The organism is Bradyrhizobium sp. AUGA SZCCT0182 (assembly GCF_018130185.1).
GTDB lineage: Bacteria > Pseudomonadota > Alphaproteobacteria > Rhizobiales > Xanthobacteraceae > Bradyrhizobium.
Genome location: NZ_JAFCLY010000001.1, coordinates 226300 through 283970, shown reverse-complemented (window position 1 = coordinate 283970; position 57671 = coordinate 226300). Strand labels below are relative to the sequence as shown.

45 protein-coding genes, 1 tRNA gene and 2 pseudogenes (2 of these 48 only partly in view) are annotated in these 57671 nt (G+C 62.1%); 30 read left to right on the top strand and 18 right to left on the bottom strand.

The window, feature by feature from the left end:
- The 6 genes from JQ611_RS01270 to JQ611_RS01245 all read right to left on the bottom strand — a co-directional run.
- Positions 1–373: the start of a cytochrome P450 gene (locus JQ611_RS01270; protein ID WP_212464311.1), read on the bottom strand. 965 nt of this gene lie to the left of the window's left edge; the window shows 373 of its 1338 coding nt (coding positions 1–373); the start codon lies at positions 371–373; its stop codon lies beyond the left edge, outside the window.
- Between the two features lie 62 nt (positions 374–435).
- Positions 436–1173, bottom strand: coding sequence for an ABC transporter ATP-binding protein (locus JQ611_RS01265; protein ID WP_212266033.1), 738 nt, complete (start codon positions 1171–1173; stop codon positions 436–438).
- A complete protein-coding gene (locus JQ611_RS01260; RefSeq protein ID WP_212464310.1) occupies positions 1163–1909 on the bottom strand; it encodes an ABC transporter ATP-binding protein in 747 nt (248 codons plus the stop codon). The genes JQ611_RS01265 and JQ611_RS01260 overlap by 11 nt, the downstream gene beginning before the upstream one ends.
- Positions 1906–2865 (bottom strand): branched-chain amino acid ABC transporter permease, encoded by a 960-nt coding sequence (locus JQ611_RS01255; protein WP_212464309.1) that lies wholly within the window; start codon positions 2863–2865, stop codon positions 1906–1908. Before JQ611_RS01255 ends, JQ611_RS01260 begins: the two co-directional genes overlap by 4 nt.
- On the bottom strand, positions 2862–3743 hold the full coding sequence (locus JQ611_RS01250; protein ID WP_212464308.1) for a branched-chain amino acid ABC transporter permease: 882 nt from the start codon (positions 3741–3743) through the stop codon (positions 2862–2864). The genes JQ611_RS01255 and JQ611_RS01250 overlap by 4 nt, the downstream gene beginning before the upstream one ends.
- Positions 3744–3980: 237 nt before the next feature.
- A complete protein-coding gene (locus tag JQ611_RS01245) occupies positions 3981–5237 on the bottom strand; it encodes an amino acid ABC transporter substrate-binding protein (RefSeq protein ID WP_212464307.1) in 1257 nt (418 codons plus the stop codon).
- 1052 nt (positions 5238–6289) lie between these two features.
- Here JQ611_RS01245 and JQ611_RS01240 point away from each other — a divergent pair.
- From JQ611_RS01240 to JQ611_RS01225, 4 genes are all read left to right on the top strand, one after another.
- Positions 6290–9469 (top strand): AAA family ATPase, encoded by a 3180-nt coding sequence (locus JQ611_RS01240; protein WP_283816687.1) that lies wholly within the window; start codon positions 6290–6292, stop codon positions 9467–9469.
- An 86-nt stretch (positions 9470–9555) separates the two neighbouring features.
- Positions 9556–10065, top strand: a complete 510-nt coding sequence (locus JQ611_RS01235) for a hypothetical protein (RefSeq protein ID WP_212464305.1) — start codon at positions 9556–9558, stop codon at positions 10063–10065.
- A gap of 43 nt (positions 10066–10108) precedes the next feature.
- Positions 10109–11278, top strand: coding sequence for a Gfo/Idh/MocA family protein (locus JQ611_RS01230; RefSeq protein ID WP_212266040.1), 1170 nt, complete (start codon positions 10109–10111; stop codon positions 11276–11278).
- A gap of 49 nt (positions 11279–11327) precedes the next feature.
- Positions 11328–11789: a hypothetical protein gene (locus tag JQ611_RS01225; RefSeq protein WP_212464304.1), complete on the top strand. Its 462-nt coding sequence runs from the start codon at positions 11328–11330 to the stop codon at positions 11787–11789.
- 25 nt (positions 11790–11814) lie between these two features.
- On the opposite strand, the gene JQ611_RS01220 is transcribed toward JQ611_RS01225, so the two are convergent.
- On the bottom strand, positions 11815–13125 hold the full coding sequence (locus JQ611_RS01220) for an ABC transporter substrate-binding protein (protein ID WP_212266042.1): 1311 nt from the start codon (positions 13123–13125) through the stop codon (positions 11815–11817).
- Positions 13126–13344: 219 nt separating this feature from the next.
- The gene (locus JQ611_RS01215) at positions 13345–13992 is read right to left on the bottom strand and encodes a sigma-70 family RNA polymerase sigma factor (RefSeq protein ID WP_312011056.1); all 648 of its coding nucleotides are present in this window, start codon (positions 13990–13992) and stop codon (positions 13345–13347) included.
- A gap of 391 nt (positions 13993–14383) precedes the next feature.
- Between JQ611_RS01215 and JQ611_RS01210 the strand changes: the two genes are divergently transcribed.
- On the top strand, positions 14384–15310 hold the full coding sequence (locus tag JQ611_RS01210; RefSeq protein WP_312011796.1) for a catalase family peroxidase: 927 nt from the start codon (positions 14384–14386) through the stop codon (positions 15308–15310).
- A gap of 26 nt (positions 15311–15336) precedes the next feature.
- On the opposite strand, the gene JQ611_RS01205 is transcribed toward JQ611_RS01210, so the two are convergent.
- A complete protein-coding gene (locus tag JQ611_RS01205; protein WP_212464302.1) occupies positions 15337–16269 on the bottom strand; it encodes an AraC family transcriptional regulator in 933 nt (310 codons plus the stop codon).
- Positions 16270–16710: 441 nt separating this feature from the next.
- Here JQ611_RS01205 and JQ611_RS01200 point away from each other — a divergent pair, with 441 nt between their 5' ends.
- The 5 genes and pseudogenes from JQ611_RS01200 to JQ611_RS01180 form a co-directional block, all read left to right on the top strand.
- A complete protein-coding gene (locus JQ611_RS01200; RefSeq protein ID WP_212464402.1) occupies positions 16711–17361 on the top strand; it encodes a response regulator transcription factor in 651 nt (216 codons plus the stop codon).
- 81 nt (positions 17362–17442) lie between these two features.
- Positions 17443–17856 (top strand): response regulator, encoded by a 414-nt coding sequence (locus tag JQ611_RS42925; RefSeq protein WP_212390025.1) that lies wholly within the window; start codon positions 17443–17445, stop codon positions 17854–17856.
- Between the two features lie 143 nt (positions 17857–17999).
- Positions 18000–19643: an ATP-binding protein gene (locus JQ611_RS01190; protein ID WP_249132828.1), complete on the top strand. Its 1644-nt coding sequence runs from the start codon at positions 18000–18002 to the stop codon at positions 19641–19643.
- Between the two features lie 167 nt (positions 19644–19810).
- Entirely contained in the window at positions 19811–20761 is a 951-nt protein-coding gene (locus JQ611_RS01185) for an AraC family transcriptional regulator (protein ID WP_212464301.1), read from the top strand.
- Between the two features lie 50 nt (positions 20762–20811).
- Positions 20812–21525: pseudogene (locus JQ611_RS01180) on the top strand (AraC family transcriptional regulator); the annotation flags it as partial.
- On the opposite strand, the pseudogene JQ611_RS01175 reads toward JQ611_RS01180, so the two are convergent.
- Positions 21524–21634 (bottom strand): annotated as a pseudogene (locus JQ611_RS01175) (MBL fold metallo-hydrolase); the annotation flags it as partial. The pseudogenes JQ611_RS01180 and JQ611_RS01175 overlap by 2 nt on opposite strands.
- Before the next feature lie 6 nt (positions 21635–21640).
- On the opposite strand from JQ611_RS01175, the gene JQ611_RS42345 reads away from it, so the two are divergent.
- From JQ611_RS42345 to JQ611_RS01150, 5 genes are all read left to right on the top strand, one after another.
- Positions 21641–22303 carry a TetR/AcrR family transcriptional regulator C-terminal domain-containing protein gene (locus tag JQ611_RS42345; protein ID WP_283816716.1) on the top strand — a complete coding sequence of 221 codons (663 nt, stop codon included), beginning with the start codon at positions 21641–21643 and terminating at the stop codon, positions 22301–22303.
- Positions 22287–23357 carry a TetR/AcrR family transcriptional regulator C-terminal domain-containing protein gene (locus tag JQ611_RS01165; protein ID WP_212266058.1) on the top strand — a complete coding sequence of 357 codons (1071 nt, stop codon included), beginning with the start codon at positions 22287–22289 and terminating at the stop codon, positions 23355–23357. The genes JQ611_RS42345 and JQ611_RS01165 overlap by 17 nt, the downstream gene beginning before the upstream one ends.
- Positions 23358–23660: 303 nt before the next feature.
- Positions 23661–24503, top strand: coding sequence for a shikimate dehydrogenase (locus JQ611_RS01160; protein WP_212266059.1), 843 nt, complete (start codon positions 23661–23663; stop codon positions 24501–24503).
- Between the two features lie 26 nt (positions 24504–24529).
- Complete coding sequence (locus JQ611_RS01155; RefSeq protein WP_212266060.1) at positions 24530–25381, top strand: amidohydrolase; 852 nt, start codon at positions 24530–24532, stop codon at positions 25379–25381.
- 22 nt (positions 25382–25403) lie between these two features.
- A complete protein-coding gene (locus JQ611_RS01150) occupies positions 25404–26558 on the top strand; it encodes an ABC transporter substrate-binding protein (protein ID WP_212464299.1) in 1155 nt (384 codons plus the stop codon).
- 119 nt (positions 26559–26677) lie between these two features.
- On the opposite strand, the gene JQ611_RS01145 is transcribed toward JQ611_RS01150, so the two are convergent.
- Complete coding sequence (locus JQ611_RS01145) at positions 26678–27181, bottom strand: Lrp/AsnC family transcriptional regulator (RefSeq protein WP_212266061.1); 504 nt, start codon at positions 27179–27181, stop codon at positions 26678–26680.
- Positions 27182–27315: 134 nt separating this feature from the next.
- On the opposite strand from JQ611_RS01145, the gene ald reads away from it, so the two are divergent.
- Positions 27316–28428 (top strand): alanine dehydrogenase, encoded by a 1113-nt coding sequence (ald, locus tag JQ611_RS01140; protein WP_212266062.1) that lies wholly within the window; start codon positions 27316–27318, stop codon positions 28426–28428.
- Between the two features lie 185 nt (positions 28429–28613).
- Here ald and JQ611_RS01135 read toward each other — a convergent pair whose 3' ends face one another.
- The 3 genes from JQ611_RS01135 to JQ611_RS01125 all read right to left on the bottom strand — a co-directional run bounded on the left by JQ611_RS01135 (position 28614) and on the right by JQ611_RS01125 (position 33983).
- Positions 28614–29408, bottom strand: coding sequence for a hypothetical protein (locus tag JQ611_RS01135; RefSeq protein ID WP_212266063.1), 795 nt, complete (start codon positions 29406–29408; stop codon positions 28614–28616).
- A 290-nt stretch (positions 29409–29698) separates the two neighbouring features.
- Entirely contained in the window at positions 29699–30622 is a 924-nt protein-coding gene (locus JQ611_RS01130) for a response regulator transcription factor (protein WP_212266064.1), read from the bottom strand.
- The gene (locus JQ611_RS01125; protein WP_212464298.1) at positions 30612–33983 is read right to left on the bottom strand and encodes an ATP-binding protein; all 3372 of its coding nucleotides are present in this window, start codon (positions 33981–33983) and stop codon (positions 30612–30614) included. Before JQ611_RS01125 ends, JQ611_RS01130 begins: the two co-directional genes overlap by 11 nt.
- A 198-nt stretch (positions 33984–34181) precedes the next feature.
- Between JQ611_RS01125 and urtA the strand changes: the two genes are divergently transcribed.
- From urtA to JQ611_RS01075, 10 genes are all read left to right on the top strand, one after another.
- Positions 34182–35441, top strand: a complete 1260-nt coding sequence (gene urtA / locus JQ611_RS01120; protein ID WP_212266066.1) for an urea ABC transporter substrate-binding protein — start codon at positions 34182–34184, stop codon at positions 35439–35441.
- Positions 35442–35578: 137 nt separating this feature from the next.
- Complete coding sequence (urtB, locus tag JQ611_RS01115; RefSeq protein ID WP_212266067.1) at positions 35579–36505, top strand: urea ABC transporter permease subunit UrtB; 927 nt, start codon at positions 35579–35581, stop codon at positions 36503–36505.
- Positions 36506–36523: 18 nt separating this feature from the next.
- A complete protein-coding gene (urtC, locus tag JQ611_RS01110; RefSeq protein ID WP_212266068.1) occupies positions 36524–37672 on the top strand; it encodes an urea ABC transporter permease subunit UrtC in 1149 nt (382 codons plus the stop codon).
- A gap of 68 nt (positions 37673–37740) precedes the next feature.
- The gene (gene urtD, locus JQ611_RS01105) at positions 37741–38496 is read left to right on the top strand and encodes an urea ABC transporter ATP-binding protein UrtD (RefSeq protein WP_192735046.1); all 756 of its coding nucleotides are present in this window, start codon (positions 37741–37743) and stop codon (positions 38494–38496) included.
- A 70-nt stretch (positions 38497–38566) separates the two neighbouring features.
- Complete coding sequence (gene urtE / locus JQ611_RS01100; RefSeq protein WP_212390008.1) at positions 38567–39256, top strand: urea ABC transporter ATP-binding subunit UrtE; 690 nt, start codon at positions 38567–38569, stop codon at positions 39254–39256.
- 93 nt (positions 39257–39349) lie between these two features.
- Positions 39350–40579: a formamidase gene (gene fmdA, locus JQ611_RS01095; protein ID WP_212464297.1), complete on the top strand. Its 1230-nt coding sequence runs from the start codon at positions 39350–39352 to the stop codon at positions 40577–40579.
- A gap of 89 nt (positions 40580–40668) precedes the next feature.
- Positions 40669–41010 carry a zinc ribbon domain-containing protein gene (locus JQ611_RS01090; protein ID WP_212464296.1) on the top strand — a complete coding sequence of 114 codons (342 nt, stop codon included), beginning with the start codon at positions 40669–40671 and terminating at the stop codon, positions 41008–41010.
- A 144-nt stretch (positions 41011–41154) separates the two neighbouring features.
- Positions 41155–42195, top strand: a complete 1041-nt coding sequence (locus JQ611_RS01085; protein WP_212464295.1) for an aliphatic amidase — start codon at positions 41155–41157, stop codon at positions 42193–42195.
- A gap of 481 nt (positions 42196–42676) precedes the next feature.
- Positions 42677–43117, top strand: a complete 441-nt coding sequence (locus JQ611_RS01080) for an SgcJ/EcaC family oxidoreductase (protein WP_212266072.1) — start codon at positions 42677–42679, stop codon at positions 43115–43117.
- 55 nt (positions 43118–43172) lie between these two features.
- Entirely contained in the window at positions 43173–43406 is a 234-nt protein-coding gene (locus JQ611_RS01075; protein WP_212266073.1) for a hypothetical protein, read from the top strand.
- 365 nt (positions 43407–43771) lie between these two features.
- Here JQ611_RS01075 and JQ611_RS01070 read toward each other — a convergent pair whose 3' ends face one another.
- Entirely contained in the window at positions 43772–44977 is a 1206-nt protein-coding gene (locus JQ611_RS01070; protein ID WP_212464294.1) for a TIGR03032 family protein, read from the bottom strand.
- Positions 44978–45301: 324 nt separating this feature from the next.
- On the opposite strand from JQ611_RS01070, the gene JQ611_RS01065 reads away from it, so the two are divergent.
- Both JQ611_RS01065 and JQ611_RS01060 read left to right on the top strand, forming a co-directional pair.
- Complete coding sequence (locus tag JQ611_RS01065; RefSeq protein ID WP_212464293.1) at positions 45302–48682, top strand: autotransporter outer membrane beta-barrel domain-containing protein; 3381 nt, start codon at positions 45302–45304, stop codon at positions 48680–48682.
- Between the two features lie 181 nt (positions 48683–48863).
- The gene (locus JQ611_RS01060) at positions 48864–52391 is read left to right on the top strand and encodes an autotransporter domain-containing protein (RefSeq protein WP_249132826.1); all 3528 of its coding nucleotides are present in this window, start codon (positions 48864–48866) and stop codon (positions 52389–52391) included.
- 362 nt (positions 52392–52753) lie between these two features.
- On the opposite strand, the gene JQ611_RS01055 is transcribed toward JQ611_RS01060, so the two are convergent.
- A tRNA-Ile gene (locus tag JQ611_RS01055) sits at positions 52754–52829 on the bottom strand.
- 81 nt (positions 52830–52910) lie between these two features.
- Complete coding sequence (locus tag JQ611_RS01050) at positions 52911–53888, bottom strand: tripartite tricarboxylate transporter substrate binding protein (protein WP_249132825.1); 978 nt, start codon at positions 53886–53888, stop codon at positions 52911–52913.
- 140 nt (positions 53889–54028) lie between these two features.
- On the opposite strand from JQ611_RS01050, the gene JQ611_RS01045 reads away from it, so the two are divergent.
- On the top strand, positions 54029–55006 hold the full coding sequence (locus tag JQ611_RS01045) for a TAXI family TRAP transporter solute-binding subunit (protein ID WP_212464292.1): 978 nt from the start codon (positions 54029–54031) through the stop codon (positions 55004–55006).
- Between the two features lie 174 nt (positions 55007–55180).
- On the opposite strand, the gene JQ611_RS01040 is transcribed toward JQ611_RS01045, so the two are convergent.
- Positions 55181–56392 (bottom strand): ABC transporter substrate-binding protein, encoded by a 1212-nt coding sequence (locus tag JQ611_RS01040; protein ID WP_249132824.1) that lies wholly within the window; start codon positions 56390–56392, stop codon positions 55181–55183.
- A 205-nt stretch (positions 56393–56597) separates the two neighbouring features.
- On the opposite strand from JQ611_RS01040, the gene JQ611_RS01035 reads away from it, so the two are divergent.
- Positions 56598–57671 carry the 5' portion of a molybdopterin-binding protein gene (locus tag JQ611_RS01035; protein ID WP_212464291.1) on the top strand. It continues 39 nt past the right edge of the window, so the window shows 1074 of its 1113 coding nt (coding positions 1–1074); the start codon lies at positions 56598–56600; its stop codon lies off the right edge, out of view.

Genomic DNA, 57671 nt, shown 5'->3' with positions numbered 1-57671 from the left:
GTTGCAGGTGCCAGGGCGCGTCCATGTTGATCATGGCATCGACGGAGGCGCGGAACAGCAGCGGATGCCGCGTTTCGGGCGGACCATAGGCCATCAAAATCCCGCCCTTCTGCGACGAGAAGGTTTTGGGATCGCCATCGACGCGCATCACGTCGTTATATTGGGTCAGTGCCCAGAAGCCGGGGCCATTATTGCCCTCGCGCTGCCACGCCACCGGCGCCTCGGCGCGCAGCTGCGCGTAGATGTCGAACGGCTGTCCCTGCAGAAACAGTTCGACATTGGACAGCGCGTCCGGCTCGACTTCGGGATAGGCTCTGGGGAATACGGGTCCGGCGGGCAGGCCCAAGGGGAAGTCTTCGCTCAGGAGACGCATCGGCTGGTTTCTCCGGTCAGGTTGCCGACTTTACAAGGACGCGTGCGCGCCGTCTTGCGCCATCAGGCTATGCCGCCGAGATAGAGCCGCTTGACGATGTCGTTACCCTTCAATTCGTCGACGGAACTGGCCGCGACAACGATCTCGCCGTGGACGATGATGTAGCCGCGGTTGGCGATGCGGATCGCCTGGTTGAAGTTCTGCTCGGCCATCAGCACGGTGAGGCCGAGGCGTTGATTGAGATCGCCGATCTTGGAAATGGTTTGCGATACTAAGAGCGGCGACAGTCCGACCGACGGCTCGTCGACCAAGAGCAGGCGCGGCGAGGACATCAGCGCGCGCGCGATCGCGAGCATCTGCTGTTGGCCGCCAGACATGGTGCCGGCGAGCTGCTTCTGCAGGTCCTTCAGCACCGGAAAGGTTTCGAAGGCCTGCGCCAGATTCTTGTCGATGTCGCGTCGGGCCGCCTTGCGGAAGGCGCCGAGCATCAGGTTTTCCAGTACCGTCAGTTTGGGAAACAGCCGCCGCCCCTCCGGCACCATCGCGACGCCGAGATCGACGATGGCTTCCGGTGACAATTTGGTCAGGTCATGCGTGGTGCCGTCGATCGTCAGCTGCATGGTTCCGCGCTGCGGCCGCACCAGCCCGGCGACGCACTTCATCAGCGTGCTCTTGCCGTTGCCGTTGGTGCCGAGCAGGGCGACGGTCTCGCCCGCTTTGACATCGAGCGAGACGCCGCGCAGCGCCTTGACGGCGCCGTAACCGGCATCGAGGCCTGCTATCGCGAGGCTAAGTGCCAAGATAGGCCTCCTGCACCCGCTGGTTGGCCATGACTTCGTTCGGCGCGCCGATCGCGATGATCTTGCCGGCGTCGAGGCACATCACGCGCTGCGAAAAACGCATCACGGCCTGCATGATGTGCTCGATCATGATGACGGTGATTTCCTGGTCCGCAAGGCTCATCAGGAGATCAAGCACCTCGTCGACTTCCGAAGAGGAAAGCCCGGCCATCGCCTCGTCTGATATCAGCAGCTTTGGCCGCGTCGCCATCGCGCGGGCGAGCTCCATCTTGCGCAGTTCGACCTGACTCAGCGTGGTGGCGGATGCATCGGCCTTGGACGCGAGACCCATGCCGGCAAGGATCGACATCGCGGTCTCGTGCCGGTGCGCAGCCGAGACGAGCGGATCCGTGGCCACCGCGAAATCAAGCGCCACCATCAGGTTCTCGACCACCGTCATGCTTTTGAACGGCCGCGGGATCTGGAAGCTGCGGGCAATGCCGCGGCGGGTGCGGACATGCGCCGGCAATTGCGTGATGTCCTCGCCGCGGAACACCACAGTACGGGCCTCGGTGCGGAACGCGCCGGAGATGCAGTTGATCAGCGTGGTCTTTCCCGAGCCGTTCGGGCCAATCAGGCCGAACCGTTCGCCGGGGCGGATGTCGACGCTGACATTGTCGAGCGCGGTAAAGCCGCCGAAGCGCTTTGTAAGCCCTGATATCTGCAGCAGGGGTGCGCTGGTGCCGGGGGGCGTCATTGCTTGCCCTCCCTGCGCTTGTCGCGAACCCGGCGCAGCAGGCCGATCAAGCCCTCCGGTGCGGCCACCACGAACAGCACCAGCATGACGCCGAGCACCAGCACATTCACTTCCGACGAGATGGTCACGGTCAGCAATTGCTGCGTGGTGCCCAGCAGGATGGCGCCGACGATCGGGCCGGCCCAATGCGCGGTGCCGCCGATCAGCGACATCGCCAGCGTCGAGACCGAATAGTTGAGGTTGAACGCGGAGGAGGGGTCGGCATACTGCAGATACATCGCGGCGGGTGCGCCGGCCGCGCACATCAGCGCGCCGGAGACGACGCAGGCCAGCACTTTCAGCCGCAGGGTCGGCACACCAGTGCATTCCGCAGCGAGTTCGTCGTCCCGCAGCGCCTGCAGGCCGCGGCCGATCCACGAATTCTGGATGTAGCGCGAAACCACAACCGCCAGCACCACGAGCACCGCCTGGACAAAGAACAGCATCTGGACATAGCCGGAGAACGGCCACGTCACCGGCGGTCGTTGCAACTGGATACCGGCCGCGCCGCCGACATAGCGCCAATTGGTGATCGAGGTCTCGATCACGATGGTCAGCGCGATCGTCGCAATCGAGAAGAAGATGCCCTGCATGCGCAGGGTCAACAGGCCCAATGCAAAGCCCATCAGCGCGCCGACGCCGGCGGCGGCGGCGATCTGCACCAGGAGCGGCGCGCCGGCCACCTTGAACAGGAATACCGCCGTGTAGACGCCCATGCCGAAAAACGCGCTGGTGCCGAAATTCACATAGCCGGCATGGCCACCGAGGATGCTCCAGGCTACCGCGAGCACGATGAATTGCAGGATCACATAACCGGCGAAGAAGGGGTACTCGTTGGTGATGAGCTTTGTCATCAGCGCAATGGCGATCAGAAAGATCGCCGCGCCAATCCAGAAAAAGAAACCGTTGCGCTTCATGACCGCCTGCCGAACAGCCCCTGCGGCCGCACGGCGAGAACGCCGAGCAGCATCGCGAAGGAAATGGCCGGCGCCCAGGAGGCGCCGAACAGGGTCAGCACGATCGATTCGGCGACGCCGAGGATGATGGCCGCAACCAGCGTGCCGGTCATGCTGCCGAGCCCGGCCATGACGACGACGCAGAAGGTCCGTCCGATATAGGCGCGGTCGAGCGTCGGGTCGACGGGGGCGACGATGATGAGCAGGGCGCCGGCAATGCCGAGCACGGCCGTTGCGATGCCGAACGCCCATTGCTTGATCCGGATCGGGTTGGCGCCCATCAGCCGCAGCGCTTCCTGGTCCTGGGCGACCGCGCGGATCGCGCGTCCCATGAAGGTCTTCGACAGATAAAGCGCCAGCAGGGTCGTCAGCAAAGCGGCGACGGCGAACGCGACCACCAGCCGGTAGGGAATCCGCATATCGCCGATCCGCCAGGCCTTGCCGATATAGGGCGCGGTGACCGAGCGCTGGTCGACGCCGAATTGCAGGATGATCAGGACTTCGATGATGAAGGCGATGCCGAAGAAGAACGCGATGCCGCGCACGCCTGCGTCGCTGCCGCGTTTCTCGAACGTCTCGTAGTACAGGCGGTAGGCGGCGAGACCGAATAGGAAGAGGAACGGTGTGATCAGCAGTCCCGCCAGCAGCGGATCGATTCCATAGAACTCGTTGAGCACATAGACGGCGTAGGACGCCAGCACCAGAAAGGCCGGGTGCGCGACGTGGGGAACGTCGAGCAGGCCGAACGCGACTGACAGCCCAAGGCTGACCGCCGCGTAGAAACAGCCAAGCAGCACCCCGAGCACTACTGCATCGAGCAGCAGTTCAAATGAAAACACGTAAGGTCCCCCTTGACCCGCTCCTGAGCCGCCGCCTTCCCGGTTCGCGCACGCGCTGCCTTTCCCACCAAAATTGCTCGGGGCGCTGGTGCGCCGACCGGGGTCAGCGCACCATGGTCCGGAGATCATAGCGTTTTCCAGCGAAGTGGATGCCGGTTCGCGTCAAGAAAACGCGTCAAAATAAGGAATCTAGAGTCCCGTTTCGATTTAATCGAAACGGGACTCTAGCCGCGATGGTTATTTCCGGGCAGCCTCGAACGGGCTGATGAGATCGCCGGATTTCATTTTCGCCGGGAACAGGATCACCTGGGTGCCGGACTTGCGGAACTGGTCCATATTCTTGTCCACGACGCCACGGAACTGCGCCTGCAGCGTTGCGGATTCCTTTCGCTCGCCGTCGGCGGCGAACGCGATCGGACCGACGATGGTCTTGTGCTCGTTCTCGCGTAGATACTTTGCGAGCGCCTTCTGGTCGAGCGATCCCACTGCCTTGATCGCCTGCTCGATCATCTGGCCGCTGGCGTAGCCGAACGGCGCCAGATAGTAGCCGAGCGGATCGACCTTGGCTTCGATGGCGCGCTTGGTATAGGTCTCGAAGAACGCTTTGGTCCCCTCGTTCTGCATGCTCGGTTCCGGCAGCCATGTGTTGTAGTTGACGACGCCATTGAGCAGGGAGCCGAGATTTTCCATGACGGCGCCGAACTGCAGCCCGACCATGCCGCCGCCGAAGATCTTGACGTTGTTGCCGATCCCGATTTCGTTCACGGCGCGCAGGATCCCGGCCGAATCCGGCGGATAGGACGCGACATAGACGATGTCGGGCTTGGCAGCCTTGAGCGCACGCAGGATCGAGGAGAATTCCACCGTGTTCGGCGGATAGGCCTGGTCGAACACGATCTGCATGTTCATCTTCTTGGCGACGTCGCGTGCGGTCAGCGCCAGGTTCTGCGCGAATTCCTGGTCGGCCGCGAGCAGCGCGATGGTCTTGCCGCCGGCCTTCTGGCCGAGTTCGAGGAAGGACGCCGCCCAGCTGTCGGCCGGTCCCCATGGGGCATTGTTGAACCACATGTCGTGGCCAACCTTGCTGTTCACCTGGAACGAGAAGTTGCCCATCAGCAACATGCCGCGCTGCTTGACCAGCGGCATCAGCGGCGCGGTGGGCACGGTCGCGTAGGGCGCGAACAGGATATCGACCTTGTCGACGTCCAGAAGCTTGGAATAGATCGCCGGCGTTTCCGAAGCGCTCGACTTGTCGTCATAAACGATGAGTTCGACCTTGCGGCCGAGCAGGCCACCCCTGGCGTTGACGTCGTCGCGCCAGATCTCGATCCCGAGCTGCGAGGCCTTGCCGCCGCCCGCCAGACCGCCGGTCTGTGCCATCGACATGCCGATCTTGATCGGGGGCTGTTGAGCGAGTGCGGCTGAGTTGAGCCCAAAAGTTAGGCCAAGCACGGCGGCGGCGATCGTTCCGCCGAGAAGCGTCCTGCGTTTCATTGATCCTCCCAAGATCTCGTTCTGTTTCGTTCTTGTCGCCTGTCCGCGCTCTATGGCGCTTTTGCTGCAAGGTTAGAACTAAAGCGCGCCCGGCCACAAGCCACAATGGAACGCGGATGCAACCTTTGGGACCCTACGTTCGGGGGATCATCCGAAGTGACGCCGCCGCGACCGTTGGCCGCGCTGGCCGGCCGCCGGCGCAGATATGGCGGATCGCCCATTCCCGCCGCGGGACGGCGGCCGGGACCGCCGACGGGCTCGGCGCCGCTGGCGCGAGGCCGGTCGGTGAGTTGAAAGGTCGTTGCGCCGATATTTCTGATCGCCAATGCGCAGGCGGCGTTCAAAGGACCTGCAGGAGCTGAACGCTTACGGCAAGTCACGGCCCGAGGGCCTGACCTTTGGGTACAGGCAGAGGCTGGCCGCGCGCTTGCCGATCCCGAGGTGAAACAGAAGCTGCTGGTCCGGGGGCTGGAAGCTCACGCAGCGGCACGGCCGCGGAGTTCGGCAAAGTCATCGACGGCGAGACGCGCAAGTGGAGCGCGGTGGTCCGCGATGCGGCCTCAAGGGGGAGTAGGCTTTCTCCTCACTGATCGGTTGCACCTACCGTGGGTGTCGAAAGCCATTATCAGCGTTGCATGGCAGCCAACAAAGTCGAGCCTCAACGTCTATTGCTAGATCGCCGCGCAACTGCTGTTCAGGTGTTGAAGCAAGGCGGTGACCATCTCATCCGCGATGAATGTCGAGTCCGTCCACCGAACGTCAGGTTTTTTCCGTCGGGCGGTATGACTGCGCCGGGTACCCCGAGAGTTCGGGGGCTGCCGGCGTCCGATCTGCTCCGATGAGCCTACATGGTTAAGGCTTGACCCCGCAAAGTGGCCATCGGCACATCCAGACGCGGGGCAGACAAAAGGCCGTCTTAATCCGCTGGTTCATCGGGGATAACAACCTTGCAGAGGCGGGCGGAATGGGTCACCATTCCGAATGGCAGCTAAATACAAGGCTAAATACGAGAAATTACTCGAATAATCGACTGATCCCGTCAGGACGCGATTATGTTTTGTGATGCGTGCCGATCGGCAATGGATGAGCGGGACAAGTACTGCGCGGCCTGCGGGGCTCGGGCGCTGCAAAAGCGGTGCGACAGCTGCGGTAAATCCAATCGGCCGGAAAGTAGTTTCTGCGCTTATTGCGGAGGCTCGCTACGCGTAACCATCAACGGCGGCGGTGCTGTTGCCGAAGATGTCCAGGCCTCTACCGAACCCAAGGCCGAACTCAAATTCGTAACGATTCTGCGCGCGGATATTGTCGGCTCGACGAATATTGTTGCGGACCTCGATCCCGAACATGCCGTCTCCCGTCTCGAACCCGCACTGTCAGCGATGCGAGCCGCGGTTCGACAATTTCGCGGCACGGTCAGCAAGGAGCTCGGGGACGGATTGGTGGCCGCGTTTGGCGCCCCAAGCGCTGACGATAACCATAGTCGCCTTGCCTGCCACGCAGCGATCGAACTGATCCGGCGTGTTGCAGAACTTGGCGACCCCAGCATCCAGGTGCGCGTGGGGCTGCACTCCGCCTACGTCCTGGCCTATGTCGTTTCGAGTGACGTCTCCCACGTCTACGAATTCGGCGGTTCAGCACAGCACTTGGCGGAACGACTGCAGGCTGTCGCCCCATCGGGACAGATTATGGCCTCGGAAGCGTGCCGGCTGCTATCCGAAGGGTTCATTGACTTCGAGACGATGGAGCCGAGGCATCTGAAGGGCTTCGCAAACCCAATTCCGATGTACAGGGTAGTCGGGGTTCACCAGCTTTCAACCTGGCAGGTTCGCAAGGCTCGAAGCATCGGGCGGTTCGTCGGAAGAGACTCTGAAATGAAGTCTCTTAGAGCGGTGGCCGACGGAATCGCCAAAGACGGGAAAATGGTTTCCGTGCTTGGCGATCCCGGCATCGGCAAATCGCGTCTGGTGTACGAGTTTGTGGAGGAGTTGCGGGCGGCCGGTTGGCGCGTGATCGAGGCCGAATGCAGCCCGCCCTTGCAAGCCTCGCCCTTTGCCGTGTTGAAGAACGTTCTGCAATCGGCGCTGTCGCCACATTTGCGGGCCGGCAAGCCGATTCCGGGCGAGGATCCGCTCGCCGGTTTGCCGCCGATCTGGCACGCGGCGATAGATGCCGTGCTGGACCTTCCGGTTTCGGATCCGGATTGGAGCAAGCTTGAGCCCAGGCAACGTGGTCGGGCAATTGCAGAGGCAAGCCGTGCCGTCATTGAGCGCATAACCCAGGACTCGCGGGTCATGCTTCTGATCGAGGATTTGCACTGGATCGATAGTGCGAGTGCGGCGCCAATTGAATCCCTGGAATCACTGACCGCCCGTCATCCGTTGCTGATCGTGACCACCAGCAGGCCGACCGGAACGCCGGAGCTGCGTAGCCGACGAAGCTCCGTCAGTCTGTGGTTGCGTCCGCTGGACGACGACGCCGGTCGCGAGATGCTGGACGATATCCTTGGGCATTCCCCGTCGGTGACGGACTTGAAGGACCGCATCCTCCGGCATACCGGCAACGTGCCGCTTTTCATCGAAGAGGTGTGTCGCGGTCTTTCGGATCAGGTCGTTCTCGGCGGGCACCACGATAGCGCCAGCGTTGACATATCTCCGGATAGATTGGGCATGCCCGCGACCATTCAGGGCATGATCGCCGCGCGTATCGATCGTTTGAGCTGGGATGAAAAGATTCTCCTTCGGACAGCGGCTGCGGTCGGAACACAGGCAACCGCCCGCATCTTGCAGGAGGTAACGGGCCTGCCGGACGAGCAGCTGCAGTCTCAACTGGCCGCGCTCGATCGCGCCGAACTCCTGATCGAAGTCAGTTTGTTGCCAAGTCACGTCTACGAATTCCCGCACGAACTGATCCGCCAGGAAGCGTACGAATCCATGCTGGAAGCGGCGCGTGAAAAACTGCATCGGCGAATTCTCGCCAGTATCGAGGCTGGAGTGTCGGGTCGCCTGGACGACCAGTCCGATGTTCTTCTATACCACGCAACAGGCGCAAAGGACTGGCGGAAGAGTGCGCTGTTCGCCCGCAACATAGCCAGGAAATGTATTGATCGTTCGGCGCTGGCCGAGGGCGCGCAATATTTCGGGATTGCGATCGATGCGCTCGACAAGGCGCCGCTATCGGCCGAGCGCGAGACGCTTGCCATCGATCTGCGGATTGAGTCGCGCGTGGCGTTTTCTTCCTTTGGCGTTGTCGACAAGTGGCTGAGTCTGGCGAAGGAGGCCGATGCGCGCGCAGCGGCGATCGGGGACCATGCGCGCAAGGTTGCGACCATGGCGGTGCGCGCAGCGGCGCTCAATTTTTATGGCGCGCCCGTCGAAGCGATCGAGGCCGGGGAGGAGGCTGTCGGCAAGGCCGAGCAACTCGGCGATCGTGGATGGCTGAGCTACGCGGAGTTTGGCTTGGGCCAGGCTTATTTTGTCGCGGGCCGGTGCCGTGAAGCGGAGAAAATGTTTGCACGCGCGTGCCAGCAACTGACGGGGCCCGATCCCAGGGCTCCGCTCGGCAACACCCCGCAAGGTTTGGCGATACTTTGCTACATGATGTGGGCTGTCGTGCTGAGTATGTTGGGGGAGTGGGACCAGGCAGAGACCGTTCAGGGGCATGCGCGCGCGATTGCAGATCGCACCGGCCGACCCATCGATCGCGTGTCGGTTGGTTATTGCTCGGGCTCGATCCTGCTCAACCGCGGTGATTTCGCGGGCGCAAAAGTCGAGCTTGAGAAGGCGTTGAAGCTGGCCAAGGAACACGAAACAAAACTCTACGTCCCAATTCTTGCTTGCCTTTGCGGAATGGCAAATCTGGAGCTCGGCCTAATCGACGAGGCCAAAGTCGTTTTGACGGAAGCACGAGACCAGGCACACGCGGTCGGTCATTCATCGGTCATGTTGCGGGCGCCCAACTACCTGGCGCTTGCACAGAACGCGTCTGCGGATGCGCTGGAAAACGTGAGATCGGTTCGCGCTGGAGCTCGCCAGCAAGGGTATGAAGGTCTCGAAGCGGAAACATGGTTATCGGAAGGGAGGATGTTCGCGATGCGGCCGGAGGCTGATCCGGAACAAACAAGCCAATGCTTGCGGAACTGTATCGCCATTGCCGAGCGGCTTGAGCATAAGCCTCTTGTCGCGAAAGCGGAGGCGTTACTGGTCAAGGTGAACGGCGAGTCCGTTCGACACTAAAGGCTGCTCATCAACTTTGAAGGCATCGTCAATTACGTCTGGTGTGAAACGGCCTCTTGAGGCAGTGAAACAAAGTGGAGGTGACAATGGCTGAGAAGAGCTTTTTTGCCGGGTTCTATCAGAACCCGAAATTTATTGACGCTATGAACAAAAACTACACGACCAGCGCCATGAAGGAGAGCGTCAAGACGCTGCAAGGTCATGCAAGCATTAGCCTGGCGACCATGAAGTGGGGTGAATATCAGCCCGTCCTGACGCCGCGGGATAAATGGCCCGGAAAGACCTACGAACTTTGGCAGGAATCGATGCTGGCGGCCCGAGACAGTCTCGCGACGCAACCCAATAAGCTGCAGCTCTCGCCGGACGATGCCGCGGTGCCTGCTACAAAGTGCGATCTGGCCGACGCCGTGATTCGAAAGTGTTTTAACTCGGTACCGCCGATCCAAATCGTTATCGCGGTCGAGGTGAAAGAGGCTGGCGCTAAAGATCCAGCCGCCCACGACCTCAAGATAGAATGGACTGCCATGGGCGGAGAGCCCACCCTCAAATTCACTATGGTCTGCCCTTACGAACCGCCAACGTCGAAGGGGGGCTAGCGGGCCGAATTACTGCCGGCTAGAGAAGACTCCTGGAGGTATCATGGCAAAGATCAGGGTCGGTCTGGCCGGCTGCGGCTTTGTGTCCGAGCTGCATATGTATGCGTACAAGCGCGTCTACGGCCTGGATGTCGAGGTCCGGGCCGTCGCGGCGAGGGGCGATCATGTCCTTGAGTTCGCCCGCCGGCACCAGATCCCGACGGCGTATCGCAGTTTTCGCGATTTGATCGCCGATGGCGAGCTCGATGTCATCGACATCTGCACGCCGCCCAATCTGCACGCCTCGATGATCGTCGAGGCGATGCAGGCCGGCAAACATGTCGTCTGCGAAAAGCCGTTCGCGGGCTATTTCGGGCAGGACGGCGACAGGGCGCCCATCGGCAAGCATGTGCCGAAAGCGTTGATGTACAAGCGCGTGCTGGAGGAAATGGAGCGCACGCGCGCGGCGATCGAGAAGACCGGCAAGCTGTTCATGTATGCGGAGGATTGGATCTATGCGCCGGCGGTGACCAAGACTGTGGAGATCCTCCGCGCCACAGGGGACAAGATCCTGTTCATGAAGGGTGAGGAGAGCCACAGCGGCTCGCATGCGGCGCATGCCGCGCAATGGGCGATGACCGGCGGCGGTTCGCTGATCCGGATGGGGTGCCACCCGCTTTCGGCGGTGCTTTATCTCAAGCAGGTCGAGGCGAAAGCACGGGGTGAGACGATCAGCGTCGCCAGCGTCAGCTGCGACGTCGGCAACGTTGCGGCGTGCCTGCGGCCGGACGAACGCGGCGTCATCAAGTCCAATCCGGTCGACGTCGAAGACTGGGGTACGCTCACCACGACTTTCTCCGACGGCACCAAGGCGACGATATTTTCCGGCGACATGATCGCGGGCGGCGTGCGCAATCTGATCGAAACCTATACCAGCGGCGGCGCGCTGTTCGCCAACATCACGCCGAACACGCACATGATGAGCTACCAGACATCAGAGGAAAAACTCGCGAGCGTCTACATCACCGAAAAGGTCGATCGCAAGACCGGCTGGCAATATGTCTGCCTCGAGGAAGAATGGACGCGCGGCTATTTGCAGGAAATCCAGGATTTCATGGAGTGCGTCGCGACGGGGAGGCAGCCACTCTCAGATCTCGCGCTGGCCTTTGAGACGATCAAGGTCAACTACGCCGGCTATTGGGCCGCCGAAGAGGGCCGTCGCGTCACGCTGTGAGTTGATGATCTCCCACGCCCCGCTTCCTGCGGGCTGCCTGGAGGTTCCGATGACGAATCTGACGAGGCTGCTTGTCCTGGCTAGCTCTTGGATGTGGGGCGCGGGCGCTGCATATGCATGTTCCTGCGATCCCGTCTCTCCCGAAGCCGGCTTTGACCGCGCCCAATACGTGTTTGCCGGCAAGGTTGTCCGCGCGGACCAGCACGCATGGCTCATCGAGGTCGAGCGCGCGTGGAAAGGCGGTGAACGGCTCGCTCGCACCATCAAATTAATGGACGTCTACGCAACGCTGGACTGCGAGTTCTTCTTTCAAGCTGGGCAGCGCTATGTTTTTTTCGCGATCCTGGCGAAGGGTGGTCGAGAGGTTTTTTATCACCCACAAGCGTGCAACTGGACGAGACCCTTGCAGTCGACGCGCGTTCCCGTCGAGGGCAATGAATCGCTATGGCTCGAGGATTTCATCGCTCGCGAGCACGGCGCGGGCGAGCAACCCCGCGCCGAGCGCCCTTGACGAAGCCACCGAACGATCAAATACGCTACGCCGCGTAGACCGACGATTTCGGCAGCGGAAACACCGGGTCCTGCGTCCTGATATTGGTAGGCCAAACCACCGAGATGTGCTCACCGGCATTCTGCATCACGACCGGGGTCGAACGCTCGTTCTGACCGGCGAGCGGCGTGCCCGGCGGAAAGAATTTGACGCCGTAGCCCTGGATCGTGCCGCCCGGCGGGATGTCGACGTCGAGCGCGGCCTTGCGAATGGCATCGGGATTGAAGCCGCCGTATTTGTCCTTGGCGACGGGCAGCACGCTGTTGAGCAGGATCCAGGTCTGGTTGAAGCCCATCGAGCAGTGCGGCGGCACGTCGGTCGCGTTGGTCTTCTCCTTGTAGCGTGTGATCATTGTCTTGGTGAGATCGCCGATGCCGGGCGCCAGTTTGGTCGGATCGAGCAGTTGCGCAGGCACCGGATCGATGTTGCAGAAATTGTCGATGTCCGCGGCGAAGGTGGCGCGCAGCTTGTCGAGCTGGCTGTAGCCCGCGCCGGCCCCGAACAGCATCTTGAACTTGAGGCCGTTCTCGCGCGCCTGGCGCAGGAACAGCGTGATGTCAGGATTGTATCCCGCGTGAGAGATCACGTCGGGCCTCGCACGCTTGAGCTTGGTCACCAGCACCGAGAGGTCGGGAGCGGACGCCGAATAGCCCTCGCGGAGCACGACCTGAAGGCCGGCCTCCTTGGAATAGGCCTCGTCGGCGGCGGCGACACCGACGCCATAGGGTCCGTCCTCGTGGATCAGCGCGACCTTGACGTCCTTGGGCTCCATCCCGAGCTTTGCTTTCGCATGCTCGGCGATGAAGCCGGCGAAGGCCTGGCCGTACTGATCGGAATGAATCTGGGCGCGGAAGACGTATTGCAGGTTCTTGTCCTTGAACACGGCGGTCGAGACCGCGGTCGTGATCCAGAGGATCTTTTTCTGCTGCTCGACCTTGGCCGCGAGCGGCACCGCATGCGAGCTCGCATAGACGCCGTTGATGATGTCGATCTTCTCCTGGTCGATCAGGCGCACCGCCTCGTTGATCGCGACCTCGGGCTTGCTCTGGGAATCGGCGGCGACGGCGGCGACCTTGTACTTGCCGCCGATGCCGCCCTTTTCGTTGACGAGATCGATGGCGATCTGCGCGCCGATCGAGGAGGCAACCGATCCGCCGGCTGCAAAGGGGCCGGTCAAGTCGTAGATCAGGCCGATGCGTACCGTTTCGGCTTGCGCCTGGGCACGTGTCCAATCGAAGCTGAATGCAGCGGCCGCAGCCGCAGAAGTCTTCAGCAGTGTTCTGCGTGAAGTGGGCATCGTGTCCTCCCATCGATTTTTCTTTGTTATGGCCGAGTATTTTGACAATGCGCTGGAATGTCAACGGCTTTGCCGAGTGGTTGATCGCGATAGCAGCGTTCCCGGCCGCAATTGCTGCGTCGCCGCGTCATGTTCGCCGCTCGAACCTGCCTCCCTTAACGTGTCGCAAGGGGGCCGGCCGCGGAAGGCCCATCAATTGCCGATAGCTGTGCCCGCTCTTTAGATGCAAGCCGCCAGATGACTTTGCTTTCCCCGCCTTGTTGACGTCGGGACCTCGAAACCGGCATTCACGAGCATGCTCGCAAGTTGCTTGCGCGCGTAAAACATTCGGCTCTTCACGGTGGCAAGAGGAATATCGAGCATTTCGCTCACTTCAGCGGGCGAATTCTCGCGATCGTAGACCATGTCGATGATTTCGCGATGGGCTGGAGACAGCTGGGCGATGCACGCGCGCAAAATGCCGTTGGTTTCCTTTCGATCAAGCGCGATTTCCGGCGTGTCACCGGCATCTGCGATTCCGTGCACATCATCCTGATCGATGCTCTCGTGAATGCGCTCTCGCAGCGAGTTGATCGCCTTGAAACGGGCAATCGAGAGCAGCCATGTGGAAACCCGCGCGCGATATTCGAACCTGTTCGCGGAACGCCAGACATCGAGGAATACCTGGCTGACGAGATCCTCGGCAATGCCCGGATTACGGACCGTGCGCTGGATGAAGTGAAGAACTCTGGCGCGATGACGGGCGAACATGATGTGCATCGCGGTCTTGTCGCCCTCCGCAACGCTCTTGAGAAGTATCTCGTCGGAGATGCTTTCCTCCGCCTCCGTCGCATGGCAGCTGGCATAGGCCAGCTTGCCATCGTTGATCGCATCGGACTGCCCGGCTAAGCACTTATGGTTCTTGCCGATGAAGTCAGGCAGGATCGCGGCCGGAGAAGTCGGCAGGGAGCCGCGCGAAAGGACTTTATCCCGACACCGATCCGGCAATGAAACAGGCTTCTCCGCTGCTTGCCGCCGCTCGCTTACCTGCATCGTCCTCTCCATTTTCTTGACGCGATGGCACTGAGGATGCGTCGCATGGAGTCGTTTGCGCTACCCTACGAGGGGTGCGTGCTTCTAGTCCCCTGGTCTAGGGTGAATGAGCCCGTGCAGTGGGGATGGGGCGCAGGATCGGACAATACATGGTCGCTTTAGGAAAGACGCCCGATTTGCACAGCGCCTAAAATGCGCTCCGTGTGCTCAAACCCAAGGTCCCGCCGTGGTCCAGTTCCCAGCCGGCGCGGCCACACCCGCGTCCATCGTCGACGCCCTGGACGCGCTAGCCGGTCATCCGCCAAAGGCGCGCGCGAGCTTTGCCGAGGGCCGATGCGTTCGCGGCACCTATATTCCGTCGGACCGGGCGCCGGAAATAACGAGATCGCAAAGCTTCACAAAGCCATCACGCGTGCTGGCGCGCTTCTCGGTGAGCGGCGGCGATTCGAAAGCAGCGGATACCGACAACCGCGGGCTGCGCGGCTTCAGCTTCAGGCTCGGCGGCGAAGATCATCGTTCGCACATGCTCCTGCAAAGCGCTCCGGTGCATTTTGCGAGGACGCTCGACCAGATGCTGGCTTACCTCAAGGCGCGCATGCCGGGACCCAGCGGCAAGCCGAACATGAAGAAAGTCAAGGCATTCTCCGCCGCCAATCCCGAAACGCTGCATCAGGCCAACTACATCGCCGCGCTTCCGCTGCCCGGGAGTTTTGCGGGCACGACCTATTGGGGCGTGCACGCCTTTCCCGCGACGAGTTCGAAAGGCGAGACGCGGTTTATCAAGTTCAAGGTCGCGCCAGTCGGCGCAGACGTCACGCTGACCGGGGATCAGGCGAGGGCGAAGTCTGCCGATTTCCTTTACGACGACCTCAAGAACCGGATCGCCAAAGGCGATGTCCGGCTCAATGTGATGGCGCTGCTCGACCGCCCCGACGATCCCGTCATGGACGTGACCATCCGATGGCCGGATGAGGATGCCCGCGAAACGGTGCGGCTGGGCACGATCGTCATCACCGGTGTTGAAGCGGACGAGGCGTGCGACGCCTCCATCTTCAGTCCGGCAACTCTCGCCGAAGGCATCGCTCATCCGCCCGACGAGATCTTTGCGGCGCGCCGCGCCGCCTACGTCATCTCACTGGGGAAGCGTCGCTGATCCGCTACGCCCGACATTGGCCTGGATCAGTTCTCGGTTTCCGGGGCATTTTGCGCTTCGCGGCGCCACGCTCCCGGGCTGACGCCGACCGCGGCCGAAAACACCCGCGTAAAGTGGCTCTGATTGGCGAACCCGACCGATATCGCAATCTCGGACAGCGACAGGTCGGGGACGGTCATCAACTGCTTGGCCGCCTTCACCCGTTGGCGAAGCAGCCATTGGTGCGGTGGCAAGCCGGTGGAGCTGCGAAAAGCCCGTGAAAAATGGCTGACCGACAGATCAAACTCGGCCGCGATTTGTTGCAATGAAATTTTCCCGCCCAGATCGGACTCGATTCTTTCACAGGCGCGCCTCGCCTGCCACGGCGCCAAGCCGCCGCGGGTCGGCTTGGCGTCGGGACGCAGTCCGCCATACGCCTGCGCGACGTGTGCGGTGAGGGCGAGCATCATGTGATCGACGAAAAGCTGATTGGTCTCGCCCGGCCGGCGCAAGCCTTCCTGCAGCGAGGCGCCAATGTGACGGATGACCGCGTCATCATGGGCGACACCAAGATCACAGGCGAGTTCACCGACGCGAGGCGTGCGGGACTGTTCGGTGAGGCTGTCGAGCGCGGAGCGCGGCAGGTAGAAAAACAGGGAGTGGAATGGCTTGTCGATCACATAGCGGGGATCGCGCTTGAGATCGTACAGATATGTCGTCCCCGCCGGAACATCCGCCTTCATCACGCATTTGCCATTCTCCCAGAGTTCGCAGTCCGGGAAATCGTGAAGTTTCAGGCTGACGAGAAAAGCATCCTCCAGCGCGAACGAACCGGAAAGACCCGGCACGGGGTTGTCATTTCGGGTTTCAGTGAATGCGAGCTGCACACCGCGCAGTGACCGCGTCATCAGCGACGGCGGCGCATCCTTCAAATGCAGGATTTGCCCGAGCCTCTGCCCGAAGGCGCCCGTCTGTATCATCTGGTTCGGTCTCATGCGCGGAATTGGACCAGGCAGGTCATCATCGTATCGCGAGGTCGCGCCGGATTATCTGATATCAGCGAGCGATCGTCTAGGCTTGCTCGTAACACGCGAAGCTGTTGCGACATCAACCGGCACGATCGCGGGAAGGTGATTTTCGGAGCAAAGTCAATGATTTTCCTGCTTGATCACCGGGGCACGCGTCCGCGGCGTCTCAGCCCTTAGTATCACGATTGCGCGCTTGGAGCAGGTTCCGACAAAGGACGGCGGCTTTAGGAAAGACGCCGTACTTGTACGGAGTTTAGAACACGCCCCGAACGATCGACTCAAGTTGAACGACCGCGACAGGCAACGGGGCAGTAGCGATTAGGAGACTAAGCAATGCTTGCCACCACCGCACTTGCTCGCTCATCCGCCCTACCAACCTTGCCCCAATTACCCATGAGCATGGCTGCCGACAATATGGATCGCCCACTCGTCCTGATCGTGGACGATGACGAGGACGTCCGGTTCGCAATTCGAGAACTTCTGCTGTCGGTAGGAATCGACGCATGTTGCTTCGGATCGACACAGGAACTGTTGCAGGCCGATCTTCCGGAGCGGCCGGGCTGCCTGATCCTCGATGTTCGGATGCCCGGCGCAAGCGGCCTCGATCTTCAACATCATCTCGCCTTGAACGGTCATACGAGACCGATCATTTTCCTCACCGGTCATGGCGACATCGCGATGACCGTGCAGGCGATGAAGGCGGGCGCCATTGACTTCCTTACAAAGCCCGTCCGGGACCAGACGCTGCTCGACGCCGTCACAGCCGGAATCGAGAAGGACGTTTCGCTACGGACCGCCGCCCGGCACGTCAAGCTGCACGTCGACCGCTACGCGAAGTTGACGCCGCGCGAACGCGAGGTCATGCGTGAAGTGGCAAGGGGCCGCCTCAACAAACAGATCGCGTTCGATCTCGGCATCAGCGAGATCACCGTCAAGCTCCACCGTGGCAACGTGACGAAGAAGATGCAGGCCACATCCGTCGGGCAGCTCATTCGCATCTGGGAACTGCTGCCTGCGGAGATCCGGGAGCAAAAATCACCCTAGACCAAAGGATGGTTACGACCCGGCCAGCAATGGGCGAGACGAGAGTGTGGTCAGCCGGCCACGCTAGCGAAGGTTATCGGCTTGTCCAAAGCGCCCCTGGTCGCAATCGTAGATGACGACGAAGCTGTTCGGGAGGCCCTTTCCGACCTCCTTATGGTGCTGGATCTATCGTGTCGCACTTTCGATCGAGCGGAGGCCTTCATGGCGGAATATGTCCCTGACCGGTTCGCTTGCCTGATTACCGACGTGAGCATGCCGGGCCATAGCGGGCTTGACCTGCTGCGGCATTTGCGGAGTCTCCGTTCCGCGATGCCGGTCATTATCGTCACGGCTGACACCAATCCGGCGACCCGATCTCGCGCCATGAGAGGTGGGGCCTATGCATACCTGACCAAGCCGGTAAGCAGCGACGTCCTCTTTCGTTACCTGCAGTCCGCCCTGAGGCACGCCGGCTGTGGCCCTGACTGCGATGGGCAGAGGCCTTCCGATGGCTAGTCCTGTCCACAAAGCCGCCCCGGGCGGCCGCGAACAATCCTTCACACTCCCGTCCGGGATGGCGTTATCCGATTTCGCATCTGACGTGGGATCACGTTCGGAGGATTTGCGCGCAACAGACATGCGTGTCGAGGTGGACTGACATGCTCCACAATATGCAGGTACCCGCGGACATCATGCGAAAATGGCAGGAGATCGCAGATCTTCTGGCCGATATTGTGAATGTCCCCTCCGCCTTGATCATGAGGGTAGAGCCGCCAAACATCAAAGTCCTCGTTTCCAGCGAGTCCAAGGAAAATCCTTACGAACCGAACGAGGCCGCGTGTCTCAATACAGGACTCTATTGTGAGACTGTAATGAACACCCGTCGACCATTGATCGTCCCGGACGCCCTGCAGGATGAAGCGTGGAAATCCAACCCTGACATCAAGCTGGGCATGATCTCATACCTCGGCGTGCCGATCAGTTGGCCCGATGGCGAGATCTTTGGAACGATTTGTGTTCTTGACAGGAAGAGCAACGGATACAGCGATCTCTATCTCAGACTGCTGTTGCAGTGGCGCGACGTGCTGCAGGCGGACTTGAGATCCATTGCAACCACGCAGCGGGAGATTGAGCAACGTGAAGCGAAAATTCGCCGCCTCGTCGATGCCAACATCATCGGCATCGTCATCTGGAATGACGAGGGGCGGATTCTTGATGCCAATAGCGAGTATTTGCGCATCGTTGGGTATGATCAGCACGATCTCCTGTCCGGCCGCGTGAGCTGGGCGGACATGACGCCTCCCGAATGGCGTGATCGCGATGCGTTGATGATGTCCGAGGTAAAAAACAAGGGAGCCGTGCAGCCTTTTGAAAAGGAGTATATCCGGAAGGATGGCAGCCGTATTCCAGTGTTGATCGGCATCGCGACCCTTGAAGCGACAGACAGCCAGGGTGTCGCGTTTGTGCTCGATCTGACCGAGCGCAGACGGGCAGAAGTGGAAGCGCGTGAGAGTGAGCGGCGATTCCGCAGCATGCAGACGGAATTGGCCCACGCCAATCGGCTGGCAACTTTGGGGCAGCTTACGGCGTCCATTACGCATGAGGTCAAGCAGCCGATCACGGCCGCGCTCCTGAATACCCAAACCGCTCAGCGCTTCCTCGCTCGCGAGCAGCCGGATGTCGAGAGGGCGAAGAAGGCAATAGACCGAGCCGTGCTGAACGGCATGCGTGTCACTGAAGTTGTCGACCGGACGCACGCATTGGTCAGGAAGGAGCCGACGCGAAAGGACAGCCTGGAGATCAATGAAACGATTTCGGAAGTTATCGGATTGACGCGCGGTGAAGTGTCGAAAAACAGCGTTCAATTGCGGACTCAGTTTGCGGAGGGTTTACCTGTCATTCAGGGCAGTCGGGTCCAGATTCAACAGGTGATGCTGAACTTGATCGTAAACGCAGTCGAGGCGATGAGCCAGATAAGCGACGAGCCTCGGGAGTTGCTGATCAGCACCCGGGTTGAAGCTGATGCTATTCTCGTTGCGGTGCGAGACTCTGGCCCGGGGCTGTCGGAGGGGGCGATCGAGCGAGCCTTCGAGGCATTTTATACCACGAAGTCGAGCGGCCTGGGGATGGGACTTTCCATCTGCCGTTCGATCGTCGAGGATCACGGAGGACGATTGTGGGCGGCAGCAAACGCCCCAAGCGGTGCGGCGTTTCAATTCACGATTCCGATTAGTTCGGATGCCGGGACTGATGACGAACTGAGCCTCCCAACCTCAGCATTGCCGAGCACGGCGGCCGCATGACGCGATTGTCTGCGGCTTAACACACGTCCCAGCCAACCTATCCCAAGGTACAGGTTGATCTACCCGCCGGGCCAGCGGGATCAGACGCGCCGCATGATACCGTCACTCGGCGTTTGCCATCATCCTATAGGTCAACAAGAGACAATGGCTAAAGTGAGCACGAGACCATGAGCAAGCCGAACTTGCGCGAACCTTCGGAGGATCTGCCGGCCGCGTCTGAAGCGCGCCGGAGCGACTTGCCGAATGCCGATGGGCGTGCTGCCGATGCGGAGATGGCGCGCGTGCTTGGGACCACGCCCTTTCACATGGCTCTGGATTCCTCCGGTGCCGGGATCGCCCACTGGAAGCATGAACCATTGCACGACGTCGTCGAGCCGATGACCCATCACGTCATCATGGCCTACAACGGCACGATGCAGCGCGTGGAGCGCCGGACAGGAAGCTCGGTTGCGATTGGAACGTTTCGTCCCGGGGTCGTGATCATCATCCCGGAAGGATCGAGCTCCCGATGGGATATTCCGAAGCCCGTTGATGTCGTTCAGCTCTATCTTCCGCACACAATGCTCGATCGCGTTGCCCGCGAAGCCGACATCGCCGCACCAACCGATCTGCTGGAGCGAACGGGGCATCCGGACCCCATTACATCCCGATTGCTCCTGACCGCGGCCGATGCCATGGAAGGCAATGGGCCCCTGGATACGCTGTTCAGGCATCAGCTGACGGACCTGCTGGCCACGCGCCTGTTGGCTGCGCACACCGGCTCGCCAACCACGTTCCAGCCGACCCTGGGTGGGCTGTCGCCGTCGGTGCTGCGCCGCGCCATCGAACGCCTGCGCTCGGACAGCGACGCGGACGTCTCGCTCGCGGCGCTGGCTTCGGATGCCGGGCTGTCGCGCTTCCACTTCTGCCGTTCCTTCAAGGAAAGCACCGGGCTTTCACCCCATGCCTGGTTGCGCCAGCACCGGCTCGAGCAGGCCATGAACATGCTGCGCGACACTGACGAATCCGTCGTCTCGATCGCAGCCGCGCTTGGTTATTCCTCCCAGACCGCGTTCGCCGCCGCATTCCGGAAGCTGACCAACGAAACACCGGGCGAGTGGAGACGGCGTACGCGATAACAGCGAACGCTCTGCGGGTAACAGACCGCCCTCAATGGCGAGGACAAGTCATGAGCTGCAAGCCAATTTCGCGCTATTTTTCGCAGAAGAATCAGCCAGACGCTTCCAAGGCGCACCAGCGCGATTTGCCGAATGCCGACCGGCGTCCTGCCGGTGTGGAGATGGCGCGCGTGCTCAAGACCGCTCCGCTGCGCCTGGCTTCCGATCCGTCCAGTGGAGCGATCGCGCATTGGAAGCACAATGCGCTGCATGACGTCGTCGAGCCCATGGCTGATCACGTCATCATGACTTACCCGACCGGCCTGCAACAGCTAGAGCGACGCTCGGGAAGATCAGTTGCGATCGGAACGGCGCGTTCCGGGGTTGTGACGATCATTCCCGCCGGCTCAAGCGCCCGATGGGATATTCCCGGCCCCGTCAATGTCGTTCAGCTTTATCTTCCGCCCACAACGCTGCAACGCGTCGCCGGCGAAGCCGATATGGCCGCTCCCGGCGATCTCCTGGAAAGGACGGGACATCCCGACCTCACCGCGTCCCGATTGCTCTTGAGCGCGGCGGATATGATTGGAGGCAGTGCCGCACTGGATGCCCTGCTCAGGCAACAGCTGACAGACCTCCTGGCCACTCACCTCTTGGCTGCGCACATTGGCTCGCCAATCGCGTTGCAGCCGACCATAGGCGGCCTCGCGCCCACGGCATTGCGCCGCGCCATCGAACGCCTGCGCTCGGACAGCGATGCGGACGTATCTCTTGCGGCGCTGGCTCGGGCGCCTCCCAGAACTTGACCTCGGCGGCCGACACGTGGATCCGCAGGTCCGGACGCAGCCGGTCCTTGACCCCGTCGACGAGCAGCCCGCCAATGTGGTCCATGTGCCTAACATGAGACGTCCCGCGTCTGCTCGAGCAGATAATGCTGAATCGAGGCCGGACATTCGCTCCGACATCGTGTCGGCGATCAGCGGGACGCTCGCTGATCCCTGCGATACGCTCGCCGACCTCAATGGAATTTTTCATCGAAGCGGATATTCGCAAGAAGATATCTGGTCGGCATTCGAAAGTATCGACGATCTCGTCGTCGCGGTTGCCGAGCACGAAGCCCTGTTCATATCGCAGCCATTGGTGAGGAGGGTACGTCCAAATACCCTTGACGATGTACGCGATACCCTTGTCGCCTTCGGACTCGTTGCCTCGCGAGAGTATTCGACCACCCTGGTCGGGTTCATCCGGATGATGATGGCCGAAGGTGCGCGCAACCCTTCTCTCAAGAAGCGGGTGTACGAGGCAGGGTCGGAGATCGTCACACGGAGGCTGCGGGAGTTTCTGTCGGACACCAATGAAAGAGGGATCCTGTCGATATCGGACGCGCAGGTATGCGCGGAGCAATTGATGGGACTGCTGAGGGAGCCGCTCTACCAGGCATTGATGCTGAATCCCGTGACGAGCCAGAACGGGTCAGCCGCCGACCGCGTCAAGGCCAGCGTTGAAAGGTTCCTGCATGGATGTGCAAGCGCGAGGAGCGCCAGATATGAACGCACCATATGATACTGCCCGTGCGAGCCAGTCCTGGCTGGCGCGGAGCAGCGACAGCCCATCAAGCCTGAAGGTCGTCGACGATGTCCCGTCGGATTTGGCCAACTGCGCCGACGAGCATGGATCGCTGGTGACGGTCGAGCCCGTCGACTGGATCGTTTGCTTCGTCCCCGGCCTGAAACGGCAATGGTGGCATCGGTTCGTCCATCACAAGCATAAGCACGTCTTTGCCATGCGGCCGACGAACACCGGGAGCTGGCTGCTCGTGGAGCCGTGGTGGACCCGCATGATGGTGACGATCCTGCCGCCGGCCGATGCCGTCAAATTTCTGCGGTGGGGTGGGACGGGCGATATCCTTCGCGTCCGCGAGCAGGTCCCGGGTAAAGCAAGCCAGATGCGCGGCTGGTCGAATTGCGCTGTCATCACGGCGTTCGTGCTTGGGCGGCCGAGCTGGACATGGACGCCGCACGGTCTCTACAAGGAACTGCTCCGCGAGAAGACAACGCGGCGCGAGAACGTGGAACAGCTTCTGGTCGAGCAGTTCGCCAAGGTCGTCAGCCAATACTCGTCCAATGCACTGAGTGTCAATGCCGACCAGCTTTCGCTGCCGCTCAGGGAATTGCTCATCATCATCGGGCGCAATCTTCTCGAGACGATGATGACGCCGGCCTTGCTGGAGGTTTGTTACACCGCCATCCTCGAAGCGGACCGCTACCCGAATGCGACACGGGTCTACGCGCAGCATGGCCCAAAGCGGGCCATTGCCGTCCTGACAAAAATTCTCGCAAGAGCGAAGCAGGCCGGCGAGATCGATCTAGCGGATTGCGAAGCCGGCGCCCGCCAGTTTCTCGGCATGCTCTATGGCAACATTCACCTGGAAGCGGTGCTTCAGCTCGGCGCGATACCAACGCTTTCCGAGATCGATTTGCGCGCCCGCACCGCGGTGAAAGTCTTTCTCGACGGCGCCGGGCCTGACGAGACGGCAATCCTCGCGCGAGGGGTTTTACGCAACGGCGGCGGGCCATTGCCGGTGGCCAGCCGCCGCGCATGGGTCTACCTGCGTTGAAGCGTTTACCTGCGCCGTACTAGAGGCCGTATGTGCCGTCGTCCCCGCCGCCAGCGGTCAGCTACCCTTCGTACCCACCCGCGCAGCCCGCCGGATTATTTCATAATGCGAATTTGGTTTTGCCATAGTGGGATTTGAGTTGCGCGCGGTAGCCATTCCGCTTACTAGTCGGACAGCTGGGGCGTTCCAAAAGGCGGTAGCCACCACCCGATGACTGCCCAATCAGCGACGCGATCGCCTCGGGGTCATCCGACGCGTGTGCGGGTTCCTGCGACATAACCAACTGAAGGACAACATCGCAGCATGTCGACCCCAAACGGCTTCGGACTGGCTGGCATCATCGGCATGCCTGTCGCCCATTCGCGATCGCCGACGATTCATAATTTCTGGTTGAATGCTCACGGCATCCGTGGCGCCTATGTGCCGCTCGCGGTCGAGCCCGAGCGGTTGAAGGAGGCGTTGCCGGGGCTGGTTGCCCTCGGCTTTCGCGGCTGCAACGTGACCATGCCGCACAAGCAGACGGCGATGGCGCTGCTGCACCGGGTCAACGAAACCGCGCGGCGTATCGGCGCCGTCAATACCATCGTCGTCGAAGCAGACGGCACGCTGAGCGGCTTCAACAATGACGGCAACGGATTCGTGCAGAGCCTGCGCGACGCCAGGCCGGACTGGCAGGCGGACGCGGGGCCGATCCTTCTGCTCGGCGCCGGCGGTTCGGCAAGGGCCGTGGTCGTGGCGCTGCTGGAGAACGGTGCGCGGCAGATCAAGATCGCCAACCGCACTGCAGAGAAAGCGCAGGCGATAGCGAGCGAGTTCGGCGGCGCTGTCACCGCCATCGCCTGGGCGGACCGCAATGCCGCCATGGCCGAGCCTGCCTTGCTCATCAATTGCACGGACCAGGGCATGATCGGCAAGCCGGCACTCGATGTCGACCTGGCGCGACTGGCGCCCGCCGCCATGGTCGCCGACCTGATCTATACGCCGCTCGAAACCCCGTTTCTGGCCGAGGCGCGGCAGCGCGGCTGCGTGACGGTGAACGGGCTCGGCCTGCTGCTCAATCAGGCGAGGCTGGCATTCAAGGCCTGGTTCGGCGTTCTCCCAGACGTCACGCCGGCGCTCGTGAAGGCCGTTCACGCCACCTTCTAAGGCGCCGTCGGAGGAGTTTTTCGGCGATGACGATACCGACGGGCAACAAGATCGACTGCCACATTCACGCCATCGATCCGGTTCGCTTTCCCTATGCGGCGGATACGTCCTATCGTCCGAGCGGGCAGGAGATCGCCCCTGCGGCGCACCTCGTTCGCGTGCTTGACGCCTTCGATGTCAGGTACGCACTGATCGTCGGAACGAATTCCGGCTACGGGACCGACAGCCGCATTCTGCTCGATGCGATCAAGCTGGGTGATGGCCGGTTCAAGGGTGTTGCGGTCGTCGAGAATGATGTCGGCATCCAGGAGCTGGAACGGCTGAAGGCGGCCGGAATCGTCGGGGTCGCCTTCAATGTCCCGTTTCACGGCACGGGTTATTATCGCAACACGGCGCCGCTGCTGGAAAAGCTGGTCGAGCTCGGGCTGTTTCTGCAGATCCAGGTCGAGCAGGATCAGTTGCTCGCGCTGCTGCCGCTGATCGAAAAGTCGACGGTTCGCCTGGTGATCGATCATTGCGGACGGCCTGCAGTCGAGCATGGGTTAATGCAGCCGGCTTTCCAGGCGCTGCTGGCGATCGGGCGGGAGCGCGACGCTTATGTGAAACTGTCGGGCTACTACAAGTTCTCGCGGCAGCCACATCCTTACGAGGATGCGTGGCCGTTCATTGCTGCGCTGGTCGAGGCATTCACGCTCGATCGTTGTGTCTGGGGATCGGATTGGCCGTTTCTGCGGGCGCCCGAACGCCTGGATTATGGGCCGCTGCTCGCGGTGCTGAGCCGGCTGTTTCCGGACCGGGACGATCAGCAACGACTGTTGTGGCGGACGCCTGCGCGGCTGCTTGGCTTCGCGGGCGGCGGGACAGATCAATCAAGATAAAGCAAATGAGAGGGAGATCGTCATGCGTCATTTCCGGTACCTGAGCTGCGCTGCCATCGTTGCGTCATTGTGGACCTCCCACGTCCACGCGCAATCGACGGTCTATCTTCCCAACGTCATCGAATTGTCCGGAGCGGGCGCGGTGTCGGGAACGAACTGGCGTGACGGTGTCGTGCTGGCGATCGACGAGATCAACAAGGCCGGCGGCATATTGGGCCGCAAGATCGAGACCGAGCACCTCGACACCCAGAGCAATCCGGGCGTCTCGCGCGCGCAGGTCCAGAAGGTTCTCGACCGCGATCCCTATGTCGTCCTGGGGCCGATCTACTCCGGTTCGGTCAAGGTCAACATGGCGCTGACGCAGCAGGCCGAAGTCCCGCAGATCGTGGGCGCCGAGGCCGCCGATATCACCCTGCAAGGCAACCCCTGGGTGTTCCGTACCGCCTTCGGCCAGCAGATCAGCATGCCGAAAATCGCTAACTATTTGCATGACCGCCTCAAGGTGAAGTCGGTGGCGCTGGTCTGGGTCAACAATGATTTCGGGAAAGGCGGCCGCGACAGTTTCGCCAAGGAGATGAAGGCGCGCGGCATCGAGGTGGTGGTGGACCTTTCCACCGAGCAGGGCCAGGTCGATTTCGGCTCCGATGTCATCAAGCTGAAGGGCGCAAAGGCGGACGCCATTTTCGTCTATTGCAACGAGGAGGAAAGCGCCCGTTTCCTGATCGAGGCGAAGCGGCAGGGCCTGGCCACGCCGCTGTTCGGGGAGACCACGCTCCTCAGCCAGAAGGTGGTTGATCTCGCGGGTCCCGCCGCAAACGGCGCGCGCGGCCATGTCGGCCTCAGCGCGGATGCGCCGATCCCCGCGATCGAGGAATTCACCAGGAAGTTCAGCCAGCGCTATAACTACCGGCCCGATCACAACGGCATCAAGGGCTATACCGCCGTCTATCTGGTGAAATACGTCACCGAAAAGATCGGCAAGTTCGATCGCAAGGCATTTGGCGCCGCCATGAAGGGGCTGTCGCTGACGCCCGCGAATGCGCCGGGGATGCTGATGGAGGCGAGCTGGGACCAGAAAGGCGACATCGACCGCGCAAGCTTCCTGGCCGAAATTATCGATGGCAAGCAGAAGATCGTGGAAACGCTGCCGAAGCTCAATCCCTCCAAGGCTGATTGAAAAGGCTGATTGAAGGCTGATTGATGGCTGATTGATCCGAAGGCCGTCCATGAGATTTGCGGTCGATCTTTGCCGGCAGGGGCGGCCTCAATTTTCCTTTCCGCTCGTCAATCGCCGGCCTATTTTCTGGTTTGCTTCCGTGCTGGACGCCCCGGTTTTCCGAAGATCGCCGGGGGGACCGCGCGATCGATGATCTCGCGAAGGGCGAAATTCGACTGGATGCGTGAGACAAGCGGCAGGCGCGACAGTTCGGTCCGGTGAATTCTCTCGAAGTCTTCGATATCGCGCGCCAGCACGATCAGGAGATAGTCGTCGTTTCCCGACATCAGAAAAGTGCGGATCACTGACGGACAGTTGACGACGGCGGCTTCGAACGATTTCAGCGCCTCGTCGCTTTGGCTGTTGAGCGCGATTCTGACCAGCACGGTCGTGTTGAGGCCAAACCGGCCCGGATCAAGGATGGCCTGATAGCCTCTGATATATCCTTCGTCTTCCAGCGCGCGTTGCCGCCGCGCGATCGCGGTGCTCGAAAGTCCGACCCGGTCGGCCAGCTCGGTGTGACTGACCCGCGCGTTGGCGCTGAGTTCGGCGAGAATGGTCATGTCGATCTTGTCGTGGTCCATATGTTTAAAATCCTGCGCCATAGTGCCAAATTTCGTTGAATTTCTGCACTATTTTCCGGTATGTGCGCAAGTTTGCCGAGAAACAACCGCGGTTCCCTCCTAGAAAAGAGGCGTGCCATACAGCGGAGGTTGCCATGAAGGTCGGGGTGCCCAGGGAAATCAAGACGCACGAATACCGTGTCGGTCTGACGCCGGGGGCCGTTCGCGAATATGTGGCCGCGGGGCACGGCGTCGTGGTCGAGACCAATGCCGGCGGCGGCATCGGCGCGACGGATGACGCTTATCGCAAGGCTGGCGCTACAGTGCTGGACTCCGCCCGCGAGGTGTTTGCGTCCAGCCAGATGATCGTCAAGGTCAAGGAGCCTCAAGCTTCGGAATGGTCGCAATTGCGGCAAGACCAGATTCTCTTCACATACCTGCACCTGGCGCCCGATCCGGACCAGGCCAAGGGCCTCATCGAGTCCGGATGCACCGCGATCGCCTATGAGACCGTGACGGATGCCCATGGCGGCCTGCCGCTGCTGGCGCCGATGAGCGAAGTGGCGGGCAGGCTTGCGATCGAAGCGGCCGGCGCGGCCTTGCGGCGGCATGCGGGAGGCCGGGGCCTGCTGATCGGGGGCGTGCCGGGCGTCCAGCCGGCCCGTATCGTGGTGATCGGAGGCGGAGTCGTCGGGACGCACGCGGCACGCATGGCGGTCGGCCTCGGCGCCGAGGTCACCATTCTCGACCGTTCGATAGGCCGGCTCCGCGAGCTGGACGAACTGTTCGAGGGGCGTGTTCGGACAAAATTCTCGACCATCGACAGCATTGAGGAAGAGGTGTTCGCCGCCGACGTCGTGATCGGTGCGGTGCTCGTCCCGGGCGCGAGCGCGCCGAAACTGGTGACGCGGGATATGTTGGGTTCGATGCGCAAGGGGGCTGTGATCGTGGATGTCGCGATCGACCAGGGCGGCTGCTTTGAGACATCGCACCCGACCACCCACGCTGATCCAACCTTCGAGGTGGAGGGCGTCATCCACTACTGCGTCGCCAACATGCCAGGCGCTGTTCCGCTGACCTCCAGCCAGGCGCTGAACAACGCGACGCTGCCTTTTGGCCTGGCGCTCGCCAACAAGGGATTTGCGGCCGTGCTGGAGAATCCGCATTTGCGCGCTGGTCTGAACGTCTACCGGGGCCGGCTGACCTGCGAGCCGGTGGCCAGAAGCCTCGGCATGCCGTTTTCACCGATCGAGGGCGCTGTGGCTTGAGGCCACAAGGTGACGTTGCCGACGATGGACGGAAGCGGTCTGAGGCGGAACTGCGAGCGAGGTGATTACTTCCGGATTTGGCGCTTTCGGACTTGAACAGCCGGGCTGGCGATGACGCGGGGAGAGCGGACCTCGCCGATGCGTGCTTTGACTTCCGCGGATGACCTACAGCGGACATTCAGCAGTCAATGTTGATGGCCAATTCCATTATTAGCGCATTCTGAGCCCTCGCATGGCCAATGAAGCGCCAGAATGATCATTGCATTTGGGCGTAACACTGATTGTTTTTTAATGAACGCTGACTTGCCAAGATCGAGACAAATATTGACGATCAAGTAGGTAACCAATGGTTTGTCGCGCATTGGGAGACCATTGTTATCCAGCTGATACTTGCCAAGAGCATATGTCGGGGTCGGCCAGGAGCCGGCAGTATTGTAAGCGCCTAAAACAAGCCTGTTCACGCAAGGGTGGCTCGTCGGCATCGGGTAAACAAGTGCCGGATAGGCCGGCTTTGATTGCTTGATGACATACATACTTCCTTGCGACAAAGGCACAGGAGTAAGTCCGGTCAAAAACGACTGAACGCGATTACCACCAAATTTTCCTCCTTTCTCAGGAGAATTCAAATTTGTTCCATCTGTCTGTATTCCTACTTCACTAGCTAGCCAGTTGCTTGCGAATACTAACGGCCGGGATGGAAGGCTTCCGACGTCAGACGGATCTTGGCTTATGTTTTGTTGAGCCAGGATCATGTCAATCGCATTTGAAAGACCTTGTTGCGCTGAAAGGAATGTCTGCAAGTCGGTATTGGGATCAGGAATTGTGAATTTCCCATTTGCATTAAACTGAGGGATTAAACGCATTAAGCCTTCCGGGCTACACAACAATTCTGACTGCGCGGACAAAGTAGCTGCACTGGAAGGAGACGAAGCAGACACTGCGATGGCAAGGAGAGCAGTCCTGATAGAAAAAATAGACATCGCAATTATTCTCCGAATGAACTCCGAACCGCGCGAATTTTGCGTTTTTCCCGCGCTTTGGCAAGGCAAGCAGCGGTCGCGAGCAGCAGATGGCCTGCCTTATCTCTTCGGACCAGGTTTTAGCTTGTGCAAACACGGACCAAGTACCAACTTCGAGCGGGCGAACGCTGGCCATCGATCGTCAACGAAAAGACGATTGCACTTCAACCGCGTTGCTGAACGGCAGGTCGCTGTTGAACACCCACCACGGGATGCTCGTGAACGGGTAAGCCCGTGGGAACTCCAGTTCGCTACTTCAGGTCCCTCGCCTTGACTGCGATCGCCGCCGCCGCGGTGCGGTTTTCCACCCCGAGCTTCGAATAGATCTGTTCGAGGTGCTTATCCACCGTGCGGGGCGAAAGGCCCAGGATCTGTGCGATGTCGCGGTTGGTCTTGCCCTTGGAGAGCCATGACAGCACTTCGCCCTCGCGCGTGGTCAGCCCAAGCTCGCTGGAGAATTCGGCGGCCGTACCGGCGCTGGCGTCCTTGGCGAGCCGCAGCAGGAATTCGCTGGGACCGGTCTTGCCCATATAGTGCAGCCGGAGCTGCTCATTGCCGGGAAACGACGCCGTCGCGGCCTTCGAGGCGGCCTTGCCTTCCTGCGCCTGCTCGAGCCATCGCGGCACCGGCTCCGGCAGCACGAGTTCGTCGTCGGCATTGGCGGTGAGCGTTGCCGACAACAGCTTCTGTGCCTGCGGCGTCGCCCACAGGATCTTGCCTTGCCCGCTGACCGCCAGCAGATAGCGGCCGGAAACGTCGAGCGCGGTGCGGGCGCTCTGCGTCAGCCGGGCGTTGGCCAGGTGCACCCGAATCCGCGCCAGCATCTCCTCGATCGCAATCGGTTTTGTCACATAGTCGACGCCGCCGGCCTCGAGCCCGCGAACGATGTGTTCGGTTTCCGCGAGGCCCGTCATGAAGATGATGGGAACGTTGACGAGGCCCGCATCGCGCTTGAGCCGTCTGCAGGTTTCAAAGCCGTCCATCCCGGGCATCACGGCATCGAGCAGTACGATATCCGGCGTGATCTGGTCGACGATCCGCATCGCCGAGGCGCCGTCGAGTGCGACCATGACGGTCATGCCGGCACCATCGAGCGCGTCGGTGAGCAGACGCAGCGTCTCCGGGGAATCGTCGACGACGAGGGCGACGTCGCGCTTTTTGGGATCAATGATCATAGCTGTGCAACGTCTTCAGGGTCGCCATGTATTGATCGAGATCGAAGCGGTCGATCAAGGCGCGCATTTGCGTGACGAAGTCGGCATGTTCAGGGAAATCGTTGCCGATTTCATCGAGCTTGAGCTGGATGGCGCGGATATAACCCAGTTGCCCGAGGCCGATCAGTTCCTCGATATGCTGTACCGACGGCCGCGAACCGGTCTCGGGCTTCCAGTGGGGAACGATAATTTGATAGGCTTCGTAGTCCCACTCGAGCTTGAGCAATTGGCGAATGGTTTCCAGCAACTTGGGAATGTCGATCGGTTTCATCAGATAGCCGTCGTGAAACGGCTGCGCCAGCGGCGCGCCGTGTGCTTCCAGCGCACTCGCCGATACCATCAGGATGCGGGCTTGATGGTGTCCGGTCGCGCGCAGCGTCTCCGCCACCGTCCAGCCGTCCATGCCGGCCATCGAGATATCCAGCAGAAACAGATCGGGCCGGCAATGCTGGGCCAACGCCAGGCAGGCGGGCCCGTCCGGTGCGCTGAGCAGGATGAAGCCGAGCGGCGTCAGCACCTCGCGCAAGAGATCGCGATGGGTCGGATCGTCGTCGGTGATCAGGATCGTCCTGCGCGGGCCGTGATAGCCGAAGATCGGCGCTCCGACGGGTGCGATCTGCGTCGGGTTGGTGACCTCAGACAGCAGGATTTTCATGCGGAAGTTGCTGCCGGTACCGACCGTGCTGGTCACCTTGATGTCGCCGCCCATGACGCCGGCAAGCAACCGGCTGATGGTCAGGCCGAGACCGGTACCGGTCTGCGGCTGCGAAACCCCGAGCGCGCCGCGTTCGAACGGTGCGAAAATACGCTCGAGATCGCCGGCTTGAATGCCGGGGCCGGTGTCGATCACTTCGAATTCCGCCACCGGGCTGCGGTAATGCACCACGAAGTGCACGCTGCCGGCCTGCGTGAACTTGATGGCGTTCGACAGCAGATTGATCAGGATCTGGCGCAACCGTTTCTCGTCGGCAAAGACCACGACGGGCAGCACCGCCGGGCGCTTGAACACGAAGTCGATGCCCTTGGCGGCCGCCTGCAGCCGGAACATGCCGACCAGCTGATCGAGGAAATCGCTGAGACGGACTTCGTCGCGCGACAGATAGAGCCGTCCGGCTTCGATCTTGGAGATGTCCAGAATGCCGTCGATCAGGCCGGATAGATGATCGGCGCTGCGGCGGACCACGCGCACCTGATCGCGCGGTTTTGTCTGCAGGCTGGAATCCTGCTCCAGCAGCTGCGCGTAGCCGCTGATGGCGTTGAGCGGCGAGCGCAACTCGTGGCTCAACCCGACCACGTAGCGGCTCTTCGCCAGATTGGCGGACTCGGCGACTTCCTTGGCGCGCTGCAGCTCAGCGTCGGTGCGCTTATGCGCGTCGATTTCCTGGATCAGCAGCGTGGTCTGCCGCCTGGTTTCCGCTTCCGCCGCGCGGCGGCTTTGCTGCGCCAGCACGAACAGCCAGGCCACCACGCCGATGATGATCGTGAGCGCGAAGAACACCTTCCACAGCACGTCGGATAGCTGGAGATCGTCGAGCGGAATCGTCGCTGACGTCTGCAGGTAAATCAGCGCGAGCGTCAACCCGACCAGCCCTGCGGAAACCGCGAACACGCCGAGATAGTGCCCAACCTGGGAGTTGATCCGCGCGTAGATCGGTTCAGGCAGCATCTTGCCCAGCGTGTCCGATATCTGCGCCTGAATCCGCGCATGCGGCTTGCAGAGATCGTGGCAGCGCGCGTCCAGCGAACAGCACAGCGAGCAGATCGGGCCGGCATAGGCCGGGCAGGAGGCCATGTCCTCGGGCTCGAATGAATGCTCGCAGATACAGCACTGGATTGCTTCGAGGTTCTGCCAGCTCCGCTTCGGCTTGCGCGCGATGTAATACTTGCCGTCGGTCGCCCAGGCGATCAGCGGCGCGGTGACAAAGGCGACTGCGAGCGCGACGAAAGCCGACAGCGCCTTCGGCGTCGGTCCGAACAGGCCGTAGAACGCACTGATGGAAACGATGGTCGCGATCGTCATCGCGCCGACGCCGACGGGGTTGATGTCGTAGAGATGCGCGCGCTTGAACTCGATGTGCTGCGGACGCAAGCCGAGCGGCTTGTTGACGACGAGATCGGCGACCAGCGCGCCAACCCAGGCGATGGCGACGTTGGAATAAAGCGCCAGCGTCTGCTCCAGCGCCTTGTAGACGCCGATTTCCATCAGCAGCAGCGCCACCAGCACGTTGAAGACGAGCCAGACCACGCGGCCGGGATGGCTGTGGGTCAGCCGCGAGAAGAAATTCGACCAGGCGATCGAGCCGGCATAGGCGTTGGTCACGTTGATCTTGATCTGCGAGAGAATGACGAAGGTGCCGGTCAGCGCCAGCACCAGATCGGGCTGCGACAGCACATAACGGAACGCTTCGAGATACATGTGCGCGGGCTCGGCCGCATGCTCGGTGGAAACGCCGTGGCTGAGCGCAAAGTAGGCGAGGAACGAGCCCAGCAGCAGTTTGAGCGCGCCAAAGATGATCCAGCCGGGGCCGGCGCTGAGCATCGCGATCCACCACGACGTCCGCGAGGTCCGACGGTCGCGCGGCAGAAACCGCAGGAAGTCGACCTGTTCGCCGATCTGCGCCACAAGCGAAAACACCACCGAGGCGGCGGTGCCGAACAACAGCAGATCGAGATTCCCGCCGGCGGCGCCGTGCTCGCCGGAGAACTTCCGCCACTCCGTAAACGACTGCGGGTTGGCGTAGGCGATCGCGACAAAAGGGAGGATGTGCAGGATGATCCAGATCGGCTGCGTCCACAGCTGGAAGCGGCTGATCAACGTGATGCCGTACGTGACCAGCGGAATGATGACGACCGCGCTGATGAGATAGCCGATCGGTCTCGGGATGCCGAAGCACATCTCCAGCGCGCTGGCGAGAATGACCGCCTCGAGCGCGAAAAAGATGAAGGTGAAGGAGGCATAGATCAGCGACGTGATGGTCGAGCCGATATACCCGAAACCGGCCCCGCGGGTCAGCAGGTCGATGTCGATGCCGCATTTGGCGGCGTGATAGGCAATCGGCAGTCCGCAGAGGAAGATGATGACGCTGACGACCAGAATGGCGACGACCGCATTGGTGGCACCGTAGTTGAGCGTAATGGTGCCGCCGATTGCTTCCAGCGCCAGGAAGGAGATGGCGCCGAGCGCGGTGTTGGCAACGCGGGCGGCGGACCATCGCCGCGCGCTTTTGGCGGTGAAGCGCAGCGCGTAGTCTTCCAGCGTCTGGTTGGCAACCCATTGATTGTATTGGCGCCTGACGCGGTCTATCCGCTGCCGCCCTGCCACTTTGTTGCTCCTGACCCCCAACGACCGAGCCCTTCGGGCCTATCAATCGTTTGCAAGTTGCGTACCGCAAAATCCGTACCAAAACCTACGTCGCTATTTTGCGGTGCAGTATACGCAATCTTGCGTATCTGTGCAGTGCACAAAACTGAGCATCCTTGCCTCACCAATAAGCGCGTTCTCGAACCAAATGGGGTGCTCATGTCAGACGAAATCAAACGGGGCCTGCAGTCTCCGCTGCGACGTAAACTGCTGATGGGAGCGGCAGCCTTGCCGGCGATGGCGCTGCTGCCGCGCCTGGCATTCGGCGCCGGGCCGCCGACTGCGGCCGTCAACACCACGGGATTGGCCGTGACCGACACCGAAGTAACGGTCGGCATCCTGCATTCCGCCACCGGCACGATGGCGATCTCCGAAACCGGTTCGATTCAGGCCGAGAAGCTTGCCATCGAGCAGATCAACGCCATGGGCGGTGTGCTTGGCCGCAAGATCAAGGTCATCCAGGAAGACGGCGCCAGCGACTGGCCGACTTTCGCGGAGAAGGCCAAGAAGTTGCTGGTCAACGACAAGGTGGCCTCGATCATGGGCTGCTGGACCTCGGCGTCGCGCAAGGCGGTGCTGCCGGTCATGGAGCAGTACAACGGCATGCTCTATTACCCGACCTTCTATGAAGGGCTCGAGCAGTCCAAGAACGTGATCTACACCGGGCAGGAAGCGACCCAGCAAATTCTCGCTGGCATCGATTGGATCACCAAGGAGAAGAACGCCAAATCGTTCTACTTCATCGGCTCCGACTACATCTGGCCGCGCACCTCGAACAAGATCGCGCGCAAGCACATCGAGAATTTCCTGAAGCTGAAGGTCGTCGGCGAGGAATACTTCCCGCTTGGCCATACCCAGTTCAACTCGGTCATCAACAAGCTGAAGCTGACCAAGCCCGACGTGATCTTTACCGACGTCGTCGGCGGTTCGAACGTCGCGTTCTACAAGCAGCTCAAGGCTGCCGGCATCGACCTGGCGAAGCAGACCCTTCTAACCATCTCGGTGACCGAGGACGAGATCGACGGCATCGGCGGCGAGAACATTGCCGGCGCCTACGCCTGCATGAAGTACTTCCAGTCGCTGAAGAACGAGAACAACGAAAAGTTCGTTGCCGCGTTCAAGAAGATGTGGGGCGACAAGACTGTGATCGGCGACGTGACGCAGGCTGCTTATCTCGGCCCGTGGCTGTGGAAAGCGACCGTCGAGAAGGCCGGTTCCTTCGACGTCGACAAGGTCGCGGCTGCTTCGCCCGGCATCGAGTTCAAGGGTGCGCCGGAAGGCTATGTCCGGATCCACGAAAACCATCATCTGTGGTCGAAGACCCGCGTCGGCAAGGCCAAGCTGGACGGACAGTTCGACATGGTGTTCGAGACCGCCGACCTGATCCAGCCGGACCCGTTCCCCAAGGGCTATCAATAAAGGCTCGCGGACAACTCCCGCGATTCCCCAAGAGTCTCTCTCAAGAGTCTCCCTGGCGTGGACCGTCAATCCGCGTCCAACACCCCCGCGTCGCGAGCTTGCTCGCGGCGCGGGACTTCCCCCACGGAGAAACATCGATGTTCGGCGACTATTCGATTGGCGATCTCGGCTCCATCTTCGTCATGCAGGGTTTTGCCGGCCTGATCCTGTTTTCCGTCTACGTGCTGATGGCGCTCGGGCTTGCCATCATCTTCGGCCAGATGGGCGTCATCAACATGGCCCATGGCGAGTTCATGATCCTCGGCGCCTACGTTACCTGGCTCACCTCCAGCGCCTTTCAGCACTATCTACCGGCGCTGTTTCCCGGTTACTTCTTTCTCGCCATGGTGCTCGCTTTCATGGCCTCCGGCGCGCTCGGCATGCTGGTCGAATGGGGGCTGATACGCCACCTTTACAAGCGCCCGCTGGATACGCTGCTGGCGACCTGGGGCCTCAGTCTCATCCTGCAGCAGACCTATCGCTCGGTATTCGGAGCGCGCGAGGTCGGCGTCGAGCTGCCGCAATGGATGCTCGGCTCCAAGCAGATCACCGACACCATCGAAGTCCCGATCAATGGCATCTTCGTGATGTGTCTGACCGTGCTGATCACGATCGTGGTCGCCTACGTCATGTACAAGTCGCGCTGGGGCCGCCAGGTCCGCGCCGTCGTGCAGAACCGTATCATGGCCGGCGCGGTCGGCATCAACACCGAGAAAGTCGACCGCTACACCTTCGGCCTCGGTTGCGGCATCGCCGGCGTCGCCGGCAGCGCCTTCACCATGATCGGCTCGACCGGGCCGACCTCGGGCCAGCTCTACATCGTGGACACCTTCCTCGTGGTCGTGTTCGGCGGCGCCGCCAGCCTGATCGGCACCATCGCATCGGCTTTCAGCATCTCGCAGACGCAGTCGACGCTCGAATTCTTCATGTCGGGGTCGATGGCGAAGGTGCTGACGCTGCTCGCCATCGTCGGAATTCTGATGCTGCGGCCGCAGGGGCTGTTCGCCCTCAAGGTCCGCAAATAACAAGAAGCAGGCACGGTCATGATCATCAACTCACGCTTTTTCAATCGATCCGAGCTCATCGGTTTCGTTGCGCTGGCCGCCCTGCTGTTCGTGATCCTGCCGCTGTCGCTGGATGTGTTCCGCCTCAACCTGGTCGCCAAATACCTGACCTACGCCTTTGTCGGGATCGGGCTGGTGTTGTGCTGGGGCTATGGCGGCATCCTGAGCCTGGGACAGGGGGTGTTCTTCGGCCTCGGCGGCTACTGCATGGCGATGTTCCTCAAGCTCGAGGCATCGAGCCCGGAAAACACCAAGATTCAGTCCACCCCCGGCATCCCCGATTTCATGGACTGGAATCAGATCACCTCGCTGCCGCTGTTCTGGCAGCCGTTTCACAGTCTCACCCTTACCATTCTCGCCATCATTCTGGTGCCCGGCCTGTTCGCCCTGATCATCGGGACCGCGATGTTCAAGCGCCGTGTCGGCGGCACCTATTTCGCGATCATCACGCAAGCCGTTGCGGCAATCCTGACCATTCTGATCGTCGGGCAGCAGGGCTATACCGGCGGCATCAACGGCATGACCGATCTGCGCACCCTGAAGGGATGGGACATCCGGCCGGATCATGCCAAGGTCATGCTCTACTTCTTTGAAGTGTTCCTGCTGTTCGGCTGCATCCTGCTGGCGCAGTTCATCCGCCTGACCAAGCTCGGCCGCATCCTGGTGGCGATGCGCGAACAGGAAGACCGCGTCCGCTTCTCCGGCTACAGCGTCGCCAACTTCAAGATATTCGCCTTCTGCATGGCCGCGATCTTCGCCGCGATCGGCGGCGCCATGTTCGCGCTCAATGTCGGTTTCATGTCGCCGTCCTTTGTCGGGATCGTGCCGTCGATCGAGATGGTGATCTACACGGCGGTCGGCGGACGGATGTCGATCTTCGGCGCGGTGTGGGGTTCGCTGCTGGTGAACTTCGCCAAGACCGGCCTGTCGGAATCCTTCCCGCAGCTCTGGCTGTTCGGCCTCGGCGGACTGTTCATCGCGGTGGTGCTGGCGTTCCCGAACGGCCTGTCCGGGATCTGGGCGGACCACGTCCAGCCTCGCATCGATCGGCTGATGACGTGGCGCAAACCAAAACCCGCCAAGGCGTGGACCGACAGTTCGGTCGCCGACGGCGCCCCGGCAGAATGAGGAGATAGATCATGCTCATCGGTCACCCCGGTTGCCGATGCCACACTGGCGGAATGAGGAGATAGATCATGCTCATCGGTCACCAGCCCAAAGAGTTCCTGCTCGCGGTCGAGGCGCTCACGGTGTCCTTTGACGGCTTCAAGGCGGTCAACGATCTCTCCTTCTATGTGGAGGAGAACGAGATCCGGGTCATCATCGGCCCCAACGGCGCCGGCAAGACCACGGTGCTCGATCTGATCTGCGGCAAGACCAAGGCGACGTCGGGTTCGATCCAGTTTCGCGGTCAGGAACTGACCCGGATGAAAGAGAACCAGATCGTGCAGACCGGCGTCGGCCGCAAGTTCCAGACGCCGTCGGTATTCGTCGATCTCACGGTGTTCGAGAACCTGGAGATTTCCTACCCGCGTGGCCGCACCGTGTTCGGCTCGCTCGCTTTCCAGCGCGACGCCGCGGTGCGCGACCGCGTCGAGGAAGTCGCCGAGATGATCTTCCTGAAGGATCGCCTCGACACCTATGCCGATGAACTCAGCCACGGCCAAAAACAATGGCTCGAGATTGGCATGCTGCTGATCCAGGATCCGGACCTGCTGATGCTCGACGAGCCGGTAGCCGGCATGAGCGTCAGCGAGCGGGCCAAGACCGCCGAACTGCTCAACCGCATCATCAAGGGCCGCTCGGTGCTGGTGATCGAGCACGACATGAAGTTCGTCGAGGATATCGCCCACAAGGTCACGGTGCTGCACCAGGGCCAGATCCTGTCGGAAGGCACGATGGAGCACGTCAAGAACGATCCGAAGGTCATCGAAGTCTATCTGGGCCATTAGCGCATGATCCCGGCAAGTGTCGTCCGGTTTCCGGACAAGATCATGCGCAAGGAATAAGGAGCGCGAGTCGATGCTGGCTATTTCGGATCTGCATGTCGCCTACGGCCAGAGCGAGGTGCTGCACGGGCTCAACGTATCGGTCGCGCCCAATGAAATCGTTGCGATCATGGGCCGCAACGGCATGGGCAAGACCACGCTGATGAAATCGCTGATGGGCATCCTGCCCGCCAAGAGCGGCTCGGTGACAATGGCAGGCACGGAATTGAGCCAACTGCCGAGCTACGAACGCGTCGCCAGGGGCCTCGCCTACGTGCCGCAGGGCCGCATGATCTTCTCCACCATGACGGTGAAGGAGAATATCGAGACCGGTCTCGTCGTGTCCGGCGAGAAGGATGTTCCGGGCAGCATCTATGAGCTGTTTCCCGTGCTGCTGGAAATGAAGAACCGCCGCGGCGGCAATCTCTCCGGCGGACAGCAGCAGCAGCTCGCAATTGCGCGCGCGCTCGCCACCAAGCCGAAAGTGCTGCTGCTGGACGAGCCGACCGAAGGCATCCAGCCGTCGATCATCAAGGACATGGCGCGCACCTTGAAGCGCATTCGCGACGAGCGCGGCCTGTCGATCGTCGTCTCCGAACAGGTCTTGAGCTTCGCGCTCGATGTCGCCGACCGCGTGCTTGTCATCGAGAACGGCGAGATCGTCCGCGACGATCCGCGCGACGATGTCGATGCCGCGCAGATCTCGAAATATCTGTCCGTCTAGAGCGTGATCCGGAAAAGTGTGAAGCAGTTTTCCGAAAAGATCACGCTCAAAAAATGAAGCAGTATCAACGTCTGTAAAAAAGGGGAGCCTGCAATGCCAGATACGCTGATCAAGGTCGATCTAACGAAATCGGCCTACGAAAACGACAAGATCCACAACCGCTGGCACCCCGAGATCCCGATCGTGGAATGGGTCAGCCCGGGCGACGACTTCATCATCGAGACCGTCGACTGGACCGGCGGCTTCATCAAGAACAACGATTCGGCCGACGACGTGCGCGACATCGATCTGTCGATCGTGCACTTCCTGTCCGGCCCGATCGGCGTCAAGGGCGCCGAGCCCGGCGATTTGCTGGTGGTCGATCTGCTCGACGTCGGCCCGCTGAAGGAGAGCCTGTGGGGTTTCAACGGCTTCTTCTCCAAGAAGAACGGCGGCGGCTTCCTGACCGATCATTTCCCGCTGGCGCAGAAATCGATCTGGGACATCAAGGGCCTCTATACGTCGTCGCGCCACATCCCCGGTGTCAACTTTGCCGGGCTCATTCATCCCGGCCTGATCGGCTGCCTGCCCGATCCGAAAATGCTGGCGACCTGGAATGCGCGTGAAGCCGAGCTGATCGCGACCAACCCGACCCGCGTACCGGGATTGGCCAACCCGCCATTCGCGCCTACCACGCATGCCGGTCAGGCCAAGGGCGATACCAAGGCCAAGATCGCCGCCGAGGGTGCCCGCACCGTGCCGCCGCGCGAACATGGCGGCAATTGCGACATCAAGGATCTGTCGCGCGGCTCGAAGATCTATTTCCCGGTCTATGTGCCCGGCGGCGGTCTCTCGATGGGCGACCTGCATTTCAGCCAGGGCGACGGCGAGATCACCTTCTGCGGCGCGATCGAAATGGCCGGCTGGCTGCACATCAAGGTCGATGTCATCAAGGACGGCGTCGCCAAATACGGCATCAAGAACCCCGTGTTCAAGCCGTCGCCGATCACGCCGAACTACAAGGACTATCTGATCTTCGAAGGCATCTCGGTCGACGAAGCCGGCAAGCAGCACTATCTCGACGTGCACATCGCCTACCGGCAGGCCTGCCTGAACGCGATCGAATACCTGAAGAAGTTCGGCTACTCCGGCGCGCAGGCCTATTCGATCCTGGGCACGGCGCCATGTCAGGGCCACATCTCCGGCGTGGTCGACGTGCCGAACGCCTGCGCCACGCTGTGGCTGCCGACGGAAATCTTCGACTTCGACATCATGCCGTCGTCGGCTGGACCGATCAAACACATCAAGGGCGACATCCAGATGCCGCTGTCACAGGACAAGTGATCCCTGCGCGAGAAGGATGCGGGACGGCGGCGTATTGGCCGCCCCGCATCCGCCGTGCCCCCTCGACGAGTCAGCGCAAGGATAGTGCAATGCCGGTCTACGAATATCTCTGCAATGATTGCGGCCCGTTCACCGACATGCGGCCGATGGCCGAATGCGACGCGCCGCAGGACTGCCCGCAATGCGAAACCGAGTCGCCGCGCGTGATCCTCACGGCGCCGGCGTTCTTCTGCATGCCGTCAGACAAGCGCCAGGCCCATGCCACCAACGAACGCAGCGCCAACGCGCCAAAGACCCTCGACCAGTACAAGGCCTCGCATGCCCCGGGCTGCGGCTGCTGTTCAAGCAAGAAGCCGGCGCGGCTGATGAAGCAGACCAGAAGCGGCGCCAAGAGTTTCCCGACCGCGCGGCCGTGGATGATCAGCCACTAGAGCGTTTTCAAGCGAAGGGGATAGCGGTTCGCGTGAAGAAAACGCGTCAAAACAAAAGATAGAGCCCCGTTCCGATTCCATCGGAACGGAAAGGGCTCTGATGCCTCGACGGCAAACATAACAAGAACAGGAGAGGCGAACCCCATGCTTCACGGTGACATTTCCTCGAGCAGCGACACGGTCGGCGTCGCCGTCGTCAATTACAAAATGCCGCGCTTGCACACCAAGGCCGAGGTGCTCGACAACGCCCGCAAGATCGCCGACATGGTGGTGGGCATGAAGCTTGGCCTGCCGGGCATGGATCTGGTGATCTTCCCGGAATATTCCACCCACGGCATCATGTACGACTCCAAGGAGATGTACGAGACCGCCTCCGTCGTGCCCGGCGAGGAAACCGCGATCTTCGCCGAAGCCTGCCGCAAGGCGAAAGTGTGGGGCGTGTTCTCGCTCACCGGCGAGCGTCACGAGGAGCATCCGCACAAGGCGCCGTACAACACCCTGATCCTGATGAACGACAAGGGTGAGATCGTCCAGAAATACCGCAAGATCATGCCCTGGGTGCCGATTGAAGGCTGGTATCCCGGCAATTGCACCTATGTGTCCGACGGTCCGAAAGGGCTGAAGGTCAGCCTGATCATCTGCGACGACGGCAATTTTCCCGAAATCTGGCGCGACTGCGCCATGAAGGGCGCCGAGCTGATCGTGCGCTGCCAGGGCTATATGTACCCGGCCAAGGAGCAGCAGGTGCTGATCTCCAAGGCGATGGCCTGGGCCAACAATGTCTATGTCGCGGTCGCCAATGCCGCGGGCTTCGACGGCGTGTATTCCTATTTCGGTCACTCCGCGATCATCGGCTTCGACGGCCGCACGTTGGGTGAGACCGGTGAAGAGGAATACGGCATCCAGTATGCAGCGCTGTCGAAGAACCTGATCCGCGATGCCCGCCGCAACAACCAGTCGCAGAACCATCTCTACAAGCTGGTCCATCGCGGCTACACCGGCATGATCAATTCCGGCGAAGGCGCGAAGGGCCTTGCTACCTGTCCTTACGACTTCTATTCGAAGTGGATCGCCGATCCCGAAGGCACGCGCGAAATGGTCGAGGCGATGACCCGCTCCACTCCGGGAACCGACGAATGCCCAATCGACGGCATCCCGAACGAGAAGTCCGCGAGCAATTACTAGACAGAGGAAACAGCGCGCCGCACGACGCGGTCCCGGCCCTGGGCCGGGATCGATGACTGGCAGTGGTGTGCGATATTTTGTTGGATGGCTTGCCGAGCCGTAGCTCGCGGCCGCGCCCGCCTTCGCCCAAATGGGCTTCGGCGCGGCAGCCTTCACTCGCTTCGCGAGCGAAGGCTGGTGGGCCCGGCAGATATCAAATTGCGCTGCAATGTCTTGTATTTAGAAGCTTGGTGGTAATCAAAGAGCCCCATTGAAGCCATTGAGCTTTTCTACGCGCCATTACCACCAACTTCCTGTTGTCTTGACCTATCTCAAACAACACGCACGGCGAAAATCATAGTGACGGTCGGTCGGGACCTTTCTCGATATCGGCCGACCGGCGTACCCATGAAGTCGGCTAGAAGAAGTACAGGATTGCAACGCAGCGCCCATTGCGGTGGGCGTCACGGTGCAATTACGCGCCACTAAGGAGGGAATGGAAATGAAACGTCCAGTATTATTGGCGTTGTGCATCCCCTTAATGTTTACGGCTCGGGCATCTGCTGACGATATGAAGCAGGAAGTCAGCAAGATCGCCATCTCCTACATGGATTGTTACACCAAGCGGGACCCGGCGTGCGTCGCGGGGCTCTACACTAAGGACGGCGTTTTTATCAACCCGGCCGGGAAGCATGACGTTGCGACCGCTTATGCCGGTAGTTTCAAGGCTGGTTTTAACAAGCTCGATTCCACGGTCGAAGAGGTGTGGCAGGTCGATAATGATACCCCGGCTGCGGTGGGCAAATTCCACATCACCGGCAAGAACGACAAGGGCGATGCGCTGGATGCATCGGGTACTTGGACCGCCGTCTATGTCAAAGCAGATGGCAAATGGAAGATCCGAATGCTAACAGCAGCTCCGATTCCACCTAAGAAAGACTGATCATTAACGCGAAGCGCCCACCTCGCAAGAGGTGGGCGTTCCTGACCAAGCTCCGATGGTTTGCCGCGATCACCGCTGCAGCCATCATGTCGAGACCAACGCGGACGGCTGGGCCGATGATGTCCGGCTGTCCGACATCGAGCCGCGCTTCGTCTGCACGCGCCGCGGCAGACGCGGTGCCGAAGCGCGGTCAAAGTTTTCGCAGGCTATCAGATGGCGCAGCTACACCAAGAAAGCCGATCGCAAGGGGCTCGCTGCGCGCGCGCTGGCGCAATGGACGCGGCCTTGATCCGACGATGTGGTGGGACAAAGCGAACTCGTACATCTGCACCTCGAAAAGAACGGGCCTAGAACAACGGGTCGTTACCACCTTTGGGGCGGTGGTAATTTCAGGCTCGAAAAATCAATGATATCAATCCGGGCGCGGCATTGTGGTGGGCCCGGCAGGACTCGAACCTGCAACCAGACCGTTATGAGCGCAGTACCCTTTCGGGTAATTCGAACATAATCAGTGTTTCTCGATCAAGATCATTCACGTTTGTGCGCGTTTGTTCACGGGGTTTCTGCCGGATTTCTGGTGGCATGGAAGACCGCCAACGAACTGCCAAAAGGGCCTCGCCCGAACGGGTCTGCGTTCCGTCCGTCTTGCACGGCTCAACGCGGCAGCGCGCCGTCTGCGAGCGGATCGTGCGTGATCAGCCCGAGGATTTCGTCGCTGGCGAAGCCGAGCGACATCGGACGCATCGCGCCGGGCACGACCGCAAGGTCGTAGAGCTCCGCCACCGCGCCGTCGAGGCGGAACCAGTGCACGCAGGCCCCGCTGTCGAGATCGATCACCTGCACGCCGCACCACGGCTCCGAATCGGCGTCCGCGAGCTTCTGATCGAGCGCCAATCCCTCGAAGCGCTGATAGCGCGGCTTCGACAGCCCGACGAAGGCATGGTTGCCGTGGAAGGCAAGCCCGCGCAAGAAGCCGGGGCAGAACGCCAGCACGTGGAATTTGGCCGCGCTACCGCCGGGGCCCGGCTCGACCCAGCCGAGCTCGCCGGTGCCCGAGTTCAGCAGCCAGAGGCGGTCGCGATAGATCCGCGGCGAATGCGGCATCGACAGGCCGCCGATGACGATCTCGCCGGTCTGCACGTCGACGACGACACCGCCGCTGGCACGCCGGTCACGCCAGCCATCGATGGTGTCGGACCTGCTCACGGCGGTGACGTAGCGCGGCACGCCCTCCGCCATGGCAAGGCCGTTGAGATGGCAGCGGTCCTCCTTGACGATCGCCGAGATGAACGGCGGCTTCCACAGCGGCGTGAAGCTGTGGCGCTGCGACGGCGTGGCGAGGCAGTTGTAAAGCGTGTTGACGAACACCACGCGCCCGTCCTTGAGAACGCCGACGTCATGCGCGTCGAGTTCGCCGGTGACGTAAGTTTCGCGCGGCACATAGCAGGCATCGAACACATTGTTGATCTGCTCGCCTGGGTTCAGCACGTTCTTGAACCGCACGATCTGGAACAGCGTCGCCAGCAGCAGGGTGTCCTTGTCGGGAACGCAAATCCCCATCGCCTTGCGGAAGAAGCGCTCGTCGACCAGCAGCCCGCCATCGACGTTCTGCCCCAACAGGTAGAACTTGCCCGACTGATAGGACGAGACCGCGAGCGCGATCCGCTGCGCGCCGAGGAAGCCGGGCAGGCCCGGCGACATGGAATAGGTGACGCGCTCTTCGGCCGGCGTCGACTGCGGCTCGGCAGCCTTGCTCTCTTGCCCGGCGGGCGCGATCTCCGCGCTCGCCGGAGGGGCGGCTGGCGCCGGCCTTTCCTCGTCGTCCAGGACGGATGACGACTCTCGGCCACGCTCGCTCATGCATCTTCTCCCCGTTGGTCCTGACGCACCCTATCAGTCTTTCTTGCCGCTGCACCGCGCACACACCCAGGCGCTGGCGATGTTGAAGGGGTCGATTCGCCATCATTTCCGGCAAAATGCGCGCGCGCGCCCGGCCTGAAGCCCAAATATCAGAATAATGTCAGAAAATAGCGCGCCAGGAGAACCCGGCCGCCATTGTTAGGCTGCGCCCGCTCCGGTAATCTGACCCTCAAGAACTTACCTCGCGTGGGTCGCTCGCTGCCTGTGCCGCAAAGGCCTGGGACTAAAAACTAAAATGAATGGCTAGGCGGCAGGGGTAGGGTCTTGAGTTCTGGAAATGCGAGCGCGTTGCGCCGGCGGGTTCTGCTGTCGGGCACCATGCTGGTGGCCGCGGTCACCGGTTATGGGCGTCGCGCCTATGGCGCTTGCGATCCCAGCGGCGGCTCGACCTACCAGTGCTCGGGCGCCGAAGTCACCACGCAGACGATCAACGCCAACAACGCCAGCGTCTCCACCGTCGCCGGGTTCAGCGTCAACACCGCCGCCGGCCATGCGATCACGATTACCGGTGACGGCGCCCTGTCCTATACCGACACCAACGCCTCGTCGCTTACCGCTGCGGCGGGCTACGCTCTTAATGTTCGCTCCAACGGCGACTTTGCCGGCACGCCCGGCAGCGTCACCATCGCCACCAATGGCGCGCTCAGCGGCGCCGCCGGCATTGTTGGGCAAAACAACGGCACGGGGGCGCTGACCATCACCGCCAACGGCAATGTCACCGGCGCCGGTGGTAACGGCATCTTCGCGCAGAACAACTCCGGCACCGCTCTCACCGTGACCACCGGCGCCGGCACCACGGTCAGCGGCGGCTTCGGCATCCGGGCGCGCAACTTCGGCACGGGCGCGCTGACCGTCACCGCCAACGGCGATGTCACCGGCACCAGTGTTAACGGCATCTACGCGCAGAACAACTCCGGCACCGCTCTCAGCGTAACCACCGGCGCCGGCACGACGGTCAGCGGCAACTTCGGCATTCTTGCGCGCAACTTCGGCACGGGCGCGCTGACCATCACCGCAAGCGGCAATGTCACCGGCACCAGTGTTAACGGCATCTACGCGCGGAACACCGGCACCGATCTCACCATGACCACCGGCGCCGGCACAACGGTCAGCGGCGGCACCAACGGCATTTTTGCGCGCCACTACGGCACGGGCGCGCTGACCATCGCCGCCAACGGCGATGTCACCGGCACCGCTGGTAACGGCATCGACGCGCGGAACATCGGCGCCGGCACCACTCTCACCGTGACCACCGGCGCCGGCACAACGGTCAGCGGCACCAACGGCATTTTTGCGCGCCACTACGGCACGGGCGCGCTGACCATCACCGCCAACGGCAATGTCACCGGCACCTCTAATCGCGGCATCAACGCATACAGTTCCGGCGCGGGCACCAATCTCACCGTGACCACCGGCGCCGGCACCGCGGTGAGCGGCGGCAACATCGGCATTTTTGCGGACAACCAAGGCACGGGCGCGCTGACCATCACCGCCAACGGCAATGTCACCGGCACCAATGATAACGGCATCTTCGCATACAATTCCGGCGCGGGCACCAATCTCAGCGTGACCACCGCAGCCGGCGCAACGGTGAGCGGCAGCACCAACGGCATTTTTGCGCAGAACTACGGCACGGGCGCGCTCGCCGTCACCGTCGCCGCCACCAGCACCGTGAGCGGCACCAGTGGCTTTGGCATCCAGGCTCGCAGCCGCCCTGCGACCGTGACGGTGGCCGGGACTGTAACCGGCGGCGGTGGCACCGCCATCCAGTTCGACCAGGCGGGCGCCTTCGCCAACCGCCTCGAATTGGTGACGGGCGCCGTCATCAACGGCAATGTGCTCGGCGGCATCGGCACCGACACGCTGGGGCTGAGCGGCACGGGTTCGGGCAGCTTCAATGTCGCCCAGCTCTCCTCGTTCGAGGCCGGCGAAAAGACCGGCAGCGGCAGCTGGACGCTCACCGGCGCAAACGCAGGCATCGGCACATTCGCCGTCAGCGGCGGCACGCTGGCGGTGAATGGCAGCCTGAGCAACGCGGCTTTCACCGTGAGCGGCGGCACGCTCAGCGGCACCGGCACGGTTGGCAACACGTTGGTTTCCGGCGGCACCTTCGCGCCGGGTTCGGGCACGCCCGGGTCATCGATGACGGTCAGCGGTACGCTCGGCTTCAATGCGGCGGCGGCCTATGCCATCAACATCAATCCAACGACATCGTCGTTCGCCAACGTCTCGGGCGTGGCCACGCTCGGCGGCGCGACCGTGAATGCCAACTTTGCGACCGGCAGCTATATCGCCAAGCAGTACACCATCCTGACCGCCGGCAGCGTGAGCGGAACGTTTAATCCGACCGTCGCCAACACCAATCTGCCGGCGAACTTTCACGATACGCTGAGCTACGATGCCACCCACGCTTACCTCAACCTGATCCTGAGTTTCACGACGCCCGCGTCCGGCACCCTCAACGGCAACCAGAACAACGTCGCCAACGCGCTGATCAATTCCTTCAACAGCAACGGCGGCATTCCGTTGACGTTCGCGACGCTGTCGGCGCCCGCTTTGTCGCAAGCTTCCGGCCAGCCGGGTGCGTCAACGTCGCAGGCGGGCATTACCGGGGTAGGGCAGTTCATCAATGGCGTGTTCGACGGCGCCTTCGGTGACGGTCCCGGTCAGGGCGGTGCGACAGGTTTCGCACAGGAAGAGGATAACGCGAACGCCTATTCGGCCAGGCGCAAGCTCTCGCGCGAGGCGAAAGAGGCCTACGCCGCCGTGACGCCGCGCGACCGGCGTGCGCCATCGTTCGAGCAGCGCTGGGCCGTGTGGGCCTCGGCCTATGGCGGCAACAGCCGCGTCAACGGCGACACGGCCGCGGGCACCAACAGCACGACCAACCGGGTCTTCGGTGCCGTTGCCGGGGCGAGCTATCATTTCACGCCGGACACCCAGTCAGGGTTTTCGCTCGGCGGCGCCGGCTCGAGCTTCGATATCGCCAACGGTTTTGGCGGCGGCCGCGCCGACGCCTTCAACGCGGCGGTCTATGCCAAACACAATTGGGGTGCGGCTTACGTCGCCGGATTGCTCGGCTACTCCTGGCAGGACGCCACGACCGACCGCACCGTGACGATCGCGGGCGTCGATAAATTGCACGCCTCGTTCCAGGCGCAGGCGCTGGCCACGCGTCTCGAAGGCGGCTGGCGTTATGCCACGCCGATGGCCGGCATCACGCCCTATGCGGCGTTGCAGACCACGACGTTCTATCTGCCGTCTTACGGCGAGACCGCGACCTCCGGCAGCAACACCTTCGCGCTGAACTACGCCTCGAAGTCCGTCACCGCGACGCGCAGCGAGCTCGGCGCGAAATTCGACAAGGCGACGCCGGTGCAGGGCGGCGTCTTCACCCTCAAGGCCAGGGCGGCCTGGGCACATGACTGGAATACCGACCGCTCCGCGACGGCGACCTTCCAGACGCTGCCGGGCGCCACCTTCAGTATAAACGGCGCGCTGCCTTCGGCCGACGCCGCGCTGGCGTCGCTCGGCGCCGAAATGAAATGGCACAATGGCTGGACGGTCGCAGGCCGTTTCGACGGCGAGTTCTCCCACACCACCGCCGGCTACGCCGCCAAGGGCAGCGTTAGATACGCGTGGTGAATCGGCGCGGAAACCCAAATATCAGAAAAATTTCAGAACGTAATCGCCGTTAAAGTCCGGGTTCGCATTGATGGGGCGATGCCGGTCCGGTAGTCTGGCGAGGAACCGCCGCCGGGTGGGGCGTACGGCCGCTTGTGCTGCAAAGCATAAGAGTACGGCCCAGGCGACGGGAGTGGGGGTCTTGAGTTCTGGTCATGCAGGCGCCTTGCGCCGGCGGGTTCTGCTGTCGAGCACCATGCTGGTGGCGGCCGTCGCGGGCTATGGCCGTCGCGCCTATGGCGCTTGCGATCCCACCGGCGGCTCGACCTACCAGTGCTCAGGCGCCAATGTCACCGGGCAGACGATCAACGCCAACAACGCCAGCGTCTCCACCGTCGCCGGGTTCAGCGTCAACACCGCCGCCGGCAATGCGATCACGATTACCGGCGACGGCGCCCTGTCCTATACCGACACCGACGCCTCGCCGCTCACCGCTGCGGCGGGCACCGCTCTTCATGTCCGTTCCATCACCGATTATGGCGCCACGCCCGGCAGCGTCACCATCGCCACCAATGGCGCGCTCAGCGGCTACCGCGGCATTGATGCGCGCAACTACGGCGCGGGCGCGGTGACCATCACCGCCAACGGCAGTGTCACCGGCACCTTTGATTACGGCATCTTCGCGCGAAACCTCAACAGCGGCACCGCTCTCAGCGTGACCACCGGCGCCGGCACGACGGTCAGCGGCGACCGCGGCGGCATTTACGCGCGCAACTTCGGCACGGGCGCGCTGACCGTCACCGCCAACGGCAATGTCACCAGCACCACCGGTTACGGCATCTTCGCGCGGAAGGATTTCGGCACCGATCTCACCGTGACCACCGCCGCCAGCACCACGGTCAGCGGCCGCATCGGCATTTATACGCGCAACGAGGGCATCGGCGCGCTCACCATCACCGCCAACGGCAATGTCACCGGCACCAATGGTCCCGGCATGTTCGCGCGGAACAGCGTCAACGGCACCGATCTCACCGTGACCACCGGCGCCGGCACGACGGTGAGCGGCGGCAGCAACGGCGTTTCCGCGTACAACTACGGCACGGGCGCGCTGACCGTCACCGCCAACGGCGATGTTACCGGCACCGGTGGTCGCGGCATTTACGCACTCAGTTTCGCCCCCGGCACCGGTGTCAGCGTAACCACCGCAGCCGGCACCACGGTCAGCGGCTCTAACAGGGGCATTAACGCGCGCAACCTCGGCACCGGCGCGCTGACCGTCACCGCCAACGGCGATGTCACCGCCACCGGCGGCGGTGGTCGCGGCATTTACGCACAGAATTCGGCCGCGGGTACCACGGTCAGCGTAACCACCGGCGCCGGCACCACGGTCAGCGGCGCCAGCTACGGCATTAGTGCGAAAAACCTCGGCACGGGCGCGCTCACCATCACTGCCAACGGCAATGTCACCGGCCCTGGCAACTCCGGCATTTACGCACGCAATTACGCCGCGAGCACCAATCTGAGCGTGACCACCGGCGCGGGCACGACGGTCAGCGGCACCAACGGCATTCGCGCGCGAAACTCCGGCACGGGCGCGGTCAGCATCACCGCCAACGGCAATGTCACCGGCACCAATGGTCGCGGCATCTACGCGCAGAACTTCGGCACCGATCTCGCCGTGACCACCGCCGCCGGCAGCACGGTCAGCGGCAGCAGCGATGGCATTTTTGCGCGCAACAGCGGCAGCGGCGCGCTCACCGTCACCGCCACCGGTACAGTGAGCGGCACCAGTGGCTATGGCATCCAGGCTCTCGGCCGCCCTGCGACCGTCACGGTGGCCGGCACGGTGAACGGTGGCGCCGGCGGCGCCATCAGGTTCGACCAGGCGAGCGCCTTCGCCAACCGCCTCGAACTGGTGACGGGCGCCGTCATCAACGGCAACGTGCTCGGCGGCACGGGCACCGACACGCTGGGCCTGAGCGGCACCGGATCGGGCAGCTTCAATGTCGGCCAGCTCTCCTCGTTCGAGGCCGGCGAAAAGACCGGCAGCGGCACCTGGACGCTCACCGGCGCCAACACCGCCATCACCGCGTTCTCGGTCGGCGGCGGCACGCTTCTTGTCAACGGCAGCCTGAGCAGCGCTTTCACCGTGAGCGGCGGCACGCTCGGCGGTACCGGCACGATTGGCAACACTTCAATTTCCGGCGGCACCTTCGCGCCGGGCTCCGGCACGCCCGGCTCATCGATGACGGTGGGCGGCACGCTCGGGCTGAACGCAGCTTCGACCTATCTGGTCAACGTCAACCCAACGACGGCGTCGTTCGCCAATGTTTCGGGCGTAGTCACGCTCGGCGGCGCAACGGTCAACGCCAGCTTTGCGCCGGGCAGCTACATCTCGAAGCAATACACGATCCTGACGGCCGGCAGCATCAGCGGCACCTTTGGCACGCTCGCCAACACCAATCTGCCGTCGAACTTCCATGACTCGCTGAGCTACGACACCACCCACGCTTACCTGAACCTCGATCTGACCTTCACGACGCCGGCCGCCGGCACCATCAACGGCAATCAGAACAACGTCGCCAACGCGCTGATTACTTACTTCAACACGACAGGCGGCATTCCGCTGGTATTTGCGACGCTGTCGGCGGGGAGCCTGTCCCAGGCGTCGGGCGAGTCCGCGACCGGTTCGCAGGCGACCACGTTTAATGCCATGAACCAGTTCATGGGTCTGCTGACCGATCCCTTTATCGATGGCCGCGGCGATGGTCCAGGCGCGGGCGGCACCAGTACCGCCAACGGTTACGCTTCGACGCAAAAGCCTGCTGCCCGCGACGCCTATGCGATGTTCACCAAGGCGGCGCCCGCCGTGTCGTTCGAGCAGCGCTGGAGCGTGTGGGCGGCGGGCTATGGCGGCTCGCAGACATCAGACGGCAATGCTGCGCTCGGCTCCAACACCGCGAACTCGCGCCTTGCCGGCACGGCGGTGGGCGCCGACTTTCGCTTCTCGCCGTTCACGATCGCCGGCTTTGCGCTGGCCGGCGGCGGCACCAGTTTCAGTGTCAACACGCTCGGCAGTGGCCGCTCCGACCTGTTCCAGGCCGGCGGCTTCGTGAGGCACAATGTTGGCCCGGCGTATCTGACGGCAGCGCTGGCCTATGGCTGGCAGGACGTCACGACCGATCGCACCGTGACCATCGCCGGCATCGACCGGTTGCGCGCCGAGTTCAAGGCCAATGCCTTCTCCGGCCGCGCCGAGGGCGGCTATCGTTTTGTCGGCCCATGGATCGGCGGCATCGGCATCACGCCCTATGCCGCCGGACAATTCACCACCTTCGAGCTGCCCGCCTATGCCGAACAGGTTCTGTCCGGCGCCAACACGTTTGCACTCGCGTACGGCGCGAAGAGCGTCACGGCCCCGCGCAGCGAGATTGGTGTGCGCACCGACAAGTCCTGGGCGATGCAGAACGCGATCGTTACCCTGCGCGGCCGGCTGGCGTGGGCCTATGACTACAATACCGACCCCTCGATCGGCGCGACCTTCCAGACGCTGCCCGGCGCATCCTTTGTCGTCAACGGCGCGGCGCAGTCGCACAACAAGGCGCTCACCACAGCGTCCGCCGAAGTGAAATGGATCAACGGCTGGTCCGCCGCCGCGACGTTCGAGGGTGAGTTCTCCGACGTGAGCCGATCCTACGCCGGCAAGGGCGTCGTTCGCTATCAGTGGTAGGCGACTTCCGTTTGTTGCCGCAGTTCGGAACTGCGGACATCGCTAACGATGCCCGATCCTGCGCCGCCCTGTTGTTCTGTTGTCAGGAGGACCTGCAAGCAGGCCGTCGCGCACGGCATCGGCATTTTACAGATTGCGTGAAGATAAATTAGTGCCGGTGATTTGCCCGACGTGTCAAAATGTTTTCGAAGGGTAAAGCATCCATGCCAGCGACACCCTGTTTCTTTGCATGGGGTTGTTTTCGATATTTTAGTTGGGCGAGAAGGGAAGCGTGGCTTGCCGAGCCGTAGCTCGCGGCCGCGCCCGCCTTCGCCCAAGTGGGCTTCAGCGCGGCAGCCTTCACTCGCTTCGCGAGCGAAGGCTGGTGGGCCCGGCAGGACTCGAACCTGCAACCAGACCGTTATGAGCGGCCGGCTCTAACCATTGAGCTACAGGCCCCGCCGCGACGGTCGTTTTGAGGCGGCCGGCAACGGTGCGGGCATCGTTTACAGGGATGATCTCAATCCCGCAATGCCGGGGTTAATCCACCGAAACGCCGGCAAATTCCACAACTTTGCGCCATTTCTCGGTCTCGCCGGCGACGAGCTTGCCGAATTCGGCTGGTGTCATCGGCTTCGGAATGCCGCCGACCTCGGCGAGCCGCGCCACCAGCTTGGGGTCCTTCAGCGCTTCGCCGACCGCCTTGTTGAGGATATCGATGACCTCCTGCGGCGTGCCCTTCGGCACCGAGATGCCGTAAAAGCCGACGGACTCGAAGCCCGGCACGGTTTCGGCGATCGCGGGCACGTCCGGCACCGTCGGCCAGCGCTGCGGGGAGGTGACCCCGAGCGCGCGAACGGTGCCGCCCCGAACCTGTTCGAGGGCCGACGGCAGATTGTCGAAGATCAACTGCACCTTGTCGGAAATGATGTCCGGAAATGCCAGCGCCGAGCCGCGATAGGGCACGTGCAGCATGTCGCATTTGGTCATCGCCTTGAACAGTTCTGCCGACATGTGCACCGACGTGCCATTGCCCGATGACGCATAGGAGATCTTGCCGGGGTTCGCCTTGCAGTAGTCGATGAACTCCTGAACGGTTTTCGCCGGCGTCGCGTTCGACACCACGAACATATTGGTGAGTTGCATGATGCTGGCGACCGGCGCGGTATCGCGCAGGAAGTCAAACGGCAGTTTCTTGTAGAGCGAGGTCGAGATCGCGTTGTTGGGCGCGACGAACAGCAGTGTGTAGCCGTCCGGCGGCGAGCTGATCGCCGCAGCCGCGGCGATATTGCCACCGGAGCCGGTGCGGTTTTCGACCACGAATTGCTGGTTGAAATGGTCCGACAACCACTGGCTCATGATACGCGCGACGATATCGACCGGGCCTCCGGCGGCAAAGCCGATCACCCATTTCACCGGACGGGTGGGGTAATCGGCGGCGGCGGAAGGGGAGGTGTTGGCCACAAAGCTGAAAAGGCAAACCAGACCAAACAATGCTTTTCGCGAAAATCGGATCATTATGCTTCCCGTCATTTTCTTGTTACCGTTGCGGCCATGCTTTCATAAAAGCCCGAGCTTGCCTACAACCTCCAATGCGCGTTGATTGGTCATTCCTCCCGGGAGCAGACTTGCTCTTGAAAACACGCTTGAGGCCAAACATGAAACTCGCTCATATTGTCTGCGCCGGCGTTGTTCTGCTGGCGGGCGGCGCTGCGGCGCAAGACGGAGGCAAGGCCATTACAAGAACAACAATCAGTACCCCGATTAGTCTTGGAACCGCGACACCGGGCGGCGGCTTCCCGGTGTATGGCAATGCGTTCGCGGAAGTCATGAATGCCGCCGATCCGACGCTGTCGATCGAGCCGCGCAACACCAAGGGCAGCAGCGAGAACATTCCGCTGCTGGAATCAGACGGGCTCGATATCGCGCTGGTAGCCGGGGAGCCTTCCTACGAGGCCTTCATGGGCATCGGGCGGGCGCCGACCAGGCTGAAGATCCTGACCGCGATGTATTCCAGTCCGGGTATGTTCGTGGTGCGCGCCGACAGCCCCTACAAGACCATTCGCGATCTCGTCGGCCAGCCGGTGGCGTTCGGCGCCAGGGGTTCGGGTCTGCCGATCCTGTCGCGCTACATGCTCGACGGCATCGGGCTGAAGCAGGACGAGGATTTCAAGTCGATCTATCTCGACCGCGCCGGCGACGGTCCGGCCATGGTGCAGGACGGCCGTGCCGCGGCGCTATGGGGCGCGGGCATCGGCTGGCCTGGCTTCAAGAGCATGGCGGAAAGCCCCGGCGGCGCCCGCTTCATCGCGCCCGACGCCGGCGAGATCGCCAAGGTTCGCGCCAAGCACACCTTCCTCAAGCCGTTGACGGTGCCCGCCAACAGCTACCCGAACCAGCCGGCGGCGATCGATTCGATCGGCTCATGGAGTTTTGTCCTCGCGCGCGAAAGCCTGCCGGATGACGTTGCCTATCGGCTGGCGAAGACGCTGCACGGCGCGGAGGGGTCGTTGTGCAAGAAGCTGCCGCAGGCCTGCGAGACGACGGCCGTGAACACGGCCGCGGCCGCGCCAAATGTGCAGCTGATCCATCCGGGCGTGCTGAAATATTTCCGCGAAGTTGGGGTGGTGAAGTAGAGCGCTGCTCTCTCAACACGTCGTCCCGGCCTTGAGCCGGGACCCATACGCCGCGGCAGTTATTGTTAAGCACAATACTCGACGGGCTTTTTCCAACAACAGATGACCGGGATTATGGGTCCCGGCGTTCGCCGGGACGACGATGGTGTGTATTGTTGCAACGACGCCGAGAATCTACTTCTTCGCCATCGAACATGCCGGATCAATGGGCCCGAATGCTTCGTCGCCCGGAATTTTTGCCAGGATCTTGTAATAGTCCCACGGATATTTTGATTCTTCCGGCTTCTTGACCTCGACCAGCCAGAGGTCATGCACCATCAGATTGTCCTCGCGCAGCTTGCCGTTGCGCGAGAAAAAGTCCTCGATCGGCTTTTCGCGCATCTTTGCCGCCACTTTCAACGGCTCGTCGGTACCCGACTCCTTGATGGCGTTGAGATAATACATCACCGAGGAATAGACGCCGGCCTGCCACATCGTCGGCATCCGGTTCATCTTGGCGAAATAGCGCTTCGACCATTCGCGGGTCTTGTCGTCCATGTCCCAGTAGAATGAGGTCGTCAGCAGCAGGCCCTGCGCCGCCGGCAATCCGAGCGAATGAATGTCGGTGATCAGCGCCAGCAACGCTGCCATCTGCTGGCCACCCTTCAAGACACCAAACTCCGAGGCGGTCTTGATCTCGTTCATGTTGTTCGGCGGGCCGGCGGCGATGCCGATGATCTTGGCCTTGGACGCCTGCGCCTGCAGCACGAAGGACGACAGGTCTGAAGTAGCGAGCGGCGGCCTCACCGAACCCAGCACCTTGCCGCCATTGGCGGTGACCACCGCAGCGGCATCGCGTTCGAGCGCGTGGCCGAATGCATAATCGTCGGTGATGAAGAACCAGCTATCGCCGCCGCGCTTCACCACCGCCTGCGCGGTGCCGGCCGCGAGCGAGCGGGTGTCGATCACCCACTGCATCGCGTAAGGTGAGCAGAATTTGCCGTGGAAATCCGCGGCCAGGGTCGAATGCGTGATGAACAGCTTCTTCTTCTCGTTGGCGACGTTCTGCACCGCCAGCCCGACCGCCGAGACCGGCACGTCGACGATCAGGTCGACCTGGTCGACATCGTACCATCGCCGTGCGATGCCGCCGCCGATATCCGGCTTCAGTTGATGGTCGCCGACGATCAGGCTGATCGGCTTGCCCAGCACCTTGCCGCCGAAATCGTCGATCGCCATCTGCGCGGCCGTGACCGAGCCCTGACCGGTCGGCGTCGCCGCCGGGCCGTTCATATCGGTGAGAACGCCGATCTTGACGATCTCATCGGACACTTGTGCGAGCGCCGCTGGTGATACCAGCATCGCAGCGGCAAGCGCGCCCAGCATGGATAGGTTTTTGACGAACATCCCCTCTTCTCCCTGTGCATCGGCACGTTGGCCGTGTGTGTCTTCAGGCGGTTGCTTTCCGCCAATTAGTCCCATCTGCAACTAAAGCTAATTGGTCCCGATTGCAACTAATTTGAGCAGGCGTCAACTTGGTCGAAAGGAGGGGCCGACCGCCAGCGGTATCGGGTTCTGTTTATTTTCGGGCCGATTCAGGGCATAGCGGGCCATGACCCCGAACCAGCGCCTGCCGACTTCGCTTACGCCGCTCGATGTGGCGCTCGCCGCCCTGTTGCACGGCGTCGAGCCGGTAACGCCTGCGGAACTGCCGCTAGCGGAGGCGCTGCGTTGTATTGCCGCCGACATGCCGCCATCGGGCGCGTTGCCGCCGCACGACATCGCCGCCAGCGACGGCTTTGCGTTGCGCGCCCGCGATCTCGTCGGCGCGTCGTCCTATTCGCCATTGCCATTGGCGGCGTTGCCGGTCTGGGTCGAAGCCGGTGATGCGATGCCCGGCGGCTGCGATTGTGTGCTTGATGCCGATTCCGTTGAGCTATCAGGCCCGATGCCACAGGTGCTGGCGGAAGCGATCCCTGGGCAGGGCGTGCGCCGGGCCGGTGGTGACATTGCCGCTGGCAGCAGTGTGGTCGAGGCTGGGCGGCGCGTGCTGGCACGTGACCTCATGATCGCGCGGGCGGCGGGAATAGAGCGGCTGAAGGTGCGCCAGCCTCGCCTGCGCCTCGTTAATATTCTCGGCGGCTCGGTGACGTCGGACCTGATCGCGGAGAGCGCGCGCACCGCCGGCGCCGATGTGGTGTCCGTTACCGCTGTTGGCCGCGATGCCGCATCGATTGTCGCGGCGATCGACGTCGGCGCATGCGACCTGCTGTTGATTGTCGGCGGCAGCGGCGTCGGCCGCACCGACGCGACGGTGCCGGCATTGGCCGGGTGTGGCGAGGTTCTCGCCCATGGCATCGCCGTGCAGCCCGGCCGCACCTCGGCGGTGGGCCGCATCGGCAACACGCCCGTGGTCGTGCTGCCGGGCGCGCCTGATCAGGCGTTCGGGGCGTGGTGGACGCTGGCGTTGCCCGCACTCGACCGGCTGTCGGGGCGGCGGCCGCGCAAGACGCTCAACCTGCCGCTGGCGCGCAAAATCGCCTCCGGGGTTGGCATTGCGGAAGTCGTGCTGCTGGAGCGAAAAGCGGACGCCTGGGTGACGCTGGCGGTCGGCGAACTGTCGCTCGATGCGATCGCCCGCGCCGAGGCCTGGTTAACCGTACCGGGCGGCGCGGAAGGATTTGCT

What these genes read in the sequence shown, in the direction of transcription:
- JQ611_RS01255 (WP_212464309.1), bottom strand. Translation starts at nt 2,865, where the DNA reads ATGAAGCGCAACGGTTTCTTTTTCTGGATTGGCGCGGCGATCTTTCTG.
- urtA (WP_212266066.1), top strand. Translation starts at nt 34,182, where the DNA reads ATGTCAGACGAAATCAAACGGGGCCTGCAGTCTCCGCTGCGACGTAAA.
- JQ611_RS01080 (WP_212266072.1), top strand. Translation starts at nt 42,677, where the DNA reads ATGAAACGTCCAGTATTATTGGCGTTGTGCATCCCCTTAATGTTTACG.
- JQ611_RS01185 (WP_212464301.1), top strand. Translation starts at nt 19,811, where the DNA reads ATGAGCAAGCCGAACTTGCGCGAACCTTCGGAGGATCTGCCGGCCGCG.
- JQ611_RS01070 (WP_212464294.1), bottom strand. Translation starts at nt 44,977, where the DNA reads ATGAGCGAGCGTGGCCGAGAGTCGTCATCCGTCCTGGACGACGAGGAA.
- JQ611_RS01240 (WP_283816687.1), top strand. Translation starts at nt 6,290, where the DNA reads ATGTTTTGTGATGCGTGCCGATCGGCAATGGATGAGCGGGACAAGTAC.
- JQ611_RS01050 (WP_249132825.1), bottom strand. Translation starts at nt 53,888, where the DNA reads ATGATCCGATTTTCGCGAAAAGCATTGTTTGGTCTGGTTTGCCTTTTC.
- JQ611_RS01235 (WP_212464305.1), top strand. Translation starts at nt 9,556, where the DNA reads ATGGCTGAGAAGAGCTTTTTTGCCGGGTTCTATCAGAACCCGAAATTT.
- JQ611_RS42345 (WP_283816716.1), top strand. Translation starts at nt 21,641, where the DNA reads ATGAGACGTCCCGCGTCTGCTCGAGCAGATAATGCTGAATCGAGGCCG.
- ald (WP_212266062.1), top strand. Translation starts at nt 27,316, where the DNA reads ATGAAGGTCGGGGTGCCCAGGGAAATCAAGACGCACGAATACCGTGTC.
- JQ611_RS01090 (WP_212464296.1), top strand. Translation starts at nt 40,669, where the DNA reads ATGCCGGTCTACGAATATCTCTGCAATGATTGCGGCCCGTTCACCGAC.
- JQ611_RS01155 (WP_212266060.1), top strand. Translation starts at nt 24,530, where the DNA reads ATGACGATACCGACGGGCAACAAGATCGACTGCCACATTCACGCCATC.
- JQ611_RS01040 (WP_249132824.1), bottom strand. Translation starts at nt 56,392, where the DNA reads ATGTTCGTCAAAAACCTATCCATGCTGGGCGCGCTTGCCGCTGCGATG.
- JQ611_RS01135 (WP_212266063.1), bottom strand. Translation starts at nt 29,408, where the DNA reads ATGTCTATTTTTTCTATCAGGACTGCTCTCCTTGCCATCGCAGTGTCT.
- JQ611_RS01130 (WP_212266064.1), bottom strand. Translation starts at nt 30,622, where the DNA reads ATGATCATTGATCCCAAAAAGCGCGACGTCGCCCTCGTCGTCGACGAT.
- JQ611_RS01225 (WP_212464304.1), top strand. Translation starts at nt 11,328, where the DNA reads ATGACGAATCTGACGAGGCTGCTTGTCCTGGCTAGCTCTTGGATGTGG.
- urtB (WP_212266067.1), top strand. Translation starts at nt 35,579, where the DNA reads ATGTTCGGCGACTATTCGATTGGCGATCTCGGCTCCATCTTCGTCATG.
- JQ611_RS01245 (WP_212464307.1), bottom strand. Translation starts at nt 5,237, where the DNA reads ATGAAACGCAGGACGCTTCTCGGCGGAACGATCGCCGCCGCCGTGCTT.
- JQ611_RS01085 (WP_212464295.1), top strand. Translation starts at nt 41,155, where the DNA reads ATGCTTCACGGTGACATTTCCTCGAGCAGCGACACGGTCGGCGTCGCC.
- JQ611_RS01230 (WP_212266040.1), top strand. Translation starts at nt 10,109, where the DNA reads ATGGCAAAGATCAGGGTCGGTCTGGCCGGCTGCGGCTTTGTGTCCGAG.
- JQ611_RS01220 (WP_212266042.1), bottom strand. Translation starts at nt 13,125, where the DNA reads ATGCCCACTTCACGCAGAACACTGCTGAAGACTTCTGCGGCTGCGGCC.
- JQ611_RS01045 (WP_212464292.1), top strand. Translation starts at nt 54,029, where the DNA reads ATGAAACTCGCTCATATTGTCTGCGCCGGCGTTGTTCTGCTGGCGGGC.
- JQ611_RS01205 (WP_212464302.1), bottom strand. Translation starts at nt 16,269, where the DNA reads ATGATACAGACGGGCGCCTTCGGGCAGAGGCTCGGGCAAATCCTGCAT.
- JQ611_RS01160 (WP_212266059.1), top strand. Translation starts at nt 23,661, where the DNA reads ATGTCGACCCCAAACGGCTTCGGACTGGCTGGCATCATCGGCATGCCT.
- JQ611_RS01145 (WP_212266061.1), bottom strand. Translation starts at nt 27,181, where the DNA reads ATGGACCACGACAAGATCGACATGACCATTCTCGCCGAACTCAGCGCC.
- urtC (WP_212266068.1), top strand. Translation starts at nt 36,524, where the DNA reads ATGATCATCAACTCACGCTTTTTCAATCGATCCGAGCTCATCGGTTTC.
- JQ611_RS01075 (WP_212266073.1), top strand. Translation starts at nt 43,173, where the DNA reads ATGGTTTGCCGCGATCACCGCTGCAGCCATCATGTCGAGACCAACGCG.
- urtD (WP_192735046.1), top strand. Translation starts at nt 37,741, where the DNA reads ATGCTCATCGGTCACCAGCCCAAAGAGTTCCTGCTCGCGGTCGAGGCG.
- fmdA (WP_212464297.1), top strand. Translation starts at nt 39,350, where the DNA reads ATGCCAGATACGCTGATCAAGGTCGATCTAACGAAATCGGCCTACGAA.
- JQ611_RS01190 (WP_249132828.1), top strand. Translation starts at nt 18,000, where the DNA reads ATGCTCCACAATATGCAGGTACCCGCGGACATCATGCGAAAATGGCAG.
- JQ611_RS01260 (WP_212464310.1), bottom strand. Translation starts at nt 1,909, where the DNA reads ATGACGCCCCCCGGCACCAGCGCACCCCTGCTGCAGATATCAGGGCTT.
- JQ611_RS01165 (WP_212266058.1), top strand. Translation starts at nt 22,287, where the DNA reads ATGAACGCACCATATGATACTGCCCGTGCGAGCCAGTCCTGGCTGGCG.
- urtE (WP_212390008.1), top strand. Translation starts at nt 38,567, where the DNA reads ATGCTGGCTATTTCGGATCTGCATGTCGCCTACGGCCAGAGCGAGGTG.
- JQ611_RS01200 (WP_212464402.1), top strand. Translation starts at nt 16,711, where the DNA reads ATGAGCATGGCTGCCGACAATATGGATCGCCCACTCGTCCTGATCGTG.
- JQ611_RS01150 (WP_212464299.1), top strand. Translation starts at nt 25,404, where the DNA reads ATGCGTCATTTCCGGTACCTGAGCTGCGCTGCCATCGTTGCGTCATTG.